Source organism: Halosimplex rubrum, from assembly GCF_013415885.1.
GTDB lineage: Archaea > Halobacteriota > Halobacteria > Halobacteriales > Haloarculaceae > Halosimplex > Halosimplex rubrum.
On record NZ_CP058910.1, the window covers coordinates 2566023 to 2622287 of the forward strand.

The following is a 56265-nucleotide window of genomic DNA, read 5'->3' on the forward strand; positions in this document are numbered from 1 at the left end:
GGTCGGGATGTTCGACATCCTGGCGTTCGTCGAGCGCGACGAGTACTACCGCGTGTTCCCCGGCGACGGCGGTCGGCTCGCGCTGACCCCGATCGACGCCGAGGCCGCGGACTCCGCGCTCGGCAAGATCGTGAACAAGCAACACGTCCCCGGCGGCGACGTGCAGCTGACGCTGCACGACGGGCAGACGCTGACCGTCGACGAGGGCGCCCCCTACGACGGCGGCGACTCCGTGGTCGTCTCGAACGACGACGGCGAGATCGTCGCTCACTTCGAGTACGAGGAGGGCGCGCTGGTGACGGCCGTCGACGGCGCCCACGCGGGCGAGGTCGGCACGGTCGAGACCATCCAGGTCACGCCCGGCAGCGCCTCCAACAACGTGATCGTCGAGCAGGACGACACTGACGGCTTCGAGACGGTCGAAGAGTACGTCGTCGTCATCGACGAGAACTTCACCGACGACGAGGGCGAGGGCCCCGAGGACGTGACCGAGGAGGCCGCGGCCGACGTCGAGGAAGGAGGTGACGACGAATGAGCTCGGAGAGCGAATCCGGCTCGGAGTTCCACGAGATGCGCGAACCGCGCGTCGAGAAGGTCGTCGTCCACATGGGCGTCGGCGAGGGCGGTCGCGAGCTCGCGAACGCCGAGGAGATCCTGGAGGACGTGGTGGGCCAGCAGCCGGTCCGCACGCAGGCCCAGGCGACCGTCGGCGAGTTCGGCGTCCGCCAGGGCGACCCGATCGGGGCGAAGGTCACCCTTCGCGCCGACGACGCTCGCGAGTTCCTGGAGACGGCTCTAGGTCTCGCGGACCTCTCGGAGTCGCAGTTCGACGACACCGGCAACTTCAGCTTCGGCGTCGAGGAACACACCGACTTCCCGAGCCAGGAGTACGACCCGAACACCGGCATCTACGGGCTGGACGTGACGGTCAACCTGGTCCGGCCGGGCTACCGCGTATCGAAGCGAGACAAGGCGTCCCGACAGATCCCGTCGAGCCACCGGCTGGACGTGGCGGACGCGGTCGCGTTCGTCGAGGGGGCGTTCGACGTGGAGGTGAGCGAATGAGCGAGAGCGAGACAGACGAGCCCGAAACCGGCGAGCAGGTAGCAAAGCGGACCGGCCAGCTGGAGTCCTGTCAGCGCTGCGGGCGCGAGCAGGGACTGGTCGGCAAGTACGACATCTGGCTGTGTCGCCAGTGCTTCCGAGAGATCTCGCGAAGCATGGGATTCAGGAAGTACTCATGACAGGAAACGACCCACTCGCCAACGCACTCTCGGGCATCGACAACGCCGAGAGCGTCGGGCATCTCGACCACGAGGTATCACCCGCCTCGAACGAGATCGGCAGCGTGCTCGAGGTCTTCTACGACCGCGGGTACATCGACGGCTTCGAGTTCGTCGACGACGGCAAAGCCGGTCAGTTCGAGGTCGAACTGAAAGGAGCGATCAACGAATGTGGCCCGGTCCTGCCCCGCTATTCGGCGGGCGCCGACGAGTTCGAGAAGTGGGAGAAGCGATTCCTCCCCGCCCGTGACTACGGGACGCTCGTCGTCACGACCAGCCACGGGATCATGAGCCACTACGAGGCCCGCGAGGAGGGCATCGGTGGCCAGGTCATCGCGTACGTATACTGACAATGCCACGCACAGAACTACAGATTCCAGACGAGGCGAGCGCCGAGATGGACCACCTCGAGCTGACGGTCGAGGGGCCCAACGGCAGCGTGACCCGACGGCTCTGGTACCCCGACGTGTCGGTCTCGGTCGACGGTGACACCGTCGTCGTCGAGAGCGACGAGGACGACGCGAAGACGATGTCGACGCTGGGGACCTTCGAGAGCCACGTTCGGAACATGTTCCACGGCGTCACCGAGGGCTGGGAGTACGAGATGGAAGTCTTCTACTCTCACTTCCCGATGCAGGTCGACGTCGAGGGCGAGGAAGTCGTCATCGAGAACTTCCTCGGCGAGCGCGCGCCGCGCCGCACCGAGATCCACGGGGACACGGACGTGTCGGTCTCCGAGGAACAGATCACGCTGTCCGGTCCCGACGTGGAAGCCGTCGGCCAGACGGCCGCGGACATCGAACAGCTGACCCGCGTCACGGACAAGGACGTCCGCATCTTCCAGGACGGGGTCTACATCACACAGAAGCCGACCCGAGGTGACGCCTGATGGCAGACGACAACCCCGAACAGGAACCCCAGACGGACGCCGACGCCGACGAGGAGGCGCTCCCGCAGGACACGGCAGAAGACGACGAACTCGGCGAGTCGGAGCCGGCCGAGAGCGAGGACGACCTCGCCGAGGAGGCCGCGGCCGACGACGAGTTCGAGGAGCTGGAAGACATCAGCGGCGTCGGGCCCTCGCGAGCTTCCGACCTCGAAGACGCCGGCTACGACACCGTCGACGACGTGCGCGGCGCCAGCCAGGAGGAGCTCGCCGACGTGGTGGGCAACGCCCTGGCGGCCCGCATCAAAGCCGACGTGGGCGGTCTCGAAGTCGCCGAGGAGACCGAGGCGGAGGTCGAAGAGGAGGAGACCGAAGCCGCCGAGGAGTCCGAGGAACCGGCCGAAGACGTCGAGACCGAGATGCGCCCGCGCATCGAGGTCGACTTCGAGCCGGACATCGACGAGAACACCGAACGGCTGCTCAACGAGCGGCGGACGACGAGCATGCCGCAGTTCAACCGGCAGGACCACCACAAGAAAAAGCGCGTCTCGACCTCGTGGCGCAAGCCCCGGGGGACGCTCTCGAAGCAGCGGATCGGTATCAAGGGCAAGGGCGACACCGTTCAGGCGGGCTTCCGCACGCCGACGGCGGTGCGCGGCCTGCACCCCTCGGGCTTCGAGGAGGTTCGCGTCCACAACCTCGACGACCTCGAAGACGTGGACGGCGACACCGAGGCCGTCCGCATCGCCTCGAAGGTCGGCGGTCGCAAGCGCGAGCGCATCGAGGACGAGTGCGAGGACCGGGAGATCCGCGTCCTCAACCCAACCTACGAGGAGGTCGAAGTCGATGACTGACCTGAGCGCACAGAAGCGAATGGCATCCGACGTGCTCGATGTCGGCGAGAACAAGATCTGGCTCGACCCCGAACGCCAGGGCGAACTCGCCGAGGCGATCACCCGCGAGGACATCCGCGAACTCGTCGACGAGGGCGCCATCCGCGCCGAGGCCCCGAAGGGCAACTCACGCGGTCGCGCCCGCGAGCGACAGGAGAAACGCGCCTACGGCCACCAGAAGGGCCAGGGCTCCCGGAAGGGGACCGCGGGCGGCCGCGAGAACCAGAAGGAGAAGTGGCAGTCGCAGATCCGCGCACAGCGCGAGAAGCTCCGCGAGCTGCGCGACTCGGACGAGATCTCCAAGTCTCGCTACCGCGAACTCTACGACCGCGCGAGCGGCGGGGAGTTCGACAGCGTCGCGGACATCGAACGAACACTGGAGGACAACTAATGGCGACAGGACCACGCTACACGGTGCCGATGCGGCGTCGCCGCGAGGCCCGGACCGATTACCATCAGAGGTTGCGCCTGCTGAAATCCGGCAAACCGCGCTTGGTGGCTCGAAAGAGCAACAAGCACGTCACGGCGCAGCTGATCACCACCGGGACCGAAGGCGACGAGACGGTCGCGAGCGCGCACTCGAGCGACCTCGAGGAGTACGGCTGGGAGGCGCCGACGGGCAACATGCCCGCGGCGTACCTGACCGGCGTCCTCGCGGGGCTGCGCGCGGTCGAAGCCGGCCTCGACGAGGCCGTCCTCGACATCGGCCTCAACTCCCCGACACCGGGTAGCAAAGTATTCGCGGTACAGGAAGGCGCAATCGACGCCGGACTCGACGTTCCCCACAACGACAGCGTGCTCGCCGACTGGTCGCGCACGCGCGGCGAGCACATCGCCGAGTACGCCGAGCAGCTCGACGACGGGCTGTACGGCGGGGACTTCGACGCAACAGACCTACCGGAGCACTTCGACGACATGCGAGAACAACTGCTGGAGGCGGATGAACTATGAGTAGCGGCTGGGAGCCGCGGACACGGCTCGGCAACGCGGTCGCCGAGGGCGAGATCGACTCGATGCAGGACGCCCTCAACTCCGGCCTGCCGCTCAAGGAACCGGAGATCGTCGACCAGCTCGTCCCCGGCCTAGAGGACGAGGTGCTCGACATCAACATGGTCCAGCGCATGACCGACTCCGGTCGGCGCGTCAAGTTCCGCTGCGTGGTCGTCGTGGGCAACCGCGACGGTCTCGTCGGCTACGCGGAAGGGCGCGACGACCAGGTCGGCGGCGCTATCCAGAAGGCCATCGAGGTTGCGAAGCTGAACCTCATCGACGTCTCGCGGGGCTGCGGGTCCTGGGAGTGTGGCTGTGGGCGCGCCCACACCGTCGCGCTCCGGACGACCGGCAAGGCCGGCAGCGTCGAGGTCGAACTGCAGCCCGCGCCGCGCGGGCTCGGGCTCGCGGGCGGGGAGACGGTCCGCCACGTGCTCGAACTCGCGGGCATCGAAGACATCTGGACGCGCTCGTCGGGTAACACGCGCACGACGGTCAACTTCGCGAAGGCGACCTTCAACGCGCTGCAGAACACCGCCGAGGCCCGCGTCCCCCAGGAGACCTGGGAGAAGCGCGAGGTGATCGAGTGATGCAAGCGCTCGTTCAACTCCGCGGCGAGGTCAACATGAACCAGGACGTGGCCGACACGCTGGAGATGCTCAACGTCCACAGCGTGAACCACGCCGCCCTGGTCCCGGAGACGGAGGCCTACCGCGGGATGGTCACGAAGGTCAACGACTACGTGGCCTACGGCGAGCCCAGCGTCGAGACGGTCGCGCTGCTCATCGAGCGGCGCGGCGAGCCGCTGGAGGGCGAGGCCGACATCGACGACTCGTGGGTCGTCGCCAACACCGACTACATGAGCGTCGAGGAACTCGCCGAGGCGCTCGTCGACGAGGAGACGACGCTGCGCGAGCAGGGACTGGCGCCGACGCTGCGCCTGCACCCGCCCCGCGGCGGTCACGACGGCATCAAACACCCCACCAAGGAGGGCGGCCAGCTCGGCAAGCACGACACCGAGGCCATCGACGACCTCCTGGAGGCGATGCGATGACATCCAAGAAGAAGCGACAGCGCGGCTCCCGCACGCACGGCGGCGGTTCCCACAAGAACCGCCGCGGCGCCGGCCACCGCGGCGGCCGGGGCAACGCCGGGAGCCGCAAACACGAGATGCACAACCACGGCCCGTGGGACAAACACGGGTTCGAACGACCCGACGACGTTCAGGACGACGTCGCCGAGGTCGACGTTCGCGAACTCGACGAGGACGCCGCCTTGCTGGCGGCCGACGGCGTCGCCGACGAGGAGGGCGACGGCTACGCCATCGACGCGCGTGACGTCGTCGAAGACGGTCACGAGGTCGACGTGGTGAAGGTGCTCGGTGCCGGCCAGGTCCGCAACGAGCTGCACCTGGTCGCCGACGCGTTCTCCGACGGAGCCGAGGAGAAAGTCGAGGACGCGGGCGGTTCGGTCGAGCTGACCGAGGCCGGTCAGGCCCGCGCCGAGGAAACCGACAAGGATACACCCGACGAGCAAGACGAGTCATAACCATGGGCTGGAAGGACACCGCCGAACCGGTACTCACCCGCATGCCCACCGTCCAGCGCCCGGAGGGGCACGTCCCCTTCAAGCGCAAGCTGGGCTGGACGGCCGGCGTGCTGGTGCTGTACTTCTTCCTGACGAACGTCTTCCTGTTCGGCCTCGGTAGCGGACAGGGCCAGGACCTCTTCGGCCAGTTTCGTTCGATCCTCGCCGGCGGACAGGGCACGATCATGCAGCTGGGCATCGGGCCCATCGTAACGGCGAGCATCGTGTTGCAGCTGCTCGGCGGTGCCGACCTGCTCGGCCTCGACACGCAGAACAACCCCCGGGACCAGGTGCTGTACCAGGGACTCCAGAAGTTCCTGGTGCTCGTGATGATCTGCCTGACGGGCCTGCCGATGGTGTTCGCGGGCTCGTTCCTGCCGGCGAGCCCCTCGCTCGCGCAGTCGTTCCCCGGCGGGACGTTCGGCGTGAAGTGGCTGATGTTCGCGCAGATCTTCGTCGGCGGTGTCCTCATCCTCTACATGGACGAGGTCATCTCCAAGTGGGGCGTCGGCTCCGGGATCGGCCTGTTCATCATCGCCGGCGTCAGCCAGCGACTGATCGGCGGGCTCGTCTCGACGAGCTTCATCGGCAACGAAGGGAACATCGGCATCATCCCCACGTGGATCGGCATCGTCACCGGCAGCGTCGACGTGGGTCCGATCCTCGGGAGCGGGCTGCAGACGCTCGTCTTCGGCCAGGGACAGATCCTCGCGCTGATCACGACGGTCCTGATCTTCGTGGTCGTCGTCTACGCCGAGAGCGTCCGCGTGGAGATCCCGCTGTCGAACACGCGCGTCAAGGGCGCCCGCGGTCGCTTCCCGGTGAAGCTCATCTACGCGAGCGTCCTGCCGATGATCCTCGTTCGCGCGCTGCAGGCAAACCTCCAGTTCCTGGGCCGTATCCTCTACGCCCAGCTGGGTAGCCTGCCCGCGTTGCTCGGCACCTACCAGGAAGGTGGCGGCGGCGTCGCCAACCCGGTCGGCGGCCTGTTCTACTACATGGCTCCGGTGCGGAACCCCGAACAGTGGATGTGGTGGCTCGGTCAGACGACCAACGCCCCCTGGCAGATCATGCTTCGGGTCGGCGTCGACCTGACGTTCATGGTCATCGGCGGCGCCATCTTCGCCATCTTCTGGGTGGAGACCACCGACATGGGGCCGGAGGCGACCGCCCAGCAGATCCACAACTCCGGGATGGAGATCCCCGGCTTCCGCCGCAACACCAGCGTCATCGAGAAGGTGCTGGAACGGTACATCCCGCAGGTGACCGTCATCGGCGGGGCCTTAGTCGGCCTGCTGGCCGTCCTCGCCAACATGATGGGCACCATCGGGAACGTCTCCGGGACCGGACTGCTGCTGACGGTCTCGATCACCTACAAGATCTACGAGGAGATCGCCGAAGAGCAGCTCATGGAGATGCATCCCATGATGCGCCAGATGTTCGGTTAGAACCGCCGAACGTCCGGCGACCTTCGACGTCATTCTTTCCGCGCTCGATATCGGCCAGCGACGGCGCCGGCCGCGGCCGAGCGGGACCGAACGGCGCCCGCTCGTGTGGCCCGCGTTCGTCGATACCGGTCCCAGCTTATTAGTGGGTCCCAGGCAACGGGGGCAAATATGGCACGTGATATCGACAGACGGGATTTCCTGACGCTAGCCGGGACCGCAGCGGGGGCGGCCGCGGTGGCGGGCTGTTCGGGCGGCGAGGGGACGCCGACGGGGGACGACGGTAGCGGAGGCGGCGACGGCGACGACGGCGACGACGGCGGAACCGATACCGGGACGCCGCTGCCGGAGCCGGAGACGCGGGTGGGCTACCTCGAACGCGCCAACCGCGTCCTCAACGAGGAGGTGCCGTGGATCTACCTGAATCGGCAGTACTCGGTGTACGGCAAGTCGGCGGACGTGAACTGGGAGGCGCGCCGGGACGAGCGCATCGACGGCTACGCCATCGAACCGACGGGCGACCGGGACTCGGTGCAGATCACCCAGTCGGCCATGGACTCGGGGCTGGACCCCCACGACCACCGCGAGACGCCGACGGACAACATCGTCCTGCAGGCCTACGAGGGGCTGCTCTCGCGGGACCGGGAGGGGAAGGTCGTCCAGGAGCTGGCGACGGGGTACGAGCGGCTCGAACCGGGCCGGGTGCGGTTCGACCTCCGGTCGGGCGTCTCGTTCCACAGCGGCGACTCGCTGACGAAGGAGGACGTGGCCTTCTCGATCAACCGGATCGTCGACCCGGAGGTCGGCGGGCTGGACAGCCCGCAGTCCGACCAGCTGGCGGGCGTCACCGGCGCCGAGCCCGCGGACGGCGACAGCGCCGTCGTCGTCGAGTCCGAGGGGATCAACCCCGTGGTGTTCGCGCTCTTCGCGACCTACTGCGACGTGATGAACAGGTCGTGGGTCGAGGACAACGACGAGGCGTACATCAACTCCCACATGAACGGGACGGGGCCGTTCCAGCTGGCCGAGTACGAGCAGGACGTGTCGGTCACCTACGAGGCGTACGGCGACTACTGGAAGGACGGTGCGCCGGCCGACGAGCTGGTGATCACGGCCGCGAGCGAGGCGAGCACGCGGGTCAACCAGCTGGTCAGCGGCGAGACGGACGTGATCGTCAACGTCCCGCCCCAGAACATCAGTCAGGTCGACGGGGCGGACAACGCCGAGATCAGCCCGGTACCGAGCACCCGCGTCATCTACAACGCGATGATCTACGACCGGGAACCGTTCGACTCCGTGCAGTTCCGGCGGGCGATGAACTACGCCGTCGACCTGGAGAGCATCATCGAGAGCGTCCTCTCGGGGTTCGCGGACGCGACCTCCCAGCCGACGCTGGAGGGCTTTACGGGGTACAACTCGGATCTCGACCCCTACCCGTACGACCCCGAGGAGGCCGAGCGGCTGGTCGAGGAGAGCGGGTACGCGGGCGCGGAGATCGAGTTGCACACGCCCAACGGTCGGTACCTGAAGGACCTGGAGATAGCCCAGGCGGTCGTCGGCTACATCGACGAGCTGGAGAACGTCTCGGCGTCGGTCAACCAGCGTGACTTCGGGAATCTGACGGACGTGCTGCTGGACGGTGACATCACGACGGGCCCGGCCTTCTACCTCATCGGCTGGGGCAACGCCACCTTCGACGCGAGTCAGACGCTCATCCCGCTGTTGACCTCCGACGGCTCGCTCACGTCCTACAAGAACGACCGGGTCGACGAGCTGATCGACCAGGCCCAGAGTATGGGCGGCGGGGAGCCCGGGACCGACAGCTGAATGTCGCCGACGTGGACGCCCGCGGCGGGCCGGGGGCGATAGCGTGGCGTCGATGGGTCGGTTCCTCGCGAAACGGGTGATACAGGGGATGGCGGTCGTTCTGGGCGTCGTGACCGTCGTCTTCCTGCTGCGGTACGTGACGCCGGGGAACCCGGTCGACTTCATCGCGCCGCTGGACGCCAGCCAGGAGACCCGCCGCCGGATCGCCGAGGACCTGGGGTTGAACAGACCGCTGTACCGCCAGTACGTCGACTACGTCGGGGACCTGTTGACCGGGGACATGGGCTACTCCTACCGGTCGCGGACGCCCGTGCGGCCGCGGGTGCTGGCGAAGGTCCCGGCGACGCTGGAGCTGGCGCTGGCGGCGACGCTGGTGGCGGTCGCCCTCTCGATCCCGCTCGGCGTGATCAGCGCGACTCAGCGCCACGGTCCGGCCGACTACGGCGCGACGCTGTTCTCGCTGGTCGGCATCTCGACGCCGAACTTCTGGCTGGGCGTGATGCTCGTCATCGTCTTCGCGGTGCAGTTCGACGTGTTCCCGACGAGCACCCGTCCGGTCGGCCTGCTCGACGCCGTCGGCAACCTCGTCGTGGTCGCGGGGCCCGAGCGGGGCTGGGCGCTCCCGCTGGACGCCTCGGGCTTCCTCGCGGACCTGCGGTCGTGGCTGGCCTACATCACCCTCCCGGCGATCACCCTGGGAACGTACTTCACGGCGCTGATCACGCGGCTGACCCGCTCGGGGATGCTCGACCAGCTGGGGGAGGGGTACGTCCGCGCGGCGCGGGCGAAGGGCCTGCCCGAGACGCTGGTGCGGTACCGCCACGCGCTCCGGAACACGCTCATCCCGGTGATCACCGTCGTCGGCCTCCAGATGGGGACGCTCGTCGGCGGCGCGGTGATCACGGAGGCGGTCTTCGACTGGCCGGGCCTTGGAACGCTCGTCATCGACGCCATCGGCAACCGCGACTGGCCGCTCATCCAGGGCTCGCTGGTCGTCATCGGTATCGGCTTCGTGGTCGTGAACATCGTCGTCGACGCGCTGTACGCGACGCTGGATCCACAGGTGATGGACTGATGGGACGACTCGACACGCTACTCCGGTATCTGAACCCGTGGCGACTCGCCGCGGCGCTCCGCTCGTCGGTGTCGCCGCGGACGAAGCGCAACCTCCGCCGGGAGTTCGACCGGAGCCTGCTGGCGAAACTCGGGGTCGTGCTACTGGTCGTGGTCGTCGGGGCGGCGGTGTTCGCGCCGCTGGTCGCGCCCTGGAACCCGACGAACCAGAACCTCGACAACGAGCAACAGCCGCCGCTGGGCTTCAGTCGCGCCGAGACCCAGACCGGCCAGGAGATGGTCAACGGGTCCCTGGAGCTCACCAACGAGACGGTCGTCGTCGACGCGACGACCGCCCGTCCGCTGGGGACCGACGGCCTCGGTCGGGACATGCTCTCGCGGGTGATCTACGGGGCGCGCACGTCGCTGCTGGTCGGGCTGCTCGGGACGACGCTGGCGATGCTGCTCGGCGTGCCGACCGGGCTGGTCTCGGGGTACTACAGCGGGCGGGTCGACGACCTGCTGATGCGGGTCGCGGACGTGAGTCTCGCCTTCCCGTCGCTCGTGCTGGCGATCGCGCTGGTGGGGCTGTGGGGCGAGGCGAGCGTCGCCGTGCCGGACCCGCTCGTGGTGAGCGGGATCGCGCCGGCGATACGCGGGGTGATATCGCTGCCGGGCGGGCTGACCTACCCGACCGGGATGCCGGAGACGTTCACGCTACCCGGGACGGTCATCGTCGTGGTCGGGCTGGTCAACTGGGTGTGGTTCGCCCGCGTGGCCCGCGGCGAGGCCCTGGCCGTCCGCGAGGAGGAGTACGTCACCGCCGCCGAGTCGCTGGGGGCCTCCGACCGGTTCGTCATCCGCAAGCACGTCCTGCCCAACAGCCTCACGCCGATCCTCGTGTTGGCGACGATCCAGGTGGCGGCGATCATCCTGCTGGAGAGCGCCCTCTCCTTTTTGGGCTTCTCGGGGACGACGCTGTCGTGGGGCTTCGACATCGCGCAGGGCCGGGAGTACCAGACGACCGCGTGGTGGATCGCCGCGATGCCGGGGCTGGCGATCGTGCTCACGGTCATCGGAATCAACCTCGTCGGCGACTGGTTCCGCGACGCCCTCGACCCCGGTATCGAGGGCGAGGGGGGAGGTGTGTAGATGGGCGACGCCGACGAGGAGCCGCGTCGCGATGGCGCCCCGAGCGGGACCGACGGCGGCGACGGCCGCGACCTCCTGCGAGTCCGCGACCTGTCGACCCGCTTTTTCACGGAGCGGGGGCAGGTCAACGCCGTCGAGTCGGTCGACTTCGACGTGCGCGAGGGCGAGATCCTGGGGATCGTCGGCGAGTCGGGGTCGGGCAAGTCGGTGACGGCGCTGTCGCTGGTCGACCTCGTGGAGTCGCCGGGACGGGTGACCGACGGTGAGGTCCGCTATCGCGACCCCGGACTCGCCGAGGAGTTCCCCGACGCCGCCGACGGGGAGATGGTCGACCTCCGGGCGGTCCCCGAGCGCGTGCGACGAGCGTTGCGGGGGCCGGACTTCAGCATGATCTTCCAGGACCCGATGAGCAGTTTCAACCCGTCGCTGACGGTCGGCGAGCAGATCGCCGAGGCGGTGGAGGTCCAGCGGCGCGCGAGCGCCCGGCCGCGCTCGACCCGCTCGCGGACTCAGGGGTACGGGCTGGGGTCGTACCTGCTGGACGGGGTGGTCCCCGGCCGCGACTACACGGATCCGGAGAGCCGCGAGCGGGCGGTCGAGCTGCTGGACCAAGTCGGGATCCCGGACCCGGCCGAGCGGGTCGACGAGTACCCCCACGAGTTCTCCGGCGGAATGCTCCAGCGGGCGATGATCGCCCAGGCGCTGGCCGGCGAGCCAGACCTGCTGATCGCCGACGAGCCGACCACCGCGCTGGACGTGACCATCCAGGCCCAGATCCTCGAACTCCTCCGGGAGATCCAGGCCGAGCGGGACATGAGCGTCCTGCTCATCACGCACGACCTGGGCGTCATCGCGCGGATGAGCGACCGGGTCTGCGTGATGTACGCCGGCGAGGTCGTCGAGCGCGGCACGCTCGCGGATATCTTCGAGGACTCGGTTCACCCGTACACGCGGGGGCTGCTCGGTTCGATCCCGGATCTCGCGGACCCGGCCCGGCGACTGCAGCCGATCGAGGGGTCGGTCCCGAGCCTCCGGGACGCCGAGATGGACGACCGCTGTTTCTTCGCCGACCGCTGCCCGAAAGCGATGGAGGACTGCCTGGAGAAGCCGCCGGAGTTCGACGCCGGCGGCGAACACGGCGCCAGGTGCGTCCTCGCCGAACGCGAGTACAGCGAGGCGGCCGCGCTGCCCGAGGGGTTCTTCGACGACGGGGGCGGCGAAGCGGGGCGGACCGGCGCCGACGGGGGTGAGCGCCGTGAGTGAGCGCGGCCCGCTGCTGGAAGTCGGGGGGCTGAAGAAGCACTACGCGGACGACGACTCGCTGCTGGACCGGTTGCTCGGCGCCGAGAGCCGGAGCGTCAGGGCGGTCGATGGCGTGAGCTTCGACATCGCCGAGGGGGAGACGCTGGGGCTGGTCGGCGAGTCGGGCTGTGGCAAGTCGACCACCGGCGAGACGCTGCTCGCGCTGCAGGAACCGACCGCCGGCGACGTGCGCTTCGACGGCGAGTCGGTGTTCGACCGCGACGATATGACGGAGTTTCGACGGCGCGCGGGCGTGGTGTTCCAGGACCCCTTCTCCAGTCTCGACCCGCGCCAGACCGCGGGCGCCATCGTCACCGAACCGCTCGAGATCCACGGGCTGCCCGAGACGGACCCCGGAGTCGCGACCGAGGCGGACGTGACCGTCGAAGGGGTAGACCCCGGCCGGGTCGAGATCCGCGTGGCCGACGACGTCGACCTCGTCGTCGATCCGGTCGACGGCGTCGCGACCGTCCACGTGACCGTTCGGCGGCGCGACGGGGCCGTCTCGGCGTCCGCCGCCGAGGACGTGACCGCGACGGTCGTCGAGGGCGGCGGGGCGTCGGACGACGCGAGCGGTGGGTCCGGTAGCGAGCCGGTCGTCGTCGAGGTGCGCGTCGACCGGTCGCTCGGCGAGATCCGCCGCGACCGGGCGAAGGAGCTGCTGGAGCGGGTCGGGCTCTCGGCCGACCAGGTCGACCGCTACCCACACGAGTTCTCCGGCGGCCAGCGCCAGCGGCTCGGTATCGCCCGGGCGCTGGCGCTCGAACCGGACTTCCTCGTGCTCGACGAACCGGTGAGCGCGCTGGACGTGAGCGTCCAGGCGCAGATCCTCAACCTGCTCGACGACCTGCAGGCGGAGCTGGGGCTGACCTACCTGTTCATCGCCCACGACCTCTCGGTCGTCCGGCACATCTCCGACCGCGTCGCCGTGATGTACCTCGGCGAGATCGTCGAGCGCGGCCCGGTCGACGCCATCTTCGAGGACCCACAGCACCCCTACACGCGGGCGCTGCTGGAGAGCGTTCCCCGGGCGGACACCAGCGAACAGGGCCGACGCGTCGACCCGCTGGCCGGCGACGTGCCCTCGCCGCGGGACCCGCCGGCCGGCTGCCGGTTCCACACCCGCTGTCCTCACGCCCGGGAGGTCTGCCGCGCGGAGGCGCCCGAGGACTACGACGGCGACGCGAGCGGTCAGCGGGCCGCCTGCTTCCGGCTGGTCGACGACCACCCGTACTGGGAGTCGGAGCCGATCGAGGTCGGCGCGAGCGCGACGGGCGAGTCGGACGAACCCGCGGCGACGGACGACTGACCGTCGACGAGCGACACCTTTTCCGCCCGGCCCGTCGGAGTCCGTGGCATGACCGAAGACGAGGAGGACGCCGCGGCCGGGCCGGCGTTCGCGGGGACGGGCGCGGCGAGCGCGGTCCGCGAGCACTGGGAGGACTTGCTAGGGGACATGGACGCCACGGCGGCGGAGTTCGAGGACGCCGGCTGGGAGACGCTCCGGCTCCACCCGGGCGACGTGACGGCCGTCACCGGCGACCGCTGGGGGTTCGACGTGCTGGTCCCCGACGACGAGTTCGAGCGACTTCGCGAGTGGGTCGATGCCGGCGACTTCGACGAACACGACGTGTATCGCGTCGAGAGCGGGATCAACTTCGCGCTCGTGGTGCTGAAAGACGACGACGGCGAGCGGGCGGTCTGCTGTCCGCTCTACTACGACGACGCCGCGGTCGAGGGGCTGGGCGAACTGGCCGAGCGACGGGGCCGCGTCGAGACGCACGTCCGCAACCTCGCCGAGGCGTACGTCACGTTCACCCACGACGAGCCGGACCTGTTCTTCTCGGACGACGCGGACTGACGGGGTGGTCGGTCGTCCGGGCGAGAGCGATGGCCGGGCTTAAGACGGTGAGCGTCCACGGTCCGGTGAATGGCGAAGCCGGTACTGAAGTGGGCGGGCGGCAAGCGCCAGCTGCTCGACGAGCTGTACGCCCGCTTCCCGGCCTCGTTCGACCGCTACCACGAACCGTTCTTCGGGGGCGGCGCGGTCTTCTTCGACCTCGAACCGGCCGCGGCGACGGTCAACGACACCAACCCCAGACTGGTGAACTTCTACGAGCGGGTCCGGGACCGACCGGAGGACCTGATCGACCGGTTGCGCGACTTTCGGGACCCGGAGGCCGGCCCCGACCCCGACCTGCCGTTCGACGACGAGACGCGACGGGGGAAAGCGGTCGAGCAGTACTACTACCAGCAGCGCGCGCGGTTCAACGAGCGCGCCTACGGCGACGGGTGGCCCGCCGATGACGGCGACCGGCTGGAGGAGGCCGCGCTCCTGCTGTATCTGAATCGCACCTGCTACAACGGGCTGTACCGGGAGAACGGTGACGGCGGGTTCAACGTCCCGATCGGCCGCTACGCCGACCCGGACTGGGTGCAGGCCGACCGGATCCGGGCGGCCGCCGGGACGCTCGCGGGAACCGAGGTACGGAACGGCGACTTCGAGTACGTGCTGGACGCGGCGGAGCCGGGCGATCTGGTCTACTTCGACCCGCCGTACGAGCCGATGAGTCCGACGGCGGACTTCGCCGAGAAATAAACTGACTGGCACACACTACTGACACACAACACAGGCTGGCGACGGGTACTCTATCTCCTAAGAGAGTGAAATTGAACACACGCACGAGCGCACCCAGAAAATCGAAACAATCGAAAATTCAGAACGCACCTGATTGAACCAACTCGACCCCGAACCACAGCACACCTATCACGATAAGATATAGCCATATCGGAACTCCACCCTCATCATCTTCCTGTACTTCCTGCACGAGTTCACGATACTCTGACTGAGATATTTCGTTACCGCAGTTAGGGCACGGTACTTCGACCTCTTCTGAATCACCTGATGTACGCCGACTTCGAGAATCCTGAGACATACTATAGAGTATGCTCTCTAAGGTTAGTGGCGTTCGGGAACAAAGGAAAGGCGTAGTCGGATTCGGTGTGACAGAAGTGCATATGTCGGCACAGGACTGACCGTCCTAACTTGCGATTGCTAAACAACTCCGACTACACTCGTATGTCTATTATCAAACACTAAATACTTATTCCCGAATCGAACGGGAGAGCACCAAAAAGGTTCGAGCGACAAATATCCCATATGACTTCTGACGATAATTTTGAACTCAGAGACGGACAGTATCACTGCACGAATCCTGATTGTGACTGGTGGGTCCCTGAAGGTATGGAGTATCTCGCAGACGACCACGACTGCGAAGAGTGGAGAGAAAACACAGACGAAGAAGACCCAGATTTTTTTGAAGGTTTAGATGTATCTTCGTTCTTAGACCAAAATCCACAAGGCGACGAATTGGAGGCGATGTTTGAGGGTTGTGTTGAGGAAGGTGAGATGACCGACCTCGAACGAGAAGTCATCGAAGAACGGATGGAAGATATAGAGGACGAAGAGAAACGTGGCGATATTGACGAACTGATTGAGCGGCTCGAAGACCCAATTTTCGCTGACGAGCCAGAAGTCGAACTCGATGCTGAAAACGACGACCTAAGCGATATTCCCACACAGGAAGAAATAGAAGAGCGGCTTGAAGAACTGAAGGAAGAAGTTGAAGAGGAAGAGAGTCTTTGGGATGAGGTTGACGTTGATGAACTCCTCGAAGAGACTACTGGCGAATCCGAAGCTGAAGAGATGGTTGACCGCAACAGAGAAGATGAAGACAAGAGCGCCTAACAAGCTATAGAACAACTACATAGTATGGGCGACCAAGATTCTGCAGGCGACGGAATCACCGACCACGTACCTGAGGATGCGGAGAGTACACTCTCACCTGAAGACAAACTACAAAACGCTGACGACGAAGAACTCCTGAGAGAATACTACGATACGGTTCATCACCTCGGCGTTTGTGACGCTGAAGGACAAATCGATAACCAGCAACAGAATTGGGAAGGTGTACTGTTTCAAGAAATCCTGAGTAGGATGGACGAGGACTACGAGCCAACTTACTGAGATTGTTATCTATACTTATTCTAGCCAAGTTAGCAGCTGCTAAGATTGTTGCTAATTAGCAGCTTTGTTTCTAAGTACTATAATAGAGAAAGTAGTTAGAGGACTATCTTCAGAAACTTCCCTATCATCTTGAACGGGAAGAACAGAATCCTGAACGGGAGAGTCACGGTCTTCCAAACCGACTTCACCACGACCAAGATAACGATGAGGCCGAGCAGAGTGCTGCCAAACACTCCGACAATCAACATCAACTGTTGACCGACGAGTTCTCCGAACACATCTTCAGGTGAATAATCGGAGCCGCCTGAACCAACAATCACTTCGACCGTATCGGTTTGCTCGTACACAATCGCCACCGACTGATGCTGGTTCGAGTCGTAGACGATTTCTTCAGAGTATAACAACTCGCCTGTGCTTGCGTTGTGGATGTGGTAGAGGTGCGTGGGCGTGTCGTTAGCTAAGTCCTGCCCGCCGACTGTTTGGTACGTGTGGATGCGTCCGCTCTTGTAATCGACTTCTGCGAACCCTGCGGTCGTGTTGTCAGGAATAGAACCGTCATACAGTACAGTCTGGTTGCCCGAATCTCGCTCATACGAGTATAGGCTTGCGCCCACTCGTGCGTAGATGGTATCCTGCCCGTTCGAGGTCGCACCGTGAAGCCTGAGTGTTCGAGCCGTTGAATCACTCCACACAACATCTCTATCCAAAGTGTTCCGTAGCGAGATGTTGTTCTCATCTTGGTACAGGAAGCCAATCTCCGTGTGCTGAATCGAGGAGATGTTCTGTGTCGTGTAGGCTTGGTATTGTTCAGTATCTCCGAGATAGGTCGTGATGTAATCGCTTCCGTAGGTGCTGATAGCCGCCTGTCCGTCAGAGAATCCGATTGCGTAGCCTTCAGCAGGCGGCGTGTATGAGTTGGTGGAAGTCAGGTTCTCAGTCTCAAAATCGTATGTATAACGGCCTGCGTCGGTCGTGAAGTATAGCGTCCCATCCCGAGCTATCGAGTCTTTGCCGATTGCATCTGGTGTGAGATTGAGATGGTGTACATCCTCGACCTCGCCCGTGGCGTCCTCAAGTTCATATAGATGGATACTGCCGTCTTCCTCCATCGAAGTTGCATAGATGCGGTGTTGTGATTTATCCCAGGCTACCGAGTAGACGATGTTGCCGTTAGTCGAGTCGTTGAGGCGTGTTTCCCAAGCGACCTCACTCGTGTTTGGGTTGAGGGCGACCACCTTATCTTGCGTCTCCTGAGCGACCTGTGATTTGTTCTCCGCCGCTGTGAAGACGAGCAGGTCAGCGGTTTCGTACTCAGGTGTGTCCGTTTGAGCAGATGCAGGACCGACCATATACGGAGCGACACCTGAAATCAAAACCAACCCTATCAGCATAAGTGCGAAGTTTGGACCGAACAACCCTCCGTTTCCACCACCACCATCACGACGCCGACGAAGCCAGAGCAAGACGAAGAACAAGATTGTCAGCGAGAACGGGAAGGCGATGAAGCCAATCACAGCAGCGAGTAAGCCACCGAGCTGAGCAATCAACCCACTACCAGCGTCACCACCAACGAAGACACCATCATCAGAATCGTCCGTGGATGTGGTATTATCGGTTGAATCGCCGTCGTCTGTTGTGTTGTCGGTTGAATCTCCACCATCGCTACTGTCGCCAGATGAAGAAAGTGTGAACGATGTAGTCGAGGTTGTGTCGTCGGTGATGGAGACGGTCTCGTTCGTCGTGTTGTAGCCGTCGGCGAGGACTGCGACCGTATAGGTCTGGTTCGCAGGTAACGATGTGTTGTACGGTGCGGATAGATTTGACTCAGAGTGGATGAGAGAATCGTTACTATCGTAGACCTCAACCGACCAGTTTGATACGCCTGTCCCGCTGTCGTTCGTTACTGAGTCAATTTTGAGGGTTCCAATCGCCTCCTGAAGTGTGTAGTTGAGGAGAGCTGTCTGTTCTCGCTCGTCAATCGATGCGGAATAGACTGTCCCATCATACCCGTCCGCTTCAACTCGAACCGAGTAGTCGCCAGCGTAGGCGTCGATAATATAGTTCGACTGGATTTCCGTTCCGTTGATATCTGAGCGCTCGAAAATCTGGTGTCCGTTGTCGTTGAAAATCTTGACTGTTGCAGTAGAGTTGATTGCGCTTCCGTTCACGTCACTAACGGATAGAGAGAGTTCGCCGAGTGGGACAAAAGTCACATCCTCAGCGAACCCGTTGCGAAAAAAATCGACTTCTACTGGCGACCTCGTATCAACTTCTCCGTCGTCGTTGAAGTACGATTCAACTTCGCCTGATTGATTCTCGACTACAGTTCCGTTCTCGTAGTCAAATCGAACGAAGTAGTGTGTATTCGGAGAGTTTTGTGCTGTGTATACTTCGAGTTTGATTTCACCGTCAGGTGATGCGACAATCCGACTCGTGTTATCATACTGGATTCCTTTATCACCACCGTCTACACCTTCGATTTCGTACTCAGATTGGCCCGTATCTCGGTTAACGATGTGTAGGTCATGTCGAGTACCGACCTGCACCCATACGACGACATACCCATCTGTAGATTCGAGGACTGTGTTTTGACTCCCAGTCCCTTGAATCTCAGAATCGTATGATGCGTTAATTGTCTTCTCAAGCGTTCCGTCACCTGTTGTGTTGCTGGTGTTGTAAACTTCGATAGTACCGTCGTCTAAGAGATTGTATCGAGTATCCTTGCTCAGAGAGTACGTGCGCTGAAACTCATCGTATCGCAGGTTGCCGCTCTTATCTACCCGTATGATTGAAGTTGAAGTGTTGCGACCGATTTCATCGACAATATTTCCTGTACTCTGATTGAGTTTGTAGACGATTGATTTGGGGCCTGCTTCGTCGTTGTCGAAGTTAACTGAAACATAGACATATTTGTCGTCGGTGGCGATATTGTTGAGCCACTCCATATTCTGGATTGGGCGAGTTTCGCCTTGGAGTCTCTCCACTCGGAAGTCATCTGGATATTTGTCGTTGAGATTCGTTACCCAAATCTTGTCTCCGTTCTCATCGTAGAGCGTTGTTTGCGTGGTGTTGTTGCTGGTATACGTGGTTGCGTCTACCCACGCTACATCGGTCGTGGCTGTTGTCGTGCTAGTAGTGATGTTGTTGTCACCGACTGGTTCGGTGTCGCCGATAACTCCCGCAGCTGCCGCTCCGATAATAGCAGTCGATACGACTGCTCCGATAAGTAGCATACCGAGGACTGCTACGGTTAGTTTAGTGCCGATACCCGATTTTGATTCAGAAGAACTCATACTTATAACAATTTATTTACAACACTAAATATTTAGTCCCTGACATACTCTTTTCATATATGACTTCGACACCACGGGACGAAATATATCGGGTAGTATACACAACTGGTTCCTTTCGACTCACCGTCGCCGATGTGCAACAACAAGCGAAAGTCGAACTCTCACAATATACGGTTCGGCACGCTCTGAACGGGCTTTCAGAAGTTGATGTACTCGCTCATAAGAGCGGTAGTCCGTACTGGTATGTGAAATAGTACGGGCACACGTATGCGTTAAAGTATCAATTCACAATAATACTTTTAGTGATTGAATTATATAATAATTCATATGGGTAATTACCTAAATAAATCTAATTCAAATTCGTCTACTGCCTCTTCAGGTAGTGACGATGACGGCCCAAGTAGTATCGCACAAGCACTAGCAATTTTCGCAGTCTTCGGACTCATCCTGTCGTCCTTCGCTGCACCTGTTGCCGCTCACTCCGCCACAGGCGTACAGGTTGACAACACGAGCTACAACTCTTATGACGACGAATATTCCCAGAGTGGTTGGGTCAACAACTTGACCTACAACGATTCTGAGACTGTTTCCGTCCGATTCTCTGCAGACGGAGTGGACTACACTAACGCTTCGCCTCAGGTTGTGACGGGTGACGCTCAGGTAGTCAACCACTCTGTCATCAATAACGGCAGCACTCTCGAAGTTGAAATCCAGTCCGACTTCGCATCTGGCGTGAACGAAACCACGCAGGATGTTGAAGTCGTAGCTACTGGACTTCAAGTTGAGTCAGATGGTTCCGTTGGTACGTTTTATTACACTGACACCAACGGAACGACCTATACTGACTCGTTCAGTTATTCGGTAGAGTCCTCAACTTCGACAACCGCTACTGGTAGTGTTGCACTCGGTAACATCAGCACTTACGACAACGGTTCTGTTGATTCGGTTGATATCCAAATCGAGAACAGCTCGGGCGACCTTGTAGTTGATGAGTCCAACGTCTCTGACTTCGATAATTTCTCGAAGGAACTCGACACTGGCGACTACACGTACACGCTTGTTGCTGACGGCTACGCTGACGCCACAGGTAGTTTCTCCGTCACGGAGAACAACACCACTCAGATTAGTCCTGAGTTCGGGAAGATGCAGGTAGACTACGAATTCACCATCGAAAATAACGGTAGTGCGGTCGATTCCTTCGACTTCGCAATCTATGATGGCGACAGTATCGGTGACAACGAGACGGCTATTGTCTCCACTTCTGTCACCTCCAACGACAGTAACACTGTATCCACCCTCAACCTCGATGATGGGTCACAGAAGGTCGTAGAAGTTACCTACACGGACGCTGACGGGAACGAGACGACTTACACGGAGACAATCACCGTAGACAGCTCTCAGGCTGAGAACGGCACGGTCTCCCAGACTGTCGATGTTGCCACATCGTCTGATGATGGCGGCTTCATCGGTGGCGTTCCGTCCTTCGATAATCCGTTCAGCGGACTTGGCGACCAGCTCCCAGATGACCCTGTAGTCCTTGTACTCACAATCATCGCTGGCTTCGTTGCGGCTGTTGGGACAATCTTCACCCTCCTTTGGGTCAAGAACGGCCTCAAGTTCAACAACCTCTGAATAGCTAACTAACCACTCCTCACGGAGTTTCAGGCGTGCTGGCTTGCCTTGCTGTGGGTTCAAATCCGCAGGCGTCACTATACAAGCAAAACATCAAATAAGTGATAAATATGATTCAAGAACTACTCAACTCAAGTGAACCAGCAGGAAACGCATCGTGGACGAGCGGTAAGATGCTACTCATCCTCTCTATCTTAGCGATGAGCGGGATGATGTTTATCGTCGGGATTGCCGTTCTCGCTCCTGAGTTAGTCAAGACGCTCGGGATGGTAGTTCTCGGTCTCGGTGGCTTCCTGCTTTCGATTATTGCTGTCGTGGTATTGCTCTACAACTTCAATCAAATCCTGCGAGAAACAGGTTTCCGATGATATTCAACTATGACTACTCAAAATCTCTTCTCGATTCTGGCTATTCTGTTGGTGCTTACTTCGTCAGTCGGTGCTATCGGTACGGCTGCAGCATCTTCGCCACAACCAGCGGACATACAGTTCCAACAGGAGACGCCAACGCCAGAAAACGAAACACAGGCGAATAACTCAACGAACAACACGACCTCGACTCCGACGGCCACTCCAACGTCTACACCAAGTGATGACTTTGCGTCCTCAAACTCTTCAGATGATTCTGGTGATACTGTCGTCGTAGTAAACGGTAACTCGAATAATCAATCAAACGAGTCGAACGCCTCAACAACCCAATCTTCAGAGCCACCGTTTGACCCTGCGGACGCTGAACACGAATTCAACAACGGAATTCTCCTGAACGAGCGGTCGCACAATCAGACGCACGCTTCGTTCACTATCTACAACCCAACGAACGAAACACAGTGGGTAGTCACCAACAACAACGCAGGACAAGAGCCACGTATCAAATCCTACGAACTCAAGCCGAACGAATCGAAGAACCTGACGACACCAACCACAGGAGGTCTACTCGGATGGGCTGTATCCGTTACTTCAACTGAATCTATCCAATCTATCGAAACAGGAGCGCAGTACAACATCCAGTACTCAGCGTTAGTGATTAACTGGAATCCTGCGGGCGACCTCGGACCTGCGATTGGTTTCGTTGGCGGGCTAGTGATTATCATCATGTTCGTTGCAGTGATGAAATTCAATCTCCGTGTGGGCAAGATTGCGATTCCACTCACAGGACAGCCTGTACAGGGCGTCTATCAGGACGAAGACCTCCCGAGTCGGGACGACCCGTACTCGAAGCAAGCAAAGGATATGATTCACGGGTTTGGCTTGCTCGGTGTCGTTATCTTCAATTGGGCGATTGGTGTGTTTGCGTTCTGGGATATCTATCCGCCCGCTTGGTTCGCTAAACTCCTTTCAGGATTCGGGCGACTATACGACCCGTCATCGTTAGTTACAGTTACTGAAGTCTACTCGAACCTGATGGTGTACTGGGCGTATGATGTGGTTGTCTTCGCTCCTGTCGTCTACATCATCGGTAAGTGGTATCTCCGACGGAACGGCATCTACCTCCACGATATCGACCCTCGAACGGGCGACAATCACACGTACCTCCTCTCGCCAACTCGGTTCGCTGACCTGCAAGTGTTCAAGAAAGGTCGTGACCCAAATAGTGGACGGAAACTCAAACCAAAGCCTGTAGATAAGAAACGCCTCGCTGAGAACAATAAAGATACAGACAGGCGCTCGTATGAAGCGCAGAAATACAATCCACGGGATAACGCCGCCTATCTATCGTGGGAAGGCGAGAAGAAGCAGGTCAAACCATCCCAACTCCGACGCCACGAGCGGCTCGTCGATTACCTGCTTGAAACTTCCTCGACGCTCTGGGACCGATACGGAAACCTCCGAGACAAATTCACCATCCTCGCACAGCAAGAGTCTCGACGCCTCAACGCAAAACAGACAGCGCAAATCGAGGGCGGAATTCTCGAAGATGGTGAGAACACCCGAGACCGCCTCGACGCTGAACTCCAGGATGCTGGCTTTGACGATGTTGTCGAAGGTGAAGAGCGGACGATTGAGGATGTGGTTGAATCGGCGACTGATGAGAGCGCACCGCACCTAGATTCCGACGAATCGTCGGATGGTAACAGATGAGCCAAGCAAGCAATCGAGGGCGTGCGCTAGGGCGTACTGCATCGGACGTGCGAGATGAAACGGAAGGGAAGGACGCTGAGAACCACATCTATGAGTGGGCGGTCAAAGTTCTCGATGAAGAACTATCACGGGTGCTTGCTGACCGTCGTGAATCCTGGCACGAATTCCGAGAAGAGTTTGGATATGAGAATCTCCCGTATGTCGAGACTGAAGAATTCCGAAAGATAGTTTCGAAAGAGACGACAGTAGACCTCGGCGGCCACATGAAGAACGAACGGATGGCGATTCTCAAATACTTCGTGTCTCGTGCAGAGCGTCCTGAACTCAAACACAAACGCCTGTGGATGTGGCTCTATCAGTACCTCCAAACGCACGGGAACGACTACATCACACAACACCTGTCAGGCGATATGGGGTCGGGGAAAACCGACTTCGCTATCTTTGAAGCAAGACTCTGGAAGCTGAATCATCCAGACGGTGAAATCCTCTCCAACATCGAATCGTTCGAGCAGGCGACGACTGTCCTGAATCAGGACGAACTTGATGAGTGGATAGAAGAGAATCCTGATACAGACTACTTCTTCGTATTTGACGAAGCCAACAAGCACGCCAGCGGGACTGGTGACTCTTCCGCTGTTGAAGACCAGCTCTATCCGCTTGTTACCTTCATCCGTAAGAACGACGGCAACCTCGTCATCATCGGCCATAACCCGAAGGATATCCACAAGTGGGTGAGAGAACTCTGCGACTTCGTTCACAAGACTGGGTTGAAGACAGCGAAATTCTACAACTCGGTCGGGGAGAACGGCGAACCTGAAGGACACTTCAAAACACTCCGCAACATCCCACAGACCAGCTACGACTACGACACGAACGAGGTCTCGGATTGGTCGTGGGCGGACGATAAAGTCCAGGTGTGTATTGGAACGAACAAGGAAGGAGAGCGTTGTTCTACACCGCTTCGGTTCGATTACGATGAAGAAATCGAATACTTCTGTGATACGCACCACAATCAGTCTGAGCCGCATCCTGATGTTCCTGCAGAAGAACTCGAAGAGACGCCATACGCTCCTACTGACGGCTCTGACGATGACCGAGGCGAGCCTGTGCTCTCTGAAGATGAGGAGGAGAACGTGGACGGACAGACAACACAGGCTGGCGACCGACCCGAAGAGACGCCTGAGGAAGTCCGTTCATCCGATACTGACGAAGAAAACCCTACCCAAACTGCAGACGCTGATAACGAGCAGGACACGTACACCATCGAGAACATCCCGAGTGAAGGTTGGAAGATGATATATGAGAAATCGAGGATGGTAGCCGATGATATCGATGACTGGGATATGGTTGAGAAAATCCTGAACGACCGAGAACTGAGTGACTTGAAGCGGATGATGGACTGACGACGATTGTTTTCTTTGAGTTGTTTCTAACGATGTTGCTAATTAGCAGCTTTCTTAGCAATTAGCAGCTTTACTTATTTACTGTTCTAACAACTGTTACTATTCCTGTTATTATATTGAGTTAGCAGCTGCTAAGATTGTTGCTAATTAGCAGCTTTTGTTGAGTGGGTTGTGAGTGCGGAGATATCTTAACCAACATACTGTGTTGTCGGTCTATTCTTCCGTTCGTGTTGGTTAAGAGTACAGGCTGGCTCCCGTCAGTTTCTTAGCGGCTCTATCGCCTGTTTTCGGATAGTATCAACTCCGTACTGTTAGAATCTGGCAGGTAGAGCGTCTCTCCGTCTTGCGGGCACGGCTACACGTTCGCCGAGTCTTTATTTCACGAATTACTTGACCGAAACTTTTATATAGGTGGGGTACATATGTATATTTGTTATGAGTCAGAATACTTATACTTTTGATAGTACTGAAGCAAAGTGGGCCAAGCTCGGAGAAGTATATCAAGACCTCACCGACGAATTCGGTCAAGAGAACACGGAACGATTGTCAAGTACTGATGTATCTGTTGAAGGTATGGGAAACTACGGACACAGACAAGAAGTGATGATTTGGTACGACTGGACTCGGGGCGATGGCGTCAACGAAGGTTGGATGGTGAAGCTCGAAGACGGCGACGAAACTCGAAAGAAAATCTTCAACGAGGACTTCGCATCCGCACTCGAATTCTTCCAGAAAGGAGTCCAACGCCTCCGTGACGGAAGTTCAGTATACACAATCTAAGCGTGCTGGCTACACGAGGGTTCGATTCTCTCGACGCTCCTCCAAACCACCTACGGAAACTCTGGACGCCTGACAACAAAGAACGGAGAAGCAAACTATGAGTACGAATCAATTCAACACTCACGACAACAGTAGTACAGTCGCACAAACTCAGAATCTCGTCAACGCCAACAGCGGCGACCGAGTGTACGTCTACAGAGACGGCGATGAGTTAGCCGTCGAGAACGCAATCCAGACTGCCGAGTTCCACTTGGACGATATGGTCTGCATCTATCAGGGACAGATGGATGTGTTTCATCAAGTGTTCGAGGGTGCAGGACAGATTCTCGAATTTTGGTGGACGCCTGAAGGATTCTCGATGGTGATTCACGATGGCCTCGAACGACACCAGATTCAGTTCATCGTCAACCCTGACTCTGACTCTACTCGCCAGCGTGCGGGTGATACGTTATGAAACGACGAATCAAAATCCTCGGCTCTGCAGTAGTTGTCGGTATCGGGTTCGTCGTCAAACAGGCACTCGAACCAGACAAAAAACACATCGTTGAGCAGAAATTGAACGGTAAGTTCGAACTCCACTCAGTTGAGCCGAGCAAACTCGAATCGCTCGAAGTCGTTAGTATTGACAACTTAGACTTATTTTACGACTGTGGATATGAAGTCTATGAGTACGACCCAGAGACGAATTTAGTATATGTAATTCCTGAAGAGCTCGCATCTGCGGGTGATGACCGATGACCCGAAAGTACACTCAGCGGGACTATGTGCATATGAGCGTGATGCGGGTGCGTGACTGGGAGTTCGACGCCCGTGATATCCAAACCGTCATCGCCGACGATTACGACACAGAAGTATCGTATGAGACGATTCGAGGCGCTCTAAAAACTTTGCGAGAAGAAGGTCTCCTGGAACTTACTGACGACGGCAATCACTACAAGCGGAACTTCTAGGCGTGCTGGTGCTACACGAGGGTTCGATTCCTTCGACGCTCTTCCAAACCACCTACGGAAACTCTGGACGCCCGACAACAAAGAACGGAGAAGCAAACTATGACAGCGAAAAAATTCAGATTAGACGAAGCATCGACAGTTAGAGAAAACGGCTACGACTGGAACGTCGTGGAGTGTACAGAGTGTGGTGAGCAAGTCCAACAGCGACACGTCGAGGACGACGGCCATCGACAAGATGTGTGTCCTGCCTGCGACCAGGAGATGACGTTCGACACTTCAAACGAAATCGAGATTCCAAGCGTGAAGAGTCAGTCTACGATTGACTGGGAAAATAACCACGGCGAAAACGGAGGTGATGCTCCTGATGCGGTGTGATTGGGATTGCTGAAGTCGGTGTCATCTTGCTTGTCACAGGCGTCCTATTCCGAAACGAAATCTCAGAAATTCTGAGTGATATCTTATGAGCGGACTGAGAGTCTTTGATATCTTCTGTGGAGCAGGCGGCTTCTCGTGTGGCTTTGAACAGGCAGGCTTCGATATTGAGATTGGGTTCGACTTGAACGAGGACGCTCTGCGAACTTTCGTCAACAACCACAACGCCGACGGTGGACTGTGGGACCTGCAGGAGATGGACCCAGGCACGATGGACACGCAGTACGGTCTCCACGGCGGTCTCGTGGATGTGATGATTGGTGGTCCTCCGTGCAAAGGATTCTCCACGATGGGTGAGCGGGATGAGAGCGACGTTCGCAACCGCCTCTATTACTGTGCTATCGATTACGTGAACCATCTCAGCCCCGATGTAGTTCTCTTCGAAAACGTGGTCGGCTTGAAATCGATGGAAGACGGTAGAGGAGAAAACGTTCTGGACAACATCGTCCAAGCGTTTGAGTTGTGCGAAAATCCCACTTACAACGTATCTTGGAGAGTCTTCGACGCTGTTGACTTTGGAGTCCCTCAGACACGCAAACGACTTCTCGTATGTGCTGTATCCGAAAACCTCCACTTCACTTCTGAGGATGTACTCTCTATCGAACCTGATGAGTCTGAACGCTCTCTCGAAGATGTAGTCGAGGTCGAGGATAGATATGATGTGCAGACTTCGCCTGCTAACGAGGGTCGGCAACTCCGTCAGGAAACAGCACTCCGTGGAATCGACGAGCCGAGTTACACAATCAAAGCAGATGTGCCGAACTCGCTCCTCAATTCAGATGACTTGCCTGTAGACAGCATCAAAGATATCGACAGTCGGCGTCTCACGATAGACGAAATCAAGCGGGTCCAATCGTTCCCAGACGACTACGAATTCCACGGTGACACGAAGACTTCGATGTACAAGCAAATTGGTCACGCCGTTCCACCACAGATGGCCTATCACTTCGCCGTCCGCATCCGAAAATTGTTGCAAGGTGAGCCTGTGGACGGTGGACTTCAAACTGAATTAGGTTCGTTCTGAGAGGGTTAGAGAACACAGGCTGGCGTCAGGTTATTCTAAAGACGCTCTACTCGCTGTTCTTCACCTTCTTCACGTACTCCACAACCTCGATTCCTTTCTCTTCAAGCGCCCACCGAATCCCGTTCAAACGCACACGATTCTCCTTCACCACATCGGCGACCGACTCTACTCGGGACCGTACATCATCTAACAACTGCTTGTTCGCCTGCGTCTTGTTCTCGACCTGTTCGAGCTGCTCTTCCAGTTCATCAATCCGTGCCTCAAGTGCAACTCGCTCAGGGTCTCCGCTGTCGTCTGTGAAGATATCTCCAATCAATCCACGTTCAATCTCCGCTGTTCCGTAGTCCGTTAACTCGTGGACCCGTGTTTCTGTTCCCTGCCGCTCTTCGTACCAGTACTCGATGATGCCTTCAGGCTTCAACTTCTCTCGTACCGAGTAGCCAATCGCATCTGTACCAATCCCAGTTGAGGACTTCAGCTCGGTCGTGGAGAGTGGGCGGTCGTTCTCGTACAACGCTTCGAGAATCAGTTTCTCTTCAATTCTGATATTCATATCGCTTTGAATATATTATTTCCAACCCCAGAGAACCTTGGAAACGCCTGCGGATATTCAGGCGCTCTTCAGACTGATTCAGAACCAAAACCGACGCCAGCGACATAATTAGACAACGAGACCCCTGCGTTACCCACCAAAGACAGGACCACCACAACTCCACAGATTAAGACTCAGAAACACCCAATATGACACAAAAGTAATAGGTATAGAAGCTAGAGTATTTTGTATGACAGGAAACTGTTCTTTTAACTTAGAAGGTATAGATGAAGAAGGAAGACTACAGCTAGTCACAGGAAAGATTGCCTCTGGAAAGACGAGTTTTGGAATCAGTCTTGCTGAACAAGAAGAAGAGATTATCTCGAATCTTGAGAGCGTAGAAGGAGCGTTCTATGCGAACTCACCTGAAGCAGTAAAGGCTATTCTCAAGCTCAAACCAGAAACGAAGTTTGCTGTACTACTTGATGATATCACAGCGAATCTTAGCTATGATGTAGAGAGGAGACAGATTGTAGAGTTGGTTTCTAATTTAGTAGATGCAGGACACCGAGTTATCCTCACAGGAACCGTCTTAGATGACTTCCCTGCTGAGTTGTTGTACTTTGGCGAAGGTGAGTGGGATGATGCTACAAGAGATGTATATCACCTTCCAGAGCGTGGGCGAGCTGAATACAGAGAGATTTACAGAGTTGGTGGTCAGTTAGATACTGAAACTGCTTGCTCGTTCCCTGCGGCTCACCCATCACAGGCGTTTGATTCTCAGGAGATTCCTGAGTTCGAGTTCGACGTTGATGAGGATGACCAGAAAAACGAGCCGAAATACGATGAAGGAGATTTAATCCTCACGCCTGAAGAGTACGATAAATCTGACCCACAAACCTACATCCGAGATGGATTCAAAATCGTCGGCTGGTATGAGTCGGGAGACGAGATAGTCTACCAGTTATCGTATGTTCCTGAAGACCAGGACGACGGAGAGATTTTCGAGTCTGATATCGAAGAGAAGGGTTCCATCGAGGTCGTAGAAGATGGTGGGTATATTCACAACTATAAGAAGAACCGTGAAGAGGATTTGACCAAGGTTAGTGGCGTAGGTCTTGTTGAAGAAGCTCGGTTGCGTCGTGAAGGATATACGACGGTCGAAGACTTGCAGGTGGCTACACAGTCCGACCTCTCCTCTGTAGATGGTATTGGAAACGCTCTCGCCGCTCGTATCAAAGCCGATGTTGGAGAAGTAGAACAAGATGAAGAATTATCTCTCAGCGAGTTTTTAGAGTTGTCACGGGGACAGCAACGCAAGCGAGTAAAAATCGCTCTAGCTCAACAGACAGCGGATGACGAACTCCCTGACGACCTCTTCCAACCAGACGAGCGATTCCCACCACAAATCCATCTTGACCACCTCGAATCACAACTCGACTACAATCTCGGTCAGGTAGACGGATTCTTTGAGTTAGACTGGTCGGAGAAGTGTGATGTTGCTAAGATTGCAGCGAATAACGACCTCGGCCTCGAAGCAACTGAGAACATCATCCAGAGAATTCTCGCATCTGCGGGGGATGCTTCATGTTAGAGTACAAGCGGTCGAAGCGCAGTTTCTTCATCAAGTGTTGGTGGTGCGACGAGGAGTTCTACACTGAAGGAGAGCGGTTTGTTCACTTGTACTTCCAACACCCTCGATTCTTCGAGGAGTTTGACCGAGTAAACGACTCGTGGCTACCGTGGCGGATGACTATTCCAGAGAAACCTGAAGATGAAACTCGCACGAAAGCGGGTGATAACGATGCGTGAGACGATTCAGTCGCTCGGTCAGCGAGCAGGTGATGTTGCGAGCACGGTCGCACGTAAAGGCGGACGAGTAGCACGCAAAGGCGCTCGGGTCGCTCGTGCAGGCGGACGGACGCTCGGACGTTCCCTCGTGCGTGCAGGCAAGCGTGCTGGTCGAGGAGTTAAGTATGCGTTCCACAATCGTTCTGAAGTTCGTCAGAACAGTCGAGATGGTATCGTGACGATGATGCTCGGCTTCGGTGTTGCAGGCATCATCGTTGCGATTAGTGCGGCTGTAACGCTCGCTGTCGGTGGCGTACTTGGGTCGATAGCAACGCTCGGAGGATTGGTCCTCTCGCTCGGCGTGATTGCTCTCACAGTTCAGTCCGTATTCAGTATCTTCCAACCATGACAGGCTCATATTCTTCCTCGGCGACGTGGGATGCAGAAGCGTATGCAGGCGGACTTCTCGTGAGCGTCGTGTTCGTTGTAGGGATGGCCGTCGGCGCAACTCTTTCTCTCTTGTTCAAACGGTTCTGATTTTCTCAGAGAACACAGGCTGGCGACGGGATGATAGAGAAGTCCTCTAACGGGAGAATACAAGCAGAACAGAGTTAGTACTCTTTGAAAACAGTAGGTAGAGCGGCTAAGAAACGGACGGGAGCGAGCCTGTGCTCTCAGGCGACTTGTCGGAACTCGTCAGGGATATTGTAGTCCTCGTTCGGGTCCTGGTCTCGCTTCCGCATCTGTTCAACATACACATCTTCGAGTTCGTCAGTAAGTTGGTCGTCCCGAACCTCAATAATCACATCAGGAAACTCATCGAGACCGTAGTTTCGTGGTTGTTCAATCATCATCTGTGCCTTCTTCTGATAATCTTGAGAATTCATCTGTGTACACTAAGATACGGCTCCGAGGATTAGAGGAGTGGCGGTCAGCCCGTCCAGTAGTTACTTTAAACCAGACTGATAGTCTTCACCTGATGGATAGAGACGATATTGAACTCTTTGTCGCTATTCTCGGTACGGTTGGTACTTTTATACTCGTCTACCTCAACCTCGACAGCTCGGACACGTCTAATCTCACTTCTTGGATTCCCTCAATCTTCAGCGGGTGGGTTGGTACTGCCCTCATCATCGTCTTCATACTCTACATCCTCTGGTACATCCTCAAATTCATCGGAGGAGAGTCAGGCGGGATGTTTGAGGACGCAGAAGCAGATGTAGGCTTACGAGAATTGGATTCTATCGAAGGATGCATCGAGAGACAAGGTGTTGCGTGGAAAGGGACTGCTCATCTGAATAGAGGCGATATCACAAACATCGAAGTCCCGTTCGACCCAATTTGCCCAAACTGCCAAACAGGATTCATCGATACGACAGACGACCCATCTCTCCAAGAACAACGGCAGAATCCGAGTTATAGCCCTGAAGCTCAGTCAACACCAGTCTTCGCCTGTCCGAACGATAACTGCGGACATACGGTTGAACGAGATGCAGAACAGTACGATGCGGCGAAGCGACTGTTCGAGCGAGAGGTGAAACAAATCACGGAAAGTCGAGATAAAGACTACTCACTTCGAGCACTAATCCTGAATATCGATGGCCCTGTCACTCCGAAGAAAGTCTGGGAAGAGTACGCCGAGGTAGTAGACAACGAGTATGTCTCAACAAACTGCTTCCACTAATACTACTTACTAACAAAGCTGCTAATTAGCAACAATCTTAGCAGCTGCTAAAATCATAAAAAGAAGTGTTGAGTGTTCAAAGGAAAGCAAGGTGAACTCGCTTCCCATCTTCACTCAAATCGGCGAAATCGTAATCGTTGAACTGTTCTCCGTTCTTGTCTTGGTTTGAATTGTTTCGTGTCATAGTATCTTATCGTTAGTTCTTGGTCGTGTGCAGTACACCGTCGTCACCTTCGTAGAGCGCATCATCTTCAAGGCGACTCTCAATCGCCCATCGGACGGTCTCCTGGTCGAGTTGGTGATTCATCACAATCCGCTTCTCGACTTCTGTTCGAGTCGGGTCGTCATCGTCAGCGTGGTGGAGAGTATCCACAGCATCAACAACACGTTCCTTCGCTTCCGTCTGTTCCGAGTTCTCACCTGTCCACAGTACGGATTTGTCGATGTTGGCTTCATCGAGGCGGTTGACGGAATCGATGAGCATCTCCGCTCCACGAGTCATATCTTGCTTCTCGATTTGGTCGTGTCCGTTGAGGCGAGCGAACACGGTTGCGAGTCGCATAATCGTCGGGAGTTTACGAAGGTCGATGTGGTCACTATCATCAGCTCGGAGGGAAGCGAATTCCGAAGCGACGAACTCGACAACATCTTCACTTGGTGGCGACGGTTCGGATTCTTTGAGGTATTCCACGAACTTGCCGAACTCGGTTTTGGTGAGTCGGTCGTGGTCTGTTTCATCAGCAGCGGCTTCTTGCCAGCGAGTCATCATCGCCGTCGCTTTCTGCTTATCCGTTTCTTCATCCTGATTGTCTTGGATGATGTAGATGAGACCGAATCGACTGAGTAGCGCAGGGTCGAAATTAAACTGGTCGTCTAACGCTTCGTGTTCGTTGAACTTCCCGTCGATAGGGTTGCTTGCGCCGATGAACGAACCTGTCGTCGTGAGTTCTTGGTCTACACCACCGCTAGTAATCGAGTACGATTGGTGTTCGAGCGCCGACTTCATCCCTTGCATCTCTTCGGGATTCATATCGGCGACTTCATCCATCATCACATCTCGGTATCGGAAGAACGGTCCACTATGAGCATACCATCCGCCCTTAGTCTCATCTTCTTTTGCGAACCCGAGGAGTCCTGCCTTTGATGACCCGCTCCCTTCAACCATCTTTGAGCGATTCACTGATTCCTCGACAAATTCGAGAATCTTGGTTTTACCAACTGCAGGAGAACCAATCCCGATGATGTTCATGTCGCTACGGTCCATCCACTCCACGTCACCAGAGACGACGGCGGCGAGAACACCTTGCTTGAAGTCCTCAATCTCTTCACCGACAATATGTGGGGCGAGTGATTCGAGGAGAAGGTCTTCCGCATCACCTGACTCAACGATTTCTTCGAACCGTTCTCGTTCTTCATCAGAGACTTCAATCGACTCCTGTTCGTTATCGATTCCAAGGGCGACTAACTCTCGCTCTTTCACAGCGTCGTTCTTCTGCTCTCGATACGTTCGAGGGATGGCCGTAACCGTGACAGTCTCACCAACCTCAACCGAATCAAGTAGTGGCGGGTAGAGGTGAGTAAGAATATCCTCGCCTTGTCGGTCAGCAGTTGCATCATCGCTGAGTTTGATGAGTTGGCGGGTTTGCTCTACTTCCTCTTCCTCGATGATTTTGAACTTCGACTGCGCCGTGTTATTGCAGTCTTCGGACACACACGAGTGCGGCTTGTCGATTTGACCGTCTACCGTGTACTGGCTAACGCTGTGCCGAGTGCCACAAACAACACACCGCCATACGGTGTCGATTGTAATCGGCTTCTTTGCGTACACTTGTTCAACCGTCGCATCTATCTGAACGAGTCGGTCGTGGTCAGCGGTCTTGAGTTCATCAACTCGCTTTCCGTCCTGTTCGGTTTCCACGACAAGGTTCGTGTACTTGATTTCGTCCGACTCAATCAAGCCCTGTTCAACAGCTCGCTCACATCCAATAATTTCGAGGTTATGGAGAGCGCCATCTGGGTCGTTCTCGAACATACGTGGGAGGTTTTCGTTGAGGTCGCTCAGATTATCGAAGTCGAGCGTGACTGTAACCGTCACATCATCCACGTCGATAGTGGCGAGGTCTTCATCGTAGATTTGTTCCATAGTCTGTACGAGTCCTTCGTTTCGTTCAAAGTTGTATTTAGTTAGATAATCAATCATAGTTTGTTAAAGGTTGTATTTGTCTGCAAGGTCTTGTTCATCAGCCGATGCTACAATCGAGTCTGGGAGGTAGTCCGCAGGGTCGATATCATCAACCCGCTGTTCAGCGAGGTCGAGAACAGCATCCACGGAGTCACACTCATCTTCAAGCTGCAGAACAGTCTCGACCGAAGATTGAGCGGCCACCGTCACATCCAGTTCTTCGTCGCCAACAGCGAGATACGCCGCTACTGTATTGAGAGCCTCTTCGAGTTCTTCTTCAGCCGACTGTTCTCGTTCCTGCTGCTCTTCGAGTTGGTCTCGCTTGTGTTCCAAGAGAGCCTTCTTCGATTTGATATCCTGCTCGATGCTTGCTTTCTGCTGTTCGAGCGAATCAATCTCATCTTCAAGCCGAGCGATTTCGTCTTCGAGGTCGCCAGGAGAGATTGCCTGCGAGAGGATATCCCGAATCAGAGCCGCTCGTGAAGAGTACCCTCGACGTTCTTTGATAGCGTCGAGTTCATCGACGAACTCCGCATCCATCGGAACGGACGGGTTGCACTTCTTGTTATTCATCACCTCCCTGAGCAACTACACTCTTTGAATCTTCAATTGGGACTGATTTGAGGAACTCTACTTGGACTGTGCCATCATCGAACCAGCGCAGAAGAACGCTATCGGCATCTTCTGGGCGGTTTTTCTTTGAAAAGGTAACTTGCCCGTAGTCAGTCATATTCTTTTTCTCGGTCGCTACGACTTCTCGTGAGTTATCAGATTCTTTACTCATCCTGTATATATGTATATTTAGCCAACCCTATTAAACCATCGGCAATATGACACGAATAGAACGGCAATAGAGTACTGAGGATGTGATTTAGTTGGAGTTCAAAGTATTATTGATGGCTTCTTATGAGAATACTACTTAATAGTGATTAGAAACAAAGCTGCTAATTGCTAAGAAAGCTGCTAATTAGCAACATCGTATTGAATAGCTCAACGAGTTTAGCTAAACTATCAAATAAACTACCTATATTACCCTGGAGTGTCTACCTCCTGATGTGCCAGGAACATCTTTAGACAGACAGCGAAAAGACGATAACCTCCACTCCCAACCATCTGAACAAGCGACTACGCATCACGCATGACTAACTCACACCAATCTACTATCGACGGTGTAGTAGCCGACGACGACAGTCTGGAGTCGTATAACTGGACTTTCGAGAAGTCGGATACGCAGTATCTCACGCACGGTCTCCACAATTATCCTGCTCGGATGATTCCGAAAATTCCCGACACGCTTCTCGGGCACTACAAGCAAACTGGTGTCATCGAGGAAGGCGACCTCGTATATGACCCGTTTTCGGGAAGCGGGACGACAGCCGTCGAGGGGCGACTTCACGGATTGAACGCTGAAGGAAACGATATCAATCCGTTCGCCGTGATGCTCTCCGAAGCGAAGGCAATCCCGTTGGAACGTGGCGGACTGAGTGAGGCTCGGGACGCACTTGTTGACGGCCTATCCGAAGACCTCCGAGAAGTTCGTGAGGCATACGACGAGTCGGGCGAAGTCGAGTGGCTAGAGATGCCCGATGTTCGAGACGGGTGGTTCCCCGAACCGCAGCTCCACGAGTTGACTGCACTTCGAGACCGTATCGATTCGGTTGAGGATGAGTTTGGTGAGGCGTATGCCCGCTTCTTCCGTATCGTTCTCTCTCATACGACCCGTAAGGTATCCTACCAGCGCAACGGCGAGTACAAGCGTTACAGACTCGCCGAGGAAGACCGAGCTGACCACAATCCCGATGTTGAGGCTATCTTCACGAAGAAACTGAAACAGAATATGGAGAAGATGCGGGATTACAGCAATCGTGTTGACCACGACCTCGACACGACCATCCACTACTCTGACTCCCGAACCGCTGTCGAGGATGTGGGTGAGAATCAAGCCGATATCGTCATCACCTCGCCTCCATACGGCGACCATCAAACAACGGTTGCCTACGGTCAATTCAGTCAGGACCCTGCACTCCTCACAGGGAAAGTTACCTACGACGAGATGAAGGACGTGGACAAGACGGGACTCGGTGGGCGATACGATGTTCTCGAACCGCTCTCTGAACTCGAAGAGTATTCGCCGACGCTCAAAGCAACGCTGGACACGCTACGGGAGAAGGACGGTCGTTCTGATGATGCGATGGACTTCTTCCGTGACTACTATGCGGTGATGGAGCAGGTCGGAGAAATCACGAAGAGTGGTCAGCCTGTGGCGTGGGTTGTGGCGAATCGGACGATGAGCCGAGTGAACATCCCGACGCACCTGATTACCCGAGAACTCTGTGAACACCTTGGGTACGAGTTCAATGTGAATCTTCCTCGGGAAATCCCGAACAAGACGCTTCCGTGGGAGAACGCACCCGAAAACGTGGAAGGGACGAAAGGCGATTTGATGGCGAACGAGAATATCGTTATCCTGCGAGCGCCTTAGAAGTCGCTGAGCCCTTGTTGCGGGTCTTCGGTGACTGTTGCATCTCGACCGATGCCGTCGATGAGCTGGGACCGAGTTTCGAACGCTCTATCGAGTTTACTGGTGTCTTTGATGCGGAACGCTGTACCGTGGTTGCGTGCGCCGCCCGAATCCCGCAGGTGCATCCGCAGGTCGATTTTGATGATAGACTCCCGAATCAGGTTCAGGAACTCTTCGGCGTCGAATCCTTCCAGGTAGTACGCTTCGTTGTACCAGAAGTGTTCGTCGCCGTCGATAGTCTGTGTGTCCGCCTCCACGAGAACCATCTCGGGAACTTTCTCGACATACGTATCGTGGAGGAAGTCGAGCGGATAGGTAGCGATTATCCCGTCGTCTTCGTGTTCGATATGTACGCCGTCATCATCTGTGACGGTTCGGAATCCCTGATTGTTGTAGGTATCAACGTGGAGTGTGATTTTGAGTGCGGGCCGTCCGTCATCGTCTTCATAGCCGTATTTCTCCACCAGCGACGACGCCCACAGTTCACGGGAACCTCTCGGTGGCTCTTTCGTGAACAGCGTCATCATACTGCCCGAGTTCCGACGAGCGGACTTCAGCTCGACACCTGCGGCGTCAGGACCAGGGACGTTGTTCTCTGTGATACCGAGTAAGTCTTCAAGCGTCTTTCCGATGCCTGTGTTCCCGCTTCGGTGGGATTTGACGTATCCCATCTCCTCTATCTCTTCGAGTTTCTCGACAAACTCTTCGAACGAGTCGAAGTTCCCGTGCATCTGCAACCGACTTTTAGCTCAGTAGCTTTAGCTTTTGGCACCAAGTGAGTCACTTGATGGAAGAGCCATATTTTGAGCAGAACACATAACAACCAAATTTTCGCCGTCACATCAGCCTAATTCTCTTCTCGAATCTGTATACAGCGGACAATATATTGTCGCCTGTGTACAGTGAATAGCGCCTATGTGCTGACAGGTGGGGGTCGGGGTTTACACTAGGAAGTGTTGTTGGAGAGCAATCGCAACTGCAACTCCGTTCGCCACGAGACCGAGCAGATAGAACGCCCAGTTACCGATGAACGAGCCGCTCTTTGTTAGGCCGAGTGCGTGCTTGTGCGAGCTAATTGGTTTGTACGGGCGCACCCCTGAAGGAGTCATACTATCACCGACGATGTGGAACAGCACCGAACAGAAGCCGACGAAGAACAGGAACGCCACGGGAACCGCAACCGCAACAACTCCAATCTCATCGAGTCCGTATTGAATCCCAACCCCGAGACCTGCGAGTCCAAGCCCAACCAAGACCGCAAACCAAATTGTGTGCGTTGGTCCTCGATGCGGGAGGAGAGCAATCACCATATCTTTGTCTGGGAGCATCGAGAGAAACAAGATTGTCACCAACCCACCGATGGCTAAGATTGGGCGTCCCGCTTCAAGCAGGATGTAGGTTATCGGCGAGTAGAGCAAGAGGGCGATTCCTTTGTGTCCTTGACCGTGCATGGTTTCATAATTCAACCCGTTTCAGAGCGTATCGTTCCTTAGATGATTCTGCGAGCGGTGCGACAATCTCCATCTCCCTAAGCGACGAGATGATGTTGTACGTCTTCATCTTCGTCCACCCAAACTGAGATGAGAGTTGGTCTACGGTTGCGGTTCCAGCTCGGCGGAGATACATCACGATGAGTTTGCCTGCGTCCGATTCTACACGAGAAAGTAATTGTTCTAATTTCATAACTGAACAACTGTAAATATATTCTCGAAGTCTAAATATGTTGTTGTAGTTATACTTTGGGTGCGCCCGTGCGTGGGTGTGGTTTGGTACACAGGAGCACCTTAAGGGATTCATATAATTATATTGGTATATGCTTTCTGCGGTGACAGAAGACTTACGAAGTGAAGCACAGACAGACGGAATTTCGAACGCTGAAGATTACGACCGCTCCCCATCTGAGCGAGAGTTCGACAGGCTCGCTGGTGAACTCGGTGAGTTGGCGTTCGCTCGATTTCTTGAAGAACAGACTAATTTTGCGTTCGAACATCTCGGCGGCAAGACTGAGTGCGACTTCAACGTCGAAGGAGTCGAGATTGATGTGAAGACTCGAACAGAGATTGACGATAACAAGCGAGACCTCATCGTCCCGACCGACCTCCCAGACGGCCTCCACGATATGTACATCCTCCTGCGTTGCGTGTACGATGAAGATGAGATGGACAAGCAACGTCACAAGCGCAGCATCCAAGGAATCGAAGTCATCCAACGATGGGACAAGGAGACAGTTGAAGAGAAAGGCGAGGCGTTCAACCCACCACAAGTGCAAGGGCGAGCATCAGAGAATTATCGAGATACAGTCATCGTTGATTTTGAAGACGGTGACGGACTGCTCGATGTTATCCCGACTATCGAGCGGATGGTTCGGGAGACCGTTCAACTCTCTGCTGAACCGCAAGCACAGCCTGCTGACTGATTCACATCTTTTCTCTAACTCTTAACCAACACTCGAACGCTCAGAGTAACATCTGTTGGTTAAGACTTTCTGGCGGGTTCTCCGCCGTGCCCGTTCGATTGTTAGACGCTCTACTTACCGAATTCGGACAGTAATAACTCTGTTCTGCTTGAAAACACGGAGTAGAAGGCTTCTCAACACCTCCGTAGCTAGCCTGTGCTCTCTAAGCGTTATACGGATTACTCCCCCAGAATTGTTTGTACTTTCTATCAACTAACTCAAGTCCTAACGCTCGTGGAGGTTCACTTTTATAAGTACTATTGATTTCAGAATTTCGTACAACATCATAGACGTAATAGTGATGTTCAGTTTGAATAACGACTGTTTCGTTTTGGTCTACTCGATTCCACGACAAAGGAAAGTCTCCATCAGACATATCAGAAGAATCCCACCACTCTTCATATTCAGGTATTCCTGAATATTCTTGTTGGTTATTTCGAAGAACCCACACTCTTTGATAACTATCTTGTTGCTCGATTTCAAGGTAACACTGCCACGTTGAAGCGTTCTCTTCACTATCATCACTAGAATAATCTCGGAAAGATTCACAGTGGGAAAACCATATATTTGGCTCTTCTTGGAGAGCGTAACTCTTCGAGTCGAACGTATAATCTTGGATGGTTTGCGACTCGATATCTGTATCTAATCGCTCGTTCTCTTGTTGTAATTTATCAGTTCGCTCTTCGAGTTCACCGATTCTATCTTGTTGTTCGGCGAGCTGGTCCTGGTGGTCTACATAAGAGTATCCCAGATACCCGATGCTAACAATTACAAAAACAATACCTATAATCTGTACAGTTCGTGAGAACATATAATATTATTTATATCTCAAACGTTTAATAATTTCTCCTGATAAAATACGATATAAGAGCTGGTGCTTGTCGCTTGTACTGCTACGGGACACTATGCGGACTGCAAAGGTGAGCGATATCCATCTCAAAGACAACGATATTGTCGCCCTCACTTGTGACTTCAATTTCGCTCTGGTCAGTCGTTTCTACCCGCACACGCTCGTACTCAACCGACGGCCACTCCCAAGAATTCTCAGGTGCTTCAATTTCAACTGTTTCGCCGTCCCCGACCACGCCCAGGTATCCGTGCGTACCCGTGCCTGTAGTTAGGAGAGCAATCTTTTCCTTCTCCAATTGTGCCCAGCGATTCGCTGTGATAGATTCGTCGCCAACCTCACCAAGTACGACTTCATCGAGATATTCGTCTTGGACTGAGAAATTAAAGACCTCCCACGGGGCATCGGACGGCTCGTGGTAGGAGAGATTAATCCCAACCGTGTACGATTCTGACTTCGTTCGCAGGAGGTTCAGGTCTTCGAGCATATCAGCGTGAATCGAGACGTGCAGTATCTGCTGGTCGATAGCGGGGATATCGATAGTGTAGTATACAGGGGTTTTCTCCGCTTCCGTGAGTTCGTCTTCCCCTACCTCATCTTGTTCATCAGCCGCTCCACGGACTTTCTCAGCCGTTTTACCGAGTGGGACGCCAGCCTGTGTTGTAAGAGCGATACCGCCGACCGTCTTGATGTAGTTGCGTCTATTCATAGTTTCCTCCGAAGCAGTTGCTTCACGACTTGGTGACGCTCACGGTAATCTTCGAAATCGACCCGCTCACCGTCGATGATGGCGATATTTGATAGATACTCAGTCCCGAGTCTATTCTGCACGGTTATCGTCCAATCTTCGACCGTGTAAACATCGTAGATATACCTGTTACCGTCCACAGACCAATCTCTGTAGCTATGATAGTCAACTCGGGATACAAATCGTTGTAAGAGATTGACTGCCTCTGCGACTGAATCAACGCCATATCGTAGCATACCAAAAGTGGCTATAATCTGCGACCCACCTTCTGTGTCTGGTGGAATCTCAGTGTATCTGATAGACGGGTGCAGTGGATAGTTAGAGTAGAGCGAAGTGATGTGTGTGCCGCTCACTTCTGACTCGAATCCCTTATGTTCCACTTCAAACCCTGCGATTGACTCGGGTACTCGCCGCCTGTATTGTTCGGGTGTCAGGCGTCCGTCCGTGTCCGTGTGTGCGAGTGAGAGTGTGGGCGTGAGTGCGATACCGCTTACTGACCGAAGGTACGTTCTCCGTCTCATATTCCAGTCACCGCCGTAAAGCCGACCGCCAGCCCGTGCGCCACGATACTACTCACAGCCAGAACGCCGATGGAGTGCAGGACGAGTCCCTGCGATATTTCGGGAGTGTATCCCGAAACTATCATCCCGCCTACGAGTCCGACGACGACAAACACCACTATCAGTTTGGTCTGCAGTAAGAGATAAAACGAATAGCCGAACAGCAACAGGCCAGCGACGACCTCGTTGATGTGAACTAACATCACCGCCGCCACCGTGACAGCGATGTTCAGAACAAAGATGAGTGGCAGACTAAGCAAGCCGTGATTATTCACTAAGCGCACGCTCATCTGTCACCTCCGAGTAGCGCCGAGTGCAGGTTTCGCTCTTCGAGTTGCTGGTACTCGCCGATTAAAGCGTCCCGACGAATCTTTTGATGCTGGTCAGAAGCAAACTCAGCAACTTCATCGAAGGAAGCATCTTGGCTTTCGACTTCGACTTCAAGACCGTGCGATTGTAGTTTGACTCGTGTGCGATTGTTTTCAGTCGATTCATCCTCGTCCGTCTCCTCCCCGTCAGTTGCACTTGGGTCTGGAGTATCTGAATCATCCGTCACATCTGAATATACACAGGGCGAGAATATAGTAGCTGCCAGCTGTCGGACACTTTAGCTATAACTGAGGGCCGTGCCGTTGCATCTGCGACCGCAAGAATTCGTCCTTATCTCCCGAAGTGTAAATCTCTGTCACCGACACGCTGTGGTGGCCAAGGATTTCCTTTAGCTCGTAGATTCCCGACTCGCCAGTCGATTGGATAAATTCTTCGGCGAACCCGTGACGGAGTGAGTGTGTAGTATACTTGGCTCGTTCTTGGCCACTCTGGGTTTCGATAACCTCCTGGTCTTCGAGATGGTCAGCGGCTTGGCGAACTATCTTCGAGACCCGCTTCGGAGAGATGCCGCCGTTCGAGCGTGAATCGTTCGTCACGAAGAGATAGTCCGAGTCAGAGTTATAGTACGCCTCACGCTTCGCTTTCATCCAGATTTCGAGATTCGTCTTCACTTTCTCGCTGAACCACACCCTCCGACCAGTCTCTGTCTTCACAGGTGGTATTTCGAGACGGCGGTCGTCTAAGTCCACATCACCCATCTGGAGCGCACAAATCTCAGCACGACGAATCCCACACGAATACAAGATAGATAGTATCAGGCGATTCCGAAATTTCGGAGCGGGAGCGTTCTGGTACATCGCCTCGAACTGCTCGGGAGAAACTGCAACATAATCATCACCCCACTTCTCTTTCTGCGCTGTGGTGCCGTGTTTGACATAATCCGTTACCGAGGTCTCGTCAGCCGCATCATACTCGACGTACCCTTCTGAGCGAAGGAATTTGATAAACGGCTGTACATAATTGTATGTCGTCTGGACGGTGGACTTAGCATACTCTTCGTCGTGAAGCATCCACATAATAAAATAGTCGAGTATATTGTTGTCAGAGCGTTCGACTGTGACGATTTCTTGGTCTATCGTCTCATCTATAACACCATCAAAATCTGGAGCGATATCCGTCTCAGCGTCGATATCCGTATACTCTAAATCAAACTCATCTAAGAACCGTTCGAACCGTTGAAGGCTGTACTTGTAACCGTTAAACGTTTTCTTGGCTTTGCCTTTCCCACGCTTCGACGCAATATACGCATCTCTCAACTCCTCGAACGACGGTTTATCGTTACTCATCTTCCACCTCCACGAAGAAGAAGTACCCTTTGTGGTCGATTCTCACGACGGACTCTACATCTCGCTCTAACTCTCTAAGTGCATCCAATACTTCACCCTGCGACTTATTCGGGAACTCCAACACGATATCGAGCCAATAACCCCACGAGCGACCTCGACCGTCAACAGGATTCTGAAACTTCTCAGTAGTATCGATAGCTCGGTAGATTCCTTGTACTGCTTCGTCCATATCATCGAAAGTCGGGATAATCTCATACAACTCAGTCGTGATGGACTCGCCTGTCCCGACGGCCCGACTATACACTTCGTCTTGGTGAGCCTGCACCGCTTCCACTACATCGAGAATTTCTCTCGTATCTTCACGCACGAGTTCGACCTTCTCTTCTACTGCCGACGTATCCGCAGTCACTTCGCCAGATGACGAATCTAACTCACCTGTCTCTCGGGAAATCAGTTCTTCAACCGCCTCACGAATCAACTTCGAACGGTCATCGTACAAGTGAGGAAACGAATTTGGGAATTCGTCGTCGCCGAGGTCGGGGTCGAACGGTGTACAGACAGCATCCCACTTTCTGAGCTTATTCGCCTGAACTCGCAACGCAACCCGTTCCCAGTTAGTCATCGATACTAACCAGTTAGAACGCCGCTGTTATAACGATTTGTGTCACGTTCAACTGACTACAACCAGTACAGCGCCGCGGGCTTCGACCGCGACGATCAGGAGCGGCTGCTCGAGGTAGCGGTCGAACTCGACGAGCGAGGGGCGTGGGTCGTGCTCTCGAACAGCGGCGTCACGTACGACCGCTACGACGAGGCGGGCTTTTCCGTCGAGCGGGAGGGCGCCACGCGGGCGATAAACAGCGACGCGAGCGCCCGCGGCGAAGTCGACGAGATCGTGGCGACGAACGTCCCGGAGAGTGAGCGGCGCGGGCCGAACCAGCGGTCGATCGAGGACTACTGATTGCCGAACAGCCGTTCGCGCAGCGACCGCTCGTGTTTCTTCTCGGCGAGGAGGACCGAACAGTCCACGTCGTCGACGACGTCCATGACGACCGACCCGCCGACGAGCCGCTGGAGTAGCCCCCGCTCGCTGGCGCCGAGGATCACGAGCGTGGCGTCGTCGGCCGCCGCTTCGATCGCGGTCTCCACGTCGCCGGTTTCGACGTGGAGGTCGGCGTCGCCGAGGTCGTGGTCGCCGGCCCAGCCGGCGAGGAAGTCCGCACCTTCGGCGCTCTCGCCCTCGTCGGCGACGTACAGCAGGCTGACTTCCGAGCCGAACTCCCGGCGGAGAACCGTCGCGATCTCGGCGGAGAGATCGGAGTCGGGGCCGCCGGCGGTGGGGACGAGCACGCGCTCGGTGTCGAGGCCGCGGTCGCGCAGGACGAGGAAGTCACAGGGCGGGTCGCCGGTCATCTCGTCGATAGCGGACTCGGCGCGGCCGGGCGAGCCGTGGGCGTCCGGTCCCCAGCCCATGACGACCTGGTCGGCGTCGTGGGTGCGCGCGGCGTCGAAGATCTCCTCGAAGCCGCGGTGGGAGAGGATGGTGTGGGTCTCGACGGGGACGCCGAAGGTCTCGGCGTTCGCCCGGGCGCGGTCGAGCAGTGCTTCGGAGGTAGCGTCGATGTCGTCGGCGCGGTCGCGGGCGCTCGACAGCGATGTCTGGTCGGGGACGGTGACGATGTGCGTTGCGACGACCGTCCCGCCCTTGGCCTTGGCCAGCGCGCTCGCGAGCGTGATGAGTTCCTGTTCGTGTTCGGGGTTGGCGAGCGGGACCATCACGCGGTAATCGCCGCCGTCCGGTGCGACCGTCTCCGCCGCCGAAACCGCGATGTCGGGCATCTCCTCGGAGTGTTCTGTCACGAACTCGCCGAGCGCCCCCTCGTAGACCGTGTGCCGGCGGGCGTAGACGAGGTACCAGACCACGGCGGTCGCGACGAACGCCATCGAGAGACCGATCTCGATCGGGTCCATGAACGTCACGAGCGCCAGCGACGCGACGGCCCCGACGATCGGCGTCACGGGGTAGAACGGCACCGTGAAGTCGGGGTCGTACTCCTCGACGTCGGCTTCGCGGAACACGATGAGTCCGACGTTGATCAGCGCGTAGACGATGAGGTGGAGGACGCTCGCGGCCTTCGCGAGCACTTCGAGCTGCTGGCCCAGTGCGGCGATGAACACGATGATCACCGCGCCCGTGACGAAAATCGACCGGTAGGGCGTGGCGAAGGATGGGTGGATGTCGTTGAGCCAGTCGGTGACGATCCCGTCCCGGCCCATCGCGAAGTTGATCCGCGCCGAGGCGAGGATGCTCGCGTTGGCCGACGACGCGGTCGCCAGCAGCGCCGCGAGCGTTACGACCGTCACCGAAATGCCGGTCAACCCGCCGGGGAACGCGATCCTCGTCACCTGAGCGACGGGGGCGTCCCGGCTCAGGTCGGGCCACGGGACGACCCCCAGCATGATCGTCACGAGGATCCCGTAGACGACGGTCACGAGCGCGACGCTCCCGATGACGGCGATCGGGAGATTCCTGCCGGGGTTCTTCAGTTCCTCCGCGACGGTCGCGATCTTGGCGTAGCCGAGGAAGGAGACGAACACGACCGCGGTCCCCGGGAGGATCGCGCCGTAGCCCATCGGGGTGAGACCCCCGTCGCCGACGAGGACGGCGTAGTCGAAGGACAGCCAGCCGAACACGGCGAAGACGCTCAGGATCGACAGGAGGGTGAGGACGATCACCGTCTGGATACCGCCGGTCTCCTTGGCGCCGACGTAGTTGACACCGACGAAGACGACGCCGGCTATCAGCGCGCCGACCTGGATGTCCGCGAGAAACAGGAAGCCGGGGACCGGGGCCAGCGTGGTGAGGTACTGGCCGAACCCGATACAGTAGAAGGCCGAGGCGAAGGCCAAGCCCATCCAGTCGCCCATTCCGGCGATCGAACCGAACAGCGGGCCCAGCGAGCGGTTGATGTAGTAGTAGCCGCCGCCCGCCTTGGGCATCGCCGTCCCGAGTTCCGACACGGAGAAGGCGTTTATCATCGCGACGACGCCGCCGACGAGGAAGGACGCGACGACGACCGGACCCGCCTGCTGGGCGGCGACGCCCGGGAGGACGAAGATCCCGGCGCCGATCATCGTCCCGATCCCGATCGTCATCGCCGAGAGCAGGCCCAGGTCCTTCGCGAGTTCCTCCTCGCCGCTCATTCCGACTCGTCCCCCGGCTCGGTCGGGTCCTCCGGCGTGACCTCCTCGATCTCGGCGTCCGTCTCGGGGTCGGGGAGCGCCACGACCGGTCGGTCGGACTCGGTGACGAGCCGGAGCGTCTTGTCGCCGGCCAGGAACTGGACCAGCCGGTTCCCGCCCCGCGGACGGAAGGCGATAGCCGACGCGTCGACCTCGTCGGCCGCCCGGACGATCGCGCCTACCACGTCGGAGTCGTACAGCACTCGCTCGTCCGCCGACGGGAACTCCTCGCGGAAGGCCTCGAACGCCGCGTCCGCCACGGCCTCGCTCTGTTCGACCGGGGTCTTGTCCGGCACGCCGCCGCCCTTCTCGACGACGTACGCGACGGTCACCCGGTCGGGGCTCTGGCGCGCGAGAGCCCGGGCCGTCGCCCGCGCGTCCGACTCGTCGGCGACGGGGACGAGCGCGTGCGACGTGACGCCCCGTTCGCCGTCTCTGGACTCGGTCATATCTCGCTAGCTATACTGGTCGCGTAAAATACGTTCCGATAATTACGCAATCGATTGTTTTTTCGAGCGGAAATTTAGTTTTCGTTTCCTCCGGGTAGCGGACCACTGTCCCGCCGTTTTCGGGCTTTCCGGCCACCGTCCCGACCGATACCGGCGGGGAGCGGGCGCTATCGTAACGAAAGCGGACGAAACAGGGGTGCTTATTTTCGATCCGGTCGTAGATATAAGTATGACAGACCGGTTCGACGAGATCGACAGGCGCATCGTCTACATGCTCGCGGAAGAGGCGCGACACACGTCGGCGCCGGACATCGCGGCGGAGGTCGACGTCTCCCCGGCGACGATACGGAACCGGATCCGCCGTCTCGAAGCGGAGGGCGTGATCGAGGGGTACCACGCCCAGATCGACTACGAGAAGCTCGGCGGTCGGCTGACGAACCTGTTCCTGTGTACCGCGTCGGCGACCGACCGCAAGCGCTTCGCTCAGCGGGTGCTCGACATCCCCGGCGTTGTCAACGTCCGGGAGATCATGACCGGCGACGAGGACCTCCACGTGACCGTCGTCGGACGGGACATGGCCGACATCAGGCGCATCTCGCGCGAGATCGCCGCGATCGGGGTTCACATCGACGACGAGGACCTGCTGCACCGCGAGCACTTCCAGCCCTACGAGCCGTTCGGCTCCGACGGCGACGATCCCGCGAAGCCGGTGACGGGCATCGCCGACATCAGCGAGGACGCGGACGTGGTCGAGGTTCAGGTCGGTGCGGACGCGCCCATCGTCGGGAAGACGCTGGAGAACGCGGCGAGCGAGGGGCTGCTGGACCGGGACGTGCTCGTCGTGTCGCTCGACAGCGACGAGGGCGAGGACGGGGTGACACCGGACGGGACGACGGCCGTCTCCGGCGGCGAGACGGTGACGCTGTTCTCCAGGACTGGTCTCGCCGAGGAGACGCTCCGCGTGTTCACGGGGCGATAGCCCTCGGCCCGGGGGAAAACGCGGCCGGTCAGCCGAACAGGCGCTCCCGGAGCGACCGCTCGGTGCGCTTCTCGGCGAGGAGGACCGAACAGTCGACATCCTCGACCACGTCCATGACGACCGACCCGCCGACGAGCCGCTGGAGCAGCCCCTGCTCGCTGGCGCCGAGGATCACGAGCGTGGCGTCGTCGGCCGCCGCTTCGATCGCGGTCTCCACGTCGCCGGTCTCGACGCGCATGTCCGCGTCGCCGAGGTCGTGGTCGCCGGCCCAGCCGGCGAGGAAGTCCGCGCCAGCGGCGCTCTCGCCCTCGTCGGCGACGTACAGCAACGTCACCTCCGAGCCGAACTCCCGGCGGAGGACCGTGGCGATCTCGGCGGACAGGTCGGAGTCGGGGCCGCCGGCGGTGGGGACGAGCACGCGCTCGGTGTCGAGGCCGCGGTCGCGCAGGACGAGGAAGTCGGCGGGGAGGTCCCCGGCCATCTCGTCGAAGGCCGACTCGGCGCGACCGGGCGAGCCGTGGGCGTCCGGCCCCCAGCCCATGACGACCTGGTCGGCGTCGTGGGTTCGGGCGGCGTCGAAGATCTGTTCGAAGCCGCGGTGGGAGAGGATGGTGTGGGTCTCGACGGGGACGCCGAAGGTCTCGGCGTTCGCCTGGGCGCGGTCGAGCAGTGCTTCGGAGGTAGCGTCGATGTCGTCGGCGCTGTCGCGGGCGCTCGCCAGCGACGTCTGGTCGGGGACGGTGACGATATGCGTGGCGACGACCGTCCCGCCCTTGGCTTTCGCCAGCGCGCTGGCGAGCGTGATCAGTTCCTCCTCGTGTTCGGGGTTGGCGAGCGGGACCATCACGCGGTAGTCGCCGCCGTCGGGGGCGACGCCGGCCGCGGCCGAGACGGCGGGCTCGGGCATCTCGTCGGAGCGTTCGAGGATGTACTGCGAGAGGATGCCCTGTTTCTCGGTGCGCGTCCGGGCGTAGAAGACGTACCACAGTATCGCGCCGACGACGAGGACGGCGCTGATGATCTTCGCCGCGTCGACGATGAAATACAGGAGCGCGAACGAGGAGACGGTCCCGAGGATCGGGACGATGGGGTACAGCGGGACGGTGTAGTCGGGCTGGTACTCGTCGGGGTCGGCCGTCCGCATGACAATGAGGGCGATGTTGAGCAGCCCGTAGATGATCAGGTGCAGGGCCGAGCCGATAGAGGAGAGCAGTTCGAGGTCCGCGGTGACGATGAAGACGAGGATGAGCAGCCCGGTGATCCCGATGGCGCGGTACGGCGTCGCGAACCGGTCGTGGATCTCGTTGAGCTTCGGCGTGACGATGTTGTCCCGGCCCATCGCGAAGTTGATCCGCGAGGAGGCGAGGATCGAGGCGTTGGCCGACGACGCGGTCGCGAGCAGGCCGCCGAACAGCAGCGCGCCGGCCATGATCGTCCCCTGGATCTGGCGACCCACCTCGACGACGGCGGTCTCCCCCGCGAGCGACACCTCGGCGACGAACCCCTTCGGGACGGCCGCGCTCATGATGAGCAGGACGAGCGCGTAGATGGTCGTCACGATGAGGACGCTCCCGATGACGGCCCGAGGGAGGTTCTTCCCCGGGTTCTTGATCTCCTCGGCGACGCTCGTGATCTGGACGAAGCCCAGATAGGAGACGAAGATCAGGCCCGTCGTAGCCATCATCGGCCCGTACCCCTCGCTCGACGGGAGGTTCGCGGGGTCGGCCTGCAGCGACCCGAAGATGGTGAAGACGGTGAGGATGGCGACGAGGAGGACGACGATGACGTTCTGGAGCTTGCCGGTCTCCTTGGCGCCGACGTAGTTGACCATCGTGAAGAAGGCGGCGCCGGCCAGCGCGATGAGCTTGACCGCGGTTATCTGGACCGGGCCGACGCCGAACGTGCCCTCGATCCCGATTATCTGGCTCATGTAGTCGCCGAACCCGTACATGTAGAAGGCGCTCGCGAAGGCGAGCCCGAGCCAGTTCGCCCAGCCGGCGATCGAGCCGAACAGCGGGCCCAGGGCGTGGTTGACGTAGAAGTACGCGCCGCCCGAGCGGGGCATCGCCGTCCCGAGTTCGCTGGCGGACATCGCCGTGAACAGCGCGATGACACCGCCGAGGACGAACGCGGCGATAGCGAGACTCCCGGCGTTTTCGATGGCGACACCCGGGAGGACGAAGATCCCGGCGCCGATCATCGTCCCGACGCCGATGGTCAGTGCCGCGAGCGGCCCCAGGTCCTTGGCCAGGTCCTCGTCACTCACCGTCGCCCCCTCCTTCGTCCCCGGCCGTCCGCTCGATGTCGGGCAGCACGACGACCGGTCGGTCGGTCTCGGTCACCAGCGACAGCGCCACGTCGCCGGTCAGCAGCTGGACCCACCGGCTGCCCCCCCGCGGCGTGATGACGATCGCGGTGGCGCCGTAGTCGTCGGCCGCCGCGAAGACGGCGTCGGCCACGTCGGTGTCGTAGCGGATCTCGGTCTCCAGGTCGACGTCGTCCCCGAAGTGCGCTTTGAGGACCGCGAACGCCTCCTCGGCGGCCTCCTCGCGCTGCTCGACGCCGGCCTTGTCGGGGGCGCCGCCGGCCTTCTCGACCACGTGGAGGGCCAGCACCGACCCGAACTCGTGCCCGTCGAGCGCTCGGGCGGTGGCTTCGGCGTCGTCGTCGCTTGCGACCGGGAGGACGACGCGGTCGAGCAGGTCGCTCATCGGCGCCGCTCCGGTAGTCGGCGGCAGTTCGGTTCCGCTCCGGCGGTCGAAGCGACGGCGCTACCGGGGGAGACGAACCGTTGCATGCACGTTCCCTACGAGCGACCCAACTTAACCACTTTGTCCGACGGCTGCCGGCGGAGCCAACGCGAACGGCCCCCGCTGGCCGTACCGGTTCCGAAACACACATCAGCTACCGCTCGGACGGTGACAGTTGTCCAATGGCGGTGGCCACCGATCGGTACGTCGACTATCGGCTCAGCCTCTCGCTGGTCGGGACGGTCGTCAAGTACCTGGCGGCCGCCCCGCTGTTTCCCGTACTCGTCGCCGTCTACTACGGCGAGAGCGTCCTCCCGTTCGTCGCGACCAGTGCGGTCATGGTCGCGGTCGGCCTCGCCCTCGAACAGCTCTCCGAGGGGGGTGACCTGGGGCACCGTGAGGCGTTCCTGCTGGTGAGCCTCTCCTGGCTCGTGATCCCGATTCTCGGGACGGTCCCCTACCTCGTCGCCGGGAACGGGACCGTGGCCGGCCCCGTCAACGCCCTCTTCGAGTCGATGAGCGGGTTCACGACCACCGGGTCCACGGTCATGGGGGAAATATCGTTCGAACGTCACTCCCACGCACTGTTGATGTGGCGCCAGCTCTCCCAGTGGCTCGGCGGGATGGGCATCCTCGTCCTCATGGTCGCGATCCTCCCCGAGCTCTCCGTCGGTGGCGCCCAGATCATGAACGAGGAGGCACCCGGCCTCTCCATCGAGAAGCTCACGCCCCGGATCCAGGAGACCGCCCGCGCGCTCTGGAAGATCTACGTCGGACTCACCGTCCTGGCGGCGCTGGTGTACTTCGGCCTCGACGCCGTCGGGCTGGGCACGAACATGGGCGTCTACAACGCCGTTGCCCACGCGCTCACGACGCTACCGACCGGTGGATTCTCGCCGGAGGGTCGCAGCGTCGAGGCGTTCTCGCCGGCGATCCAGTGGGCGGTCGTCCCGTTCATGGTCGTCGCGGGGACCAACTTCGCGCTGTTCTGGTACGCGCTCGACGGCCGGGTCAGCAAGCTCACCGACAACGCGGAGTTCCGCTCGTACCTCGCCGTGATGGGTCTCGTCACCGCCGCAATCACCGCGCTCCTGTTCTCCGGGCTGGGTATCGCGTCGGCCTCCCCGAACGTCGGCACCATCCCGGGGAACCTGGAGAACTCGCTCCGACAGGCGACCTTTCAGGTCGCCGCCATCGTGACGACCACGGGGTACGCCAGTATGGACTTCAACAACTGGCACCCCGTCGCCCAGACGGTCCTCCTCTTTGCCTTCTTCCTGGGCGGGTCCGCCGGCTCGGCCGCGGGGTCGATCAAGATCGTCCGCTGGGTGCTCGTCCGGAAGGCGATGGCCCGCTCGTTGTTCACCTCGGTCCACCCGGAGGCGGTCAAGCCCGTCCGCGTCGGCGACGACGCCGTCGCGGAGGAGACGCTCCGGGACGTGTTCGTCTTCATCATGATCTTCCTCACGCTGTTCGTCGTCTCGACGGTCCTGCTGTACGTCGACAGCCTGTTCGTCGAACGGATGGACCTCACCGGACTCGAAGCGATGAGCGTCGCCATCGCGACGCTGGGCAACGTCGGACCGGGCTTCGGTGCGGTCGGACCGATGGGCAACTTCGAGCTGTTCTCCGACCCGGCGAAGCTGTACATGGTCTTCCTGATGTGGATCGGCCGCCTTGAGATCCTCTCGGTGCTCGTGATCCTGACGCCGGCGTACTGGCGGTCGTAGCGCCCTGGGTCGGCCGCGCTGCTCACGGCTTCCCCGTCGTCGTTCGCTTCTTCGAGGCGCTCGCTCCGCTCGTGCCTCGCTAGGGAAATCCACTTACGCACGCCGCGAAAACCCGGGTGCATGCACGCGGAGGGCAGTCAATGCGCGTAGTCATCGTCGGCGCGGGCGAGGTCGGCTCGACGATCGCCGAGAGCCTCGCCCAGTCCCACGACGTGGTCGTGATCGACATCGATAGCGACCGCGTCGAGTCGCTGACCTACTCGCTGGACGTGCTCCCTATCGAGGGCGACGGGAGCGACATCGACACGCTCGAAGAGGCCGGCGTGGCCGACGCGGACATGGTGATCGCCAGCACCGACGACGACGAGACCAACATCGTCGCCTGCGGCGCCGCGAACGTCGTCAGCGACGCGTTCACGATCGCTCGCGTCAAGAGCCCCAAGTACCTCACCGCCTGGCAGCGCGCCCGCGGGGCCTTCGGCGTCGACTTCATGGTCTGTTCGGACCTGCTCACCGCGGAGGCCATCGTCGGACTCGCCGGGCTCCCGACGGCCCAAGACGTGGACATGTTCGCCGACGGCCTCGTCCAGATGACGGAGTTCGAGATTCCCGCCGAGAGCCCGGTCGCCGACCAGACCGTCGCCGAGGCCGACCGTTTCGACTCGCTGACGTTCGCGGCGATCATCCGCGACGACGAGGTGGTGATCCCCCGCGGGGACACCCGGATCGAGGCCGGCGACGAGGTCGTCGCCATCGGCAGCCCCGAGAGCATCCGCGCGTTCAGCTCCGAGATCGCCCCCGAGGAGCGGGGTCCCGAGGACGTGGTCATCGTCGGCGGCGGCGAGATCGGGTACCAGACCGCGCGGTTACTCGAAGAGCGCGGGTTCTCCCCGCGGCTCGTCGAACAGGACGAGGACCGCGCCCGGTGGCTCGCCGAGAAGCTGCCGAGTACGACCGTGCTGAACAGCGACGCGACCGACCAGGACCTGCTCGACCGGGAGAACGTCGGGATGGCGGACGTGATCGTCGCCGCCCTGGAGAACGACCAGCAGAACCTGCTCGCGACGCTGCTCGCCAAGCGGAAGGGCACCGACCGGGCGATCACCGTGGTGAACACGGGCGATTTCACCGAGCTGTTCGAGGCGGTCGGCGTCGACGTGGCCGTCAGCCCGCGGAAGGCGACCGCCGAGGAGATCACCCGGTTCACCCGCGCCCGGCGCGCGGAGAACGTCGCGATCATCGAGGGCGACAGGGCCGAAGTGCTCGAATTGGAGGTCGACGCCGACAGCGTCCTCGTCGACCGGTCGATCCGCGACGTGGCCGCCGACATCCCCGAGGGGGTCGTCATCGGCGCGATCACGCGCGGTGACGAGCACATCACGCCCCGTGGTGATACGATCGTCCGCGAGGGCGACCACGTCGTCGTCTTCGTCGACACCGAGGTACTGGACGAAGTGACCGAGAAGCTGTGAGCGAGCGATGAGCCTCGTCGGGGAACTCAGGGTCGACTGGGCCACCAGTCTGAGCCTCGTCGGCACCGTCCTGAAGGCGCTGACGGCGCCGCTGGTCGGGACCGCGCTCGTCGCGCTGTGGTACGGCGAGCCGCTCGTCCCCTTCCTGGCGACCGCGGCCCTGACGCTGGGGGCCGGGATCGCGCTCGAACGGCTCGACAGGGGCGACCTGGGCCTCCGCGAGGGGTTCCTGATGGTCGCACTGACGTGGCTGGCGATCGCCGTCGTCGGCGCCGTCCCGTTTCTGGTCGCGGGCGAGGGGAGCCTCGCGAGTCCCGTCAACGCGCTGTTCGAGTCGACCAGCGGCATCACGACGACGGGCGCGACCGTCGTCTCCGACTTCGACGCCCACGGCCGGTCGGTCCACCTCTGGCGGTCGCTGCTGCAGTGGATGGGCGGGCTCGGCATCCTCGTGATCGCGGTGGCCGTCCTCTCGCAGCTGTCGATCGGTGGCGCCCAGCTCATGGAGACCGAGTCCCAGACCCAGGACGTGAACAAGCTCACCCCGTCGATCGAGGCGACCGCCCGCCTGCTCGGGTGGCTCTACGCGGGGCTGACGGGGCTGATGGTCGCGACGTGGCTTGCCATCGGCGCCGTCGGTCTCGGGCCGGAGGTGACGCTCTACGACGCGGTTGCCCACGCCTTCACCGCGGTCTCGACGGCGGGCTTCTCGCCGCGTGCGGAGAGTCTGGGGGCGTTCTCGCCGGCGGTCCAGTGGGCGACGATCCCCTTCATGTTCCTCGGCGCGACGAACTTCGTGTTGCTGTACCATCTGACGCAGGGGAACCCGTCGCGGCTGGGCGAGAGCGACGAGTTCCGCTTCTACCTCGCGGTGGTCCTCGGCCTGACCGGGCTGACCGCGGGCTTCCTGGTCGCTTCGGGGGAGTTCACCCGGATCGAGCGGGTGATCCGACACTCACTCTTTCAGGTCGTGTCGATCCTGACGACGACGGGGTACGCGACGGTCGACTTCAACGGCTGGTCGCCGGCGGCCAAGCACATGCTCTTTCTCGCGATGTTCTCCGGCGGGATGGCCGGGAGCACGACGTGTTCGATCAAGACGCTGCGCTGGCTGGTCGTCGTCAAATCGTTCCGCCGAGACCTGTTCCGTGAGATCCACCCCGACGCGATCCGGCCGGTGCGGCTGACCGGCGAAGTCGTCGACGAGGATGTCGTCCGCGACGTGTACGCCTACGTCCTCCTGAGCGGCATCATCTTCGTGCTCCTGACCGTGTTCGTTGTCACCGACGCCGCGAGGGCCGGGGAGCAGGTCGGCGAGTTCGAGGCGATGGGGGCGTCGGCGGCGACGTTCCTCAACATCGGTCCGGCCTTCGGCGACGCCGGGCCCTACGGGGACTACGCCTGGTTCCCCGCGACGACGAAGGTCGCCTTCATCGTCCTGATGTGGGTCGGACGTATCGAGATCATTCCGGTGCTCGTGCTGCTGACGCCGGCTTTCTGGCGGTCGTGAGCGCCGACGGGACCGCTCGGTGCCCGGGCGGGGAGTCCCTACGCCACCCGACCCCACCGACCGCCCGGAACGCGTAAACGCGTCGACCGTCTACCGCTCGCGTGGAGCAGTCGTGGCCCCCACCGACGTCAACCGCGCTGGGCCTGCTCGTCGTCGTCGTGCTGCTCGCGGGCGCGGGATCGCTCGTGCTCTCGGCGGCGGGACCGGACGACCCCGGAGTCGGGACGACGCCGGCGAAACTGGTCGAACCCCGACCCGGAGAGAACGTCTTCTGGCCGTACACGAGCACTCGACGGTCGGCCAGCGGGCGGACCCTCGCCATCAACCTCGTCGTCTACGCCGACGCCGAGACCGTCCGGTACTTCCTGACAGAGCGGGGCGACGCCACCTGGAACGAGACGGCCGCCGAGTGGGAGGACGTGGGGCCCGACACCGGCGAGGTAGTGGTCGACGCGACCAACGGCACGGTCGTCGAGTGGGGCTCGGCGCGGGGCGCGACGCGCTATCTCTACGTCCACAACTACGTCCTGACCGAGCCGGGCCCCAACGAGACGCGTCGGCCCTACCGCGCGGCGCCGTTCACCGGTCACCTCGACCCCAACCCGGGCGGGCGGTGGATCGACGAGACCTACCAGCTGCACGACGGGAACTACTTCGGCGCCCGCGACCACCTCCGGGTCTACGAGTCGCCCTTCGAGTCCGACGAGTGGGTCGCCGTCCAGGCCCACAGCGACCACTGGGACTGGTTCCGGCTTCGCCACACCGTCCACGCGACCGACGAGACCCGCGACCGGCTCGAAGCCGAGTTCATGGGCGAGCCCTCCGTCGACACCGTCTGGCGGATGTACCTGGGTAACCGCCGGGCGCTGGGCTCGGACGGCTGGGCGACGGTCGTCGACTTCGTCGGCCTGGTCGGCGCGCCGAACCTCGGGTCGGGACTCGCCGCGATGGGGCTGGTCGCCGGCCGCGACGCCGCGGCGCTGGCCCGGCGGCGCCGGCGCGGCGGTGCGCGGGCGGACGACGCGTTCGCGTTCGGCTCCGGAGGAGCCGGAAAGGCGGGGGTCGACCCCACGAGCGTGCGGGCGGACCCCGTCGGGAC

The 56265-nt window shown here is 59.1% G+C and carries 58 protein-coding genes and 2 pseudogenes (2 of these 60 running past the window's edge); 41 read left to right on the forward strand and 19 right to left on the reverse strand.

The genetic code is table 11. The annotated features are described in order from the left end of the window. The 21 genes and pseudogenes from HZS55_RS12795 to HZS55_RS12895 all read left to right on the forward strand — a co-directional run. Positions 1-535: the 3' portion of a 30S ribosomal protein S4e gene (locus HZS55_RS12795; RefSeq protein WP_179908050.1), read on the forward strand. It extends 233 nt beyond the left edge of the window; 535 of the gene's 768 nt are visible here — the last part of the coding sequence; the start codon falls outside the window, past its left edge; it ends in the stop codon at positions 533-535. Next, entirely contained in the window at positions 532-1065 is a 534-nt protein-coding gene (locus tag HZS55_RS12800; protein ID WP_179908051.1) for a 50S ribosomal protein L5, read from the forward strand. The genes HZS55_RS12795 and HZS55_RS12800 overlap by 4 nt, the downstream gene beginning before the upstream one ends. Beyond that, positions 1062-1244, forward strand: coding sequence for a 30S ribosomal protein S14 (locus tag HZS55_RS12805; protein ID WP_179908052.1), 183 nt, complete (start codon positions 1062-1064; stop codon positions 1242-1244). The genes HZS55_RS12800 and HZS55_RS12805 overlap by 4 nt, the downstream gene beginning before the upstream one ends. After that, on the forward strand, positions 1241-1633 hold the full coding sequence (locus HZS55_RS12810; protein WP_179908053.1) for a 30S ribosomal protein S8: 393 nt from the start codon (positions 1241-1243) through the stop codon (positions 1631-1633). Before HZS55_RS12805 ends, HZS55_RS12810 begins: the two co-directional genes overlap by 4 nt. Before the next feature lie 2 nt (positions 1634-1635). Further along, the gene (locus HZS55_RS12815; protein WP_179908054.1) at positions 1636-2172 is read left to right on the forward strand and encodes a 50S ribosomal protein L6; all 537 of its coding nucleotides are present in this window, start codon (positions 1636-1638) and stop codon (positions 2170-2172) included. Further along, complete coding sequence (locus HZS55_RS12820; RefSeq protein ID WP_246308251.1) at positions 2172-3023, forward strand: 50S ribosomal protein L32e; 852 nt, start codon at positions 2172-2174, stop codon at positions 3021-3023. Before HZS55_RS12815 ends, HZS55_RS12820 begins: the two co-directional genes overlap by 1 nt. Next, positions 3016-3453: a 50S ribosomal protein L19e gene (locus HZS55_RS12825; protein ID WP_179908055.1), complete on the forward strand. Its 438-nt coding sequence runs from the start codon at positions 3016-3018 to the stop codon at positions 3451-3453. The genes HZS55_RS12820 and HZS55_RS12825 overlap by 8 nt, the downstream gene beginning before the upstream one ends. Further along, positions 3453-4013, forward strand: coding sequence for a 50S ribosomal protein L18 (locus HZS55_RS12830; protein ID WP_179908056.1), 561 nt, complete (start codon positions 3453-3455; stop codon positions 4011-4013). The genes HZS55_RS12825 and HZS55_RS12830 overlap by 1 nt, the downstream gene beginning before the upstream one ends. After that, the gene (locus HZS55_RS12835) at positions 4010-4642 is read left to right on the forward strand and encodes a 30S ribosomal protein S5 (RefSeq protein ID WP_179908057.1); all 633 of its coding nucleotides are present in this window, start codon (positions 4010-4012) and stop codon (positions 4640-4642) included. Before HZS55_RS12830 ends, HZS55_RS12835 begins: the two co-directional genes overlap by 4 nt. Beyond that, positions 4642-5106, forward strand: a complete 465-nt coding sequence (rpmD, locus tag HZS55_RS12840; RefSeq protein ID WP_179908058.1) for a 50S ribosomal protein L30 — start codon at positions 4642-4644, stop codon at positions 5104-5106. The genes HZS55_RS12835 and rpmD overlap by 1 nt, the downstream gene beginning before the upstream one ends. Continuing rightward, entirely contained in the window at positions 5103-5600 is a 498-nt protein-coding gene (locus HZS55_RS12845; protein ID WP_179908059.1) for an uL15m family ribosomal protein, read from the forward strand. The genes rpmD and HZS55_RS12845 overlap by 4 nt, the downstream gene beginning before the upstream one ends. Before the next feature lie 2 nt (positions 5601-5602). Beyond that, entirely contained in the window at positions 5603-7087 is a 1485-nt protein-coding gene (gene secY / locus HZS55_RS12850; protein WP_179908060.1) for a preprotein translocase subunit SecY, read from the forward strand. Between the two features lie 168 nt (positions 7088-7255). Beyond that, positions 7256-8911 carry an ABC transporter substrate-binding protein gene (locus tag HZS55_RS12855; protein WP_179908061.1) on the forward strand — a complete coding sequence of 552 codons (1656 nt, stop codon included), beginning with the start codon at positions 7256-7258 and terminating at the stop codon, positions 8909-8911. Between the two features lie 52 nt (positions 8912-8963). Next, positions 8964-9986, forward strand: coding sequence for an ABC transporter permease (locus tag HZS55_RS12860; protein WP_179908062.1), 1023 nt, complete (start codon positions 8964-8966; stop codon positions 9984-9986). After that, positions 9986-11116, forward strand: a complete 1131-nt coding sequence (locus HZS55_RS12865; RefSeq protein ID WP_179908063.1) for an ABC transporter permease — start codon at positions 9986-9988, stop codon at positions 11114-11116. The genes HZS55_RS12860 and HZS55_RS12865 overlap by 1 nt, the downstream gene beginning before the upstream one ends. Beyond that, positions 11117-12379 (forward strand): ABC transporter ATP-binding protein, encoded by a 1263-nt coding sequence (locus tag HZS55_RS12870; RefSeq protein ID WP_179908064.1) that lies wholly within the window; start codon positions 11117-11119, stop codon positions 12377-12379. Continuing rightward, positions 12372-13727: an ABC transporter ATP-binding protein gene (locus HZS55_RS12875; protein WP_179908065.1), complete on the forward strand. Its 1356-nt coding sequence runs from the start codon at positions 12372-12374 to the stop codon at positions 13725-13727. Before HZS55_RS12870 ends, HZS55_RS12875 begins: the two co-directional genes overlap by 8 nt. Positions 13728-13775: 48 nt before the next feature. After that, entirely contained in the window at positions 13776-14279 is a 504-nt protein-coding gene (locus HZS55_RS12880) for a DUF7529 family protein (protein ID WP_246308252.1), read from the forward strand. A 69-nt stretch (positions 14280-14348) separates the two neighbouring features. Continuing rightward, positions 14349-15011 (forward strand): annotated as a pseudogene (locus HZS55_RS12885) (DNA adenine methylase); the annotation flags it as partial. Between the two features lie 567 nt (positions 15012-15578). Continuing rightward, positions 15579-16166 carry a hypothetical protein gene (locus tag HZS55_RS12890; protein WP_179908066.1) on the forward strand — a complete coding sequence of 196 codons (588 nt, stop codon included), beginning with the start codon at positions 15579-15581 and terminating at the stop codon, positions 16164-16166. Positions 16167-16190: 24 nt separating this feature from the next. Beyond that, positions 16191-16445, forward strand: coding sequence for a hypothetical protein (locus tag HZS55_RS12895; protein ID WP_179908067.1), 255 nt, complete (start codon positions 16191-16193; stop codon positions 16443-16445). Positions 16446-16540: 95 nt separating this feature from the next. On the opposite strand, the gene HZS55_RS12900 is transcribed toward HZS55_RS12895, so the two are convergent. Further along, entirely contained in the window at positions 16541-19738 is a 3198-nt protein-coding gene (locus HZS55_RS12900; RefSeq protein WP_179908068.1) for a hypothetical protein, read from the reverse strand. A 327-nt stretch (positions 19739-20065) separates the two neighbouring features. Here HZS55_RS12900 and HZS55_RS12905 point away from each other — a divergent pair, with 327 nt between their 5' ends. From HZS55_RS12905 to HZS55_RS12950, 10 genes are all read left to right on the forward strand, one after another. Continuing rightward, complete coding sequence (locus tag HZS55_RS12905) at positions 20066-21370, forward strand: hypothetical protein (protein ID WP_179908069.1); 1305 nt, start codon at positions 20066-20068, stop codon at positions 21368-21370. A gap of 173 nt (positions 21371-21543) precedes the next feature. After that, a complete protein-coding gene (locus HZS55_RS12910) occupies positions 21544-21738 on the forward strand; it encodes a hypothetical protein (RefSeq protein WP_179908070.1) in 195 nt (64 codons plus the stop codon). A gap of 9 nt (positions 21739-21747) precedes the next feature. After that, positions 21748-23448, forward strand: a complete 1701-nt coding sequence (locus HZS55_RS12915; protein ID WP_179908071.1) for a hypothetical protein — start codon at positions 21748-21750, stop codon at positions 23446-23448. 47 nt (positions 23449-23495) lie between these two features. Beyond that, on the forward strand, positions 23496-24851 hold the full coding sequence (locus HZS55_RS12920) for a hypothetical protein (RefSeq protein WP_179908072.1): 1356 nt from the start codon (positions 23496-23498) through the stop codon (positions 24849-24851). Between the two features lie 435 nt (positions 24852-25286). Then, a complete protein-coding gene (locus HZS55_RS12925) occupies positions 25287-25631 on the forward strand; it encodes a hypothetical protein (RefSeq protein WP_179908073.1) in 345 nt (114 codons plus the stop codon). Positions 25632-25728: 97 nt separating this feature from the next. Next, on the forward strand, positions 25729-26085 hold the full coding sequence (locus tag HZS55_RS12930) for a hypothetical protein (RefSeq protein WP_179908074.1): 357 nt from the start codon (positions 25729-25731) through the stop codon (positions 26083-26085). Beyond that, positions 26082-26369 carry a hypothetical protein gene (locus HZS55_RS12935; RefSeq protein ID WP_179908075.1) on the forward strand — a complete coding sequence of 96 codons (288 nt, stop codon included), beginning with the start codon at positions 26082-26084 and terminating at the stop codon, positions 26367-26369. Before HZS55_RS12930 ends, HZS55_RS12935 begins: the two co-directional genes overlap by 4 nt. Beyond that, on the forward strand, positions 26366-26581 hold the full coding sequence (locus tag HZS55_RS12940; protein WP_179908076.1) for a hypothetical protein: 216 nt from the start codon (positions 26366-26368) through the stop codon (positions 26579-26581). The genes HZS55_RS12935 and HZS55_RS12940 overlap by 4 nt, the downstream gene beginning before the upstream one ends. Positions 26582-26680: 99 nt before the next feature. Further along, positions 26681-26956 carry a zinc ribbon domain-containing protein gene (locus HZS55_RS12945; protein ID WP_179908077.1) on the forward strand — a complete coding sequence of 92 codons (276 nt, stop codon included), beginning with the start codon at positions 26681-26683 and terminating at the stop codon, positions 26954-26956. 85 nt (positions 26957-27041) lie between these two features. Further along, positions 27042-28037 (forward strand): DNA cytosine methyltransferase, encoded by a 996-nt coding sequence (locus tag HZS55_RS12950; RefSeq protein ID WP_179908078.1) that lies wholly within the window; start codon positions 27042-27044, stop codon positions 28035-28037. Between the two features lie 46 nt (positions 28038-28083). On the opposite strand, the gene HZS55_RS12955 is transcribed toward HZS55_RS12950, so the two are convergent. Beyond that, positions 28084-28590: a hypothetical protein gene (locus HZS55_RS12955; protein WP_179908079.1), complete on the reverse strand. Its 507-nt coding sequence runs from the start codon at positions 28588-28590 to the stop codon at positions 28084-28086. 229 nt (positions 28591-28819) lie between these two features. Here HZS55_RS12955 and HZS55_RS12960 point away from each other — a divergent pair, with 229 nt between their 5' ends. Next, positions 28820-30163 carry a helix-hairpin-helix domain-containing protein gene (locus HZS55_RS12960; protein WP_179908080.1) on the forward strand — a complete coding sequence of 448 codons (1344 nt, stop codon included), beginning with the start codon at positions 28820-28822 and terminating at the stop codon, positions 30161-30163. 159 nt (positions 30164-30322) lie between these two features. On the opposite strand, the gene HZS55_RS12965 is transcribed toward HZS55_RS12960, so the two are convergent. Both HZS55_RS12965 and HZS55_RS12970 read right to left on the reverse strand, forming a co-directional pair. Continuing rightward, positions 30323-30778, reverse strand: coding sequence for a hypothetical protein (locus HZS55_RS12965; RefSeq protein WP_179908081.1), 456 nt, complete (start codon positions 30776-30778; stop codon positions 30323-30325). 256 nt (positions 30779-31034) lie between these two features. Further along, entirely contained in the window at positions 31035-31211 is a 177-nt protein-coding gene (locus tag HZS55_RS12970) for a hypothetical protein (RefSeq protein WP_179908082.1), read from the reverse strand. Between the two features lie 128 nt (positions 31212-31339). On the opposite strand from HZS55_RS12970, the gene HZS55_RS12975 reads away from it, so the two are divergent. Next, a complete protein-coding gene (locus HZS55_RS12975) occupies positions 31340-32044 on the forward strand; it encodes a hypothetical protein (protein ID WP_179908083.1) in 705 nt (234 codons plus the stop codon). A gap of 196 nt (positions 32045-32240) precedes the next feature. Here HZS55_RS12975 and HZS55_RS12980 read toward each other — a convergent pair whose 3' ends face one another. From HZS55_RS12980 to HZS55_RS12990, 3 genes are all read right to left on the reverse strand, one after another. Beyond that, positions 32241-34187: a minichromosome maintenance protein MCM gene (locus HZS55_RS12980; RefSeq protein ID WP_179908084.1), complete on the reverse strand. Its 1947-nt coding sequence runs from the start codon at positions 34185-34187 to the stop codon at positions 32241-32243. A 63-nt stretch (positions 34188-34250) separates the two neighbouring features. Further along, entirely contained in the window at positions 34251-34799 is a 549-nt protein-coding gene (locus HZS55_RS12985; RefSeq protein WP_179908085.1) for a ribbon-helix-helix domain-containing protein, read from the reverse strand. Beyond that, positions 34792-35010 carry a hypothetical protein gene (locus tag HZS55_RS12990; RefSeq protein ID WP_179908086.1) on the reverse strand — a complete coding sequence of 73 codons (219 nt, stop codon included), beginning with the start codon at positions 35008-35010 and terminating at the stop codon, positions 34792-34794. The genes HZS55_RS12985 and HZS55_RS12990 overlap by 8 nt, the downstream gene beginning before the upstream one ends. A gap of 354 nt (positions 35011-35364) precedes the next feature. Here HZS55_RS12990 and HZS55_RS12995 point away from each other — a divergent pair, with 354 nt between their 5' ends. After that, positions 35365-36708 (forward strand): DNA adenine methylase, encoded by a 1344-nt coding sequence (locus HZS55_RS12995; RefSeq protein WP_179908087.1) that lies wholly within the window; start codon positions 35365-35367, stop codon positions 36706-36708. Here HZS55_RS12995 and HZS55_RS13000 read toward each other — a convergent pair. Continuing rightward, on the reverse strand, positions 36705-37478 hold the full coding sequence (locus tag HZS55_RS13000; RefSeq protein WP_179908088.1) for an MvaI/BcnI family restriction endonuclease: 774 nt from the start codon (positions 37476-37478) through the stop codon (positions 36705-36707). The genes HZS55_RS12995 and HZS55_RS13000 overlap by 4 nt on opposite strands. Positions 37479-37688: 210 nt before the next feature. Further along, complete coding sequence (locus tag HZS55_RS13005) at positions 37689-38198, reverse strand: metal-dependent hydrolase (protein ID WP_179908089.1); 510 nt, start codon at positions 38196-38198, stop codon at positions 37689-37691. Positions 38199-38560: 362 nt separating this feature from the next. Between HZS55_RS13005 and HZS55_RS13010 the strand changes: the two genes are divergently transcribed. Next, positions 38561-39163, forward strand: a complete 603-nt coding sequence (locus tag HZS55_RS13010; protein ID WP_179908090.1) for a hypothetical protein — start codon at positions 38561-38563, stop codon at positions 39161-39163. Positions 39164-39365: 202 nt separating this feature from the next. On the opposite strand, the gene HZS55_RS13015 is transcribed toward HZS55_RS13010, so the two are convergent. The 6 genes from HZS55_RS13015 to HZS55_RS13040 all read right to left on the reverse strand — a co-directional run bounded on the left by HZS55_RS13015 (position 39366) and on the right by HZS55_RS13040 (position 43655). Continuing rightward, positions 39366-40013, reverse strand: a complete 648-nt coding sequence (locus tag HZS55_RS13015) for a hypothetical protein (RefSeq protein ID WP_179908091.1) — start codon at positions 40011-40013, stop codon at positions 39366-39368. Between the two features lie 82 nt (positions 40014-40095). Then, on the reverse strand, positions 40096-40758 hold the full coding sequence (locus HZS55_RS13020; protein ID WP_179908092.1) for a hypothetical protein: 663 nt from the start codon (positions 40756-40758) through the stop codon (positions 40096-40098). Positions 40759-41314: 556 nt separating this feature from the next. Further along, entirely contained in the window at positions 41315-41647 is a 333-nt protein-coding gene (locus tag HZS55_RS13025) for a hypothetical protein (RefSeq protein WP_179908093.1), read from the reverse strand. After that, positions 41644-41913, reverse strand: coding sequence for a hypothetical protein (locus tag HZS55_RS13030; protein WP_179908094.1), 270 nt, complete (start codon positions 41911-41913; stop codon positions 41644-41646). The genes HZS55_RS13025 and HZS55_RS13030 overlap by 4 nt, the downstream gene beginning before the upstream one ends. Positions 41914-41968: 55 nt before the next feature. Beyond that, positions 41969-43033: a tyrosine-type recombinase/integrase gene (locus tag HZS55_RS13035; protein ID WP_179908095.1), complete on the reverse strand. Its 1065-nt coding sequence runs from the start codon at positions 43031-43033 to the stop codon at positions 41969-41971. Next, positions 43026-43655 (reverse strand): hypothetical protein, encoded by a 630-nt coding sequence (locus HZS55_RS13040; protein WP_179908096.1) that lies wholly within the window; start codon positions 43653-43655, stop codon positions 43026-43028. Before HZS55_RS13040 ends, HZS55_RS13035 begins: the two co-directional genes overlap by 8 nt. A 60-nt stretch (positions 43656-43715) precedes the next feature. Between HZS55_RS13040 and HZS55_RS13045 the strand changes: the two are divergent. Next, positions 43716-43994, forward strand: a pseudogene (locus tag HZS55_RS13045) (DNA adenine methylase); the annotation flags it as partial. On the opposite strand, the gene HZS55_RS13050 reads toward HZS55_RS13045, so the two are convergent. Both HZS55_RS13050 and HZS55_RS13055 read right to left on the reverse strand, forming a co-directional pair. Further along, on the reverse strand, positions 43988-46237 hold the full coding sequence (locus HZS55_RS13050; RefSeq protein WP_179908097.1) for an amino acid permease: 2250 nt from the start codon (positions 46235-46237) through the stop codon (positions 43988-43990). The pseudogene HZS55_RS13045 and the gene HZS55_RS13050 overlap by 7 nt on opposite strands. Then, complete coding sequence (locus HZS55_RS13055; protein WP_179908098.1) at positions 46234-46725, reverse strand: universal stress protein; 492 nt, start codon at positions 46723-46725, stop codon at positions 46234-46236. Before HZS55_RS13055 ends, HZS55_RS13050 begins: the two co-directional genes overlap by 4 nt. A 229-nt stretch (positions 46726-46954) precedes the next feature. Between HZS55_RS13055 and HZS55_RS13060 the strand changes: the two genes are divergently transcribed. Continuing rightward, positions 46955-47704: an Lrp/AsnC family transcriptional regulator gene (locus HZS55_RS13060; RefSeq protein ID WP_179908099.1), complete on the forward strand. Its 750-nt coding sequence runs from the start codon at positions 46955-46957 to the stop codon at positions 47702-47704. 28 nt (positions 47705-47732) lie between these two features. Here HZS55_RS13060 and HZS55_RS13065 read toward each other — a convergent pair whose 3' ends face one another. Both HZS55_RS13065 and HZS55_RS13070 read right to left on the reverse strand, forming a co-directional pair. Beyond that, on the reverse strand, positions 47733-49970 hold the full coding sequence (locus HZS55_RS13065) for an amino acid permease (RefSeq protein WP_179908100.1): 2238 nt from the start codon (positions 49968-49970) through the stop codon (positions 47733-47735). After that, complete coding sequence (locus tag HZS55_RS13070; protein ID WP_179908101.1) at positions 49963-50415, reverse strand: universal stress protein; 453 nt, start codon at positions 50413-50415, stop codon at positions 49963-49965. Before HZS55_RS13070 ends, HZS55_RS13065 begins: the two co-directional genes overlap by 8 nt. 221 nt (positions 50416-50636) lie before the next feature. On the opposite strand from HZS55_RS13070, the gene HZS55_RS13075 reads away from it, so the two are divergent. The 4 genes from HZS55_RS13075 to HZS55_RS13090 form a co-directional block, all read left to right on the forward strand. After that, a complete protein-coding gene (locus HZS55_RS13075) occupies positions 50637-52184 on the forward strand; it encodes a TrkH family potassium uptake protein (protein WP_179908102.1) in 1548 nt (515 codons plus the stop codon). Positions 52185-52324: 140 nt separating this feature from the next. Then, positions 52325-53656, forward strand: a complete 1332-nt coding sequence (trkA, locus tag HZS55_RS13080) for a Trk system potassium transporter TrkA (RefSeq protein WP_179908103.1) — start codon at positions 52325-52327, stop codon at positions 53654-53656. A gap of 7 nt (positions 53657-53663) precedes the next feature. Continuing rightward, positions 53664-55166: a TrkH family potassium uptake protein gene (locus tag HZS55_RS13085; protein WP_179908104.1), complete on the forward strand. Its 1503-nt coding sequence runs from the start codon at positions 53664-53666 to the stop codon at positions 55164-55166. Between the two features lie 101 nt (positions 55167-55267). Further along, positions 55268-56265: the 5' portion of a hypothetical protein gene (locus tag HZS55_RS13090; RefSeq protein ID WP_179908105.1), read on the forward strand. Its footprint extends 511 nt past the window's final position; 998 of the gene's 1509 nt are visible here — the first part of the coding sequence; its start codon is at positions 55268-55270; its stop codon lies off the right edge, out of view.

Excerpts from the sequence above, each read along its gene's own strand:
- HZS55_RS12800 (WP_179908051.1), top strand. The coding sequence starts at position 532 with ATGAGCTCGGAGAGCGAATCCGGCTCGGAGTTCCACGAGATGCGCGAA.
- HZS55_RS12805 (WP_179908052.1), top strand. The coding sequence starts at position 1,062 with ATGAGCGAGAGCGAGACAGACGAGCCCGAAACCGGCGAGCAGGTAGCA.
- HZS55_RS12810 (WP_179908053.1), top strand. The coding sequence starts at position 1,241 with ATGACAGGAAACGACCCACTCGCCAACGCACTCTCGGGCATCGACAAC.
- HZS55_RS12815 (WP_179908054.1), top strand. The coding sequence starts at position 1,636 with ATGCCACGCACAGAACTACAGATTCCAGACGAGGCGAGCGCCGAGATG.
- HZS55_RS12820 (WP_246308251.1), top strand. The coding sequence starts at position 2,172 with ATGGCAGACGACAACCCCGAACAGGAACCCCAGACGGACGCCGACGCC.
- HZS55_RS12825 (WP_179908055.1), top strand. The coding sequence starts at position 3,016 with ATGACTGACCTGAGCGCACAGAAGCGAATGGCATCCGACGTGCTCGAT.
- HZS55_RS12830 (WP_179908056.1), top strand. The coding sequence starts at position 3,453 with ATGGCGACAGGACCACGCTACACGGTGCCGATGCGGCGTCGCCGCGAG.
- HZS55_RS12835 (WP_179908057.1), top strand. The coding sequence starts at position 4,010 with ATGAGTAGCGGCTGGGAGCCGCGGACACGGCTCGGCAACGCGGTCGCC.
- rpmD (WP_179908058.1), top strand. The coding sequence starts at position 4,642 with ATGCAAGCGCTCGTTCAACTCCGCGGCGAGGTCAACATGAACCAGGAC.
- HZS55_RS12845 (WP_179908059.1), top strand. The coding sequence starts at position 5,103 with ATGACATCCAAGAAGAAGCGACAGCGCGGCTCCCGCACGCACGGCGGC.
- secY (WP_179908060.1), top strand. The coding sequence starts at position 5,603 with ATGGGCTGGAAGGACACCGCCGAACCGGTACTCACCCGCATGCCCACC.
- HZS55_RS12855 (WP_179908061.1), top strand. The coding sequence starts at position 7,256 with ATGGCACGTGATATCGACAGACGGGATTTCCTGACGCTAGCCGGGACC.
- HZS55_RS12860 (WP_179908062.1), top strand. The coding sequence starts at position 8,964 with ATGGGTCGGTTCCTCGCGAAACGGGTGATACAGGGGATGGCGGTCGTT.
- HZS55_RS12865 (WP_179908063.1), top strand. The coding sequence starts at position 9,986 with ATGGGACGACTCGACACGCTACTCCGGTATCTGAACCCGTGGCGACTC.
- HZS55_RS12870 (WP_179908064.1), top strand. The coding sequence starts at position 11,117 with ATGGGCGACGCCGACGAGGAGCCGCGTCGCGATGGCGCCCCGAGCGGG.
- HZS55_RS12880 (WP_246308252.1), top strand. The coding sequence starts at position 13,776 with ATGACCGAAGACGAGGAGGACGCCGCGGCCGGGCCGGCGTTCGCGGGG.
- HZS55_RS12890 (WP_179908066.1), top strand. The coding sequence starts at position 15,579 with ATGACTTCTGACGATAATTTTGAACTCAGAGACGGACAGTATCACTGC.
- HZS55_RS12895 (WP_179908067.1), top strand. The coding sequence starts at position 16,191 with ATGGGCGACCAAGATTCTGCAGGCGACGGAATCACCGACCACGTACCT.
- HZS55_RS12900 (WP_179908068.1), bottom strand. The coding sequence starts at position 19,738 with ATGAGTTCTTCTGAATCAAAATCGGGTATCGGCACTAAACTAACCGTA.
- HZS55_RS12905 (WP_179908069.1), top strand. The coding sequence starts at position 20,066 with ATGGGTAATTACCTAAATAAATCTAATTCAAATTCGTCTACTGCCTCT.
- HZS55_RS12910 (WP_179908070.1), top strand. The coding sequence starts at position 21,544 with ATGCTACTCATCCTCTCTATCTTAGCGATGAGCGGGATGATGTTTATC.
- HZS55_RS12915 (WP_179908071.1), top strand. The coding sequence starts at position 21,748 with ATGACTACTCAAAATCTCTTCTCGATTCTGGCTATTCTGTTGGTGCTT.
- HZS55_RS12925 (WP_179908073.1), top strand. The coding sequence starts at position 25,287 with ATGAGTCAGAATACTTATACTTTTGATAGTACTGAAGCAAAGTGGGCC.
- HZS55_RS12930 (WP_179908074.1), top strand. The coding sequence starts at position 25,729 with ATGAGTACGAATCAATTCAACACTCACGACAACAGTAGTACAGTCGCA.
- HZS55_RS12935 (WP_179908075.1), top strand. The coding sequence starts at position 26,082 with ATGAAACGACGAATCAAAATCCTCGGCTCTGCAGTAGTTGTCGGTATC.
- HZS55_RS12940 (WP_179908076.1), top strand. The coding sequence starts at position 26,366 with ATGACCCGAAAGTACACTCAGCGGGACTATGTGCATATGAGCGTGATG.
- HZS55_RS12945 (WP_179908077.1), top strand. The coding sequence starts at position 26,681 with ATGACAGCGAAAAAATTCAGATTAGACGAAGCATCGACAGTTAGAGAA.
- HZS55_RS12950 (WP_179908078.1), top strand. The coding sequence starts at position 27,042 with ATGAGCGGACTGAGAGTCTTTGATATCTTCTGTGGAGCAGGCGGCTTC.
- HZS55_RS12955 (WP_179908079.1), bottom strand. The coding sequence starts at position 28,590 with ATGAATATCAGAATTGAAGAGAAACTGATTCTCGAAGCGTTGTACGAG.
- HZS55_RS12960 (WP_179908080.1), top strand. The coding sequence starts at position 28,820 with ATGACAGGAAACTGTTCTTTTAACTTAGAAGGTATAGATGAAGAAGGA.
- HZS55_RS12965 (WP_179908081.1), bottom strand. The coding sequence starts at position 30,778 with ATGAGCCTGTCATGGTTGGAAGATACTGAATACGGACTGAACTGTGAG.
- HZS55_RS12970 (WP_179908082.1), bottom strand. The coding sequence starts at position 31,211 with ATGATTGAACAACCACGAAACTACGGTCTCGATGAGTTTCCTGATGTG.
- HZS55_RS12975 (WP_179908083.1), top strand. The coding sequence starts at position 31,340 with ATGGATAGAGACGATATTGAACTCTTTGTCGCTATTCTCGGTACGGTT.
- HZS55_RS12980 (WP_179908084.1), bottom strand. The coding sequence starts at position 34,187 with ATGGAACAAATCTACGATGAAGACCTCGCCACTATCGACGTGGATGAT.
- HZS55_RS12985 (WP_179908085.1), bottom strand. The coding sequence starts at position 34,799 with ATGAATAACAAGAAGTGCAACCCGTCCGTTCCGATGGATGCGGAGTTC.
- HZS55_RS12990 (WP_179908086.1), bottom strand. The coding sequence starts at position 35,010 with ATGAGTAAAGAATCTGATAACTCACGAGAAGTCGTAGCGACCGAGAAA.
- HZS55_RS12995 (WP_179908087.1), top strand. The coding sequence starts at position 35,365 with ATGACTAACTCACACCAATCTACTATCGACGGTGTAGTAGCCGACGAC.
- HZS55_RS13000 (WP_179908088.1), bottom strand. The coding sequence starts at position 37,478 with ATGCACGGGAACTTCGACTCGTTCGAAGAGTTTGTCGAGAAACTCGAA.
- HZS55_RS13005 (WP_179908089.1), bottom strand. The coding sequence starts at position 38,198 with ATGCACGGTCAAGGACACAAAGGAATCGCCCTCTTGCTCTACTCGCCG.
- HZS55_RS13010 (WP_179908090.1), top strand. The coding sequence starts at position 38,561 with ATGCTTTCTGCGGTGACAGAAGACTTACGAAGTGAAGCACAGACAGAC.
- HZS55_RS13015 (WP_179908091.1), bottom strand. The coding sequence starts at position 40,013 with ATGTTCTCACGAACTGTACAGATTATAGGTATTGTTTTTGTAATTGTT.
- HZS55_RS13020 (WP_179908092.1), bottom strand. The coding sequence starts at position 40,758 with ATGAATAGACGCAACTACATCAAGACGGTCGGCGGTATCGCTCTTACA.
- HZS55_RS13025 (WP_179908093.1), bottom strand. The coding sequence starts at position 41,647 with ATGAGCGTGCGCTTAGTGAATAATCACGGCTTGCTTAGTCTGCCACTC.
- HZS55_RS13035 (WP_179908095.1), bottom strand. The coding sequence starts at position 43,033 with ATGAGTAACGATAAACCGTCGTTCGAGGAGTTGAGAGATGCGTATATT.
- HZS55_RS13040 (WP_179908096.1), bottom strand. The coding sequence starts at position 43,655 with ATGACTAACTGGGAACGGGTTGCGTTGCGAGTTCAGGCGAATAAGCTC.
- HZS55_RS13050 (WP_179908097.1), bottom strand. The coding sequence starts at position 46,237 with ATGAGCGGCGAGGAGGAACTCGCGAAGGACCTGGGCCTGCTCTCGGCG.
- HZS55_RS13055 (WP_179908098.1), bottom strand. The coding sequence starts at position 46,725 with ATGACCGAGTCCAGAGACGGCGAACGGGGCGTCACGTCGCACGCGCTC.
- HZS55_RS13060 (WP_179908099.1), top strand. The coding sequence starts at position 46,955 with ATGACAGACCGGTTCGACGAGATCGACAGGCGCATCGTCTACATGCTC.
- HZS55_RS13070 (WP_179908101.1), bottom strand. The coding sequence starts at position 50,415 with ATGAGCGACCTGCTCGACCGCGTCGTCCTCCCGGTCGCAAGCGACGAC.
- HZS55_RS13075 (WP_179908102.1), top strand. The coding sequence starts at position 50,637 with ATGGCGGTGGCCACCGATCGGTACGTCGACTATCGGCTCAGCCTCTCG.
- trkA (WP_179908103.1), top strand. The coding sequence starts at position 52,325 with ATGCGCGTAGTCATCGTCGGCGCGGGCGAGGTCGGCTCGACGATCGCC.
- HZS55_RS13085 (WP_179908104.1), top strand. The coding sequence starts at position 53,664 with ATGAGCCTCGTCGGGGAACTCAGGGTCGACTGGGCCACCAGTCTGAGC.